Consider the following 44,080-nt stretch of genomic DNA (forward strand, 5'->3'; position numbering starts at 1 on the left):
GTCGGCGTCAAGCAGGTGTTCGAGCTGCCCGCCTCCCAGATCGAGGACCGCTTCCTGGTCCCGCAAGGCGAGGGCGCGGCGATGCTCTTCGTCGGCGACTGCACGCACGGCAACGTCGGCGGCGGCTTCCTCTACACGAACAGGGACTCCATCTCGCTCGGCCTCGTGGCAACCGTCTCCACGGCCATGGACGCCTCGAACCCCTACCCGGTGTACCAGATGCTCGAGGATTTCAAGAACCACCCGGCCGTGGCGCCCGTCATCCGCGGCGCGAAGCTCGTCGAGCACTCCGGCCACATGGTGCCCGAGGGCGGCTACGGCATGGTCCCGAAGTACGTGTTCGACGGCTGCCTGGTGGCCGGCGAGTCGGCCGGCCTTTGCATGAACATGGGCTACCAGGTGCGAGGCATGGACTTCGCCGTGGCCTCCGGCCAGATGGCGGGCCAGGCGGCCGTGCGCGCGCTCGACGCGGGCGACACGTCGGCAGCGGGCCTGTCCTCCTACAAGGAGGCGATGGAGGGCTCCTTCGTCATCCAGGACCTGCGCACCTTCTCCAAGTGGCCGCACGTCATGGAGGGCTGGGACCGCATGTTCACCGAGTACCCGGCCATGGCGCGCGACGTCTTCAACGCCATGTTCAGCGTGGACGGAAAACCCCAGAAGCCGCTGATGAAGCGCATGATGCCCATAGTCAAGCAGCGCGGCCTGTTCAAGCTGGCCGGCGAGGTTCGGAAGGCGGTGAAGTCGCTGTGAGCGAGGTCAAGGAGATCACGGTCAACGTCGACGAGTACCTGGCGCTCGACAAGTACGAGGTGGACGAGGAGAGCGCGCACATCGAGCTCGTGNAGGAGTTCCTGAAGCTCGTGCGCGTGTGCCCGGCGGCGCTCTACAAGATCGACGAGGACGGCAAGAAGTCCTTCGACTACGCGGGCTGCCTGGAGTGCGGCACCTGCCGCATCGCCTGCGAGGGCACCATCGTCAAGAAGTGGGAGAACCCCCGGCCCACGATGGGCGTGGAGTACCGGTTCGGGTAGGAACCGCACGTCCTGACGGAATCGTTTGCAAGATGTTCGCGGCCCCGATGATCGAAAGATCGTCGGGGCCGTTTTCATGCCGCCGTGCAAGCGCGTCTCGGCCTCATGCCTTCCCGTGCGGCTAGCGGCCGGCTTACGCGACGGTATCGAACCGATGGCGAACGGCAACACTTCTCGCCGTAGGGGCTTGCGGAGGCTTAGAGTGGAGCCGTATTCGAACGCATCGAAAGGAGCTCCATCATATGAGTACGCTCATCGTGCTCGGTTACCCGAGCGAAGCGGAAGCGAAGTCCGCCTACCAGAAGATCCTCGATCTCGACAAGAACCTCATCGTCAGCCTGCAGTCCGTCGCAGTCGTGGCGCGGCGCGCCGACGGCAAGTACGACGTGGTGACGCCCGGCTCCAAGGTGGGAACCTCCGCGGTGTGGGGTCTGTTCTGGGGCGTGCTGTTCGGTCTGTTGTTCTTCGTGCCCATCGTCGGCGCGGCGCTGGGCGCGGGCATCGGCGCGTTGACGGGCGCCATCGTCAAGCACGGCGTGGACAAGGACTTCCAGGATCGCGTGCGCAACCTGCTGAGCACCGACGACAGCGCCGCCGTGTTCATGGTGGTCGACGAGATGACCACCGACAAGTTCATCGATGCCATCCGCCCGTTCGGCGGCGACGTGCTGCAGACCTCGCTGTCCATCAAGGACGAGGAAGAGCTCAAGCACGAGCTTTTCAAGAACTAGCTTCCGTCCGCCCGAAGGCATCGCCCCGGGTCGGTCCAGAGGCCCTTCCATCCTGTGGGAGCGAGGATGGAAGGGCCTTCGGTCGCATGCGGGACGCTTCGCGAGTTTTCCGGGCGTTTCCAAGCCTTCTCGCAAGCGTTTGACCAAGCGAAAGATGGCCGTTCGGCGCTTTTTCGTTGCGACGGCACGCGAACGGGGGATAATTACCCGGATGCATTGTTGCGACGAGAGAAAAGGGGAGCGCACTATGGCGGATGACAACAGGCTCGGAGAGAAGATCGTCACCCTGCGGACCGCCCACCATCTGTCGAGCCGGGATCTGGCGGATCGTTGCGGATGCGACGTCTCGGTCATCGAGGGCTTGGAGCGCGGCGAGCTGCCGGCATCTCTCGCGCCGCTCATCAAGATCACCCGAGCGTTGGGCGTGCGTCTTGGCACGCTCATGGACGACGACGAGAATCTGGGCCCCGCGTACATCGACCGCGATCAGATGGAGGAGGTCGAGCGCACGAAGAGCCTCGAAACGACCTCGGGCGGCGACTTGAGCTACTTCAGCCTTGCAGCCGGGCGCCCTTCGCGTCACATGGATCCGTTCGTCATCACGGTGGATCCCTCCGGCGAAGCCGATCACGAGCTGGTGGGGCACGAAGGAGAGGAGTGGCTCTACGGCATGGAGGGCTGCATCGAGATCGAGTACGGCAAGGAGCTGTACGTGCTGCATCCCGGCGAGAGCATCTACTACGACTCCATCGTGCCTCATCAGGTGCGTGCCCATGACGGCCAGAAGGCGAAGTTCCTGGCCGTCGTGTACACGCCGATCTAGGGGAGGGAACATGACGACCGAAGCCATCACCGCCCCCGTCCCGGGCGATCCAGACTACCCGCTGCACTCCGAGAAGACCATCGGCCGCTACTTCCGCGATCAGGTGGCTGTAGATCCCGATCACGAGTTCGTCGTGTATCCCGACCGCGCGTTGCGTTGGACGTACAAGGAGTTCGACGAGCGCACCGACAACCTGGCGCGCGGCTTGCTCGCCATCGGCATGCGCCCAGGCGATCACCTCGGCGTGTGGGCGCGCAACATCCCCGACTGGCTGACGTTCATGTACGCCACGGCCAAGATCGGCGTGGTCATGGTCACGGTGAACCCCGTGTACAAGAGCCACGAGCTTGACTACGTGCTGAAGCAGTCGGACATGAAGGCGCTGTGCGTCATCGACGCCTATCGCGACGTGGACTATCTGAAGATCATCCGAGATCTCGTGCCCGAGACGCTCACGCAGCAGCGCGGCTACCTGGAGTCCGAGAACTACCCCTTCCTCAAGAACATCATCTACATGGGTCCCGAAAAGCATCGCGGCTGCTATAGCGTGCCGGAGCTCGTGCTGCTGGGAAGCCATGTGCCCGAAGAGGCGTTGGCAGAGGCGGAAACCCATTTCGACAACAACGACGTGGTGATGATGCAGTACACGTCCGGCACCACGGGCTTTCCGAAGGGCGTCATGCTCACGCACCGCAACATCCTGAACAACGGCTTCTATATCGGCGAAGGCCAGAAGCTCGGACCCGACGACCGCGTGACGCTGCCCGTTCCGTTCTTCCACTGCTTCGGTTGCGTGCTGGGCGTCATGGCGAACCTTACGCACCGCTCCACCATGATCATCGTGGAGGAGTTCGACGCGGGGCTCGTGCTGCAGGCCGTACATAAGGAGCGCGCCACCAGCGTCTACGGCGTGCCCACCATGTTCATCGCCGAACTCAACCACCCCGACTTCGATACGTTCGATCTGTCCAGCCTGCGCACAGGCATCATGGCCGGCAGCCCCTGCCCGCCCGAGACCATGCGCGAGGTCATGGACCGCATGTACATGAAGGAGATCACCATCTGCTACGGCCTCACCGAGACGAGCCCCGTGTTCACGCAGACCAGCGCCGACGACGACATCGAGCACAAGTGCGAGACGGTGGGGCGCAAGCATCCTCCGGTGGACGTGCGCGTGATCGACCCCGCCGACGGCCGCATCTGCGGACCTGGTGAGCCTGGCGAGCTGTGCTGCAAGGGCTACAACGTGATGAAGGGCTACTACAAGATGCCCGAGGAGACGGCGCGTGCCATCGACGCGGACGGCTACCTGCATTCGGGCGACCTCGGCACGGTGGACGAGGACGGCTACTACCGCGTTACCGGGCGCATCAAGGACATGATCATCCGCGGAGGCGAGAACGTGTACCCCTTGGAGGTGGAGAACTTCCTCTTGACCATGCCCGGCGTGCTGGACGCCCAGGTGGTGGGCATTCCTGATCCGAAGCTGGGCGAGCTCGTGGGCGCGTTCGTCCGCGTGCGCCCCGGTTACGAGGATATGACCGAGGACGATGTGCGCGCCTTCGCCATTCCGCGCATCGCTCGCTACAAGGTGCCCAAGCGCGTGTTCTTCGTGGACGATTTCCCTATGACCCCGTCCATGAAGGTGCAGAAGTTCAAGCTGCGCGAAATGGCCGAAGAGCTGGTGCGAGCAGGCAAGTAGCAAGCCGTTCTTTTTAGGGGAGGGCGCGTATTCCGGTGCGGCCCTCCCGAATGAGGCAGGGGGACGGGGCTGAAGACTCGCTTTGCGGCCAAACGAGTCGTCAGCTCCATCTCCCAGTCCCACTTTCGCCTCGTTCTCGATATTCTCCCCGCTTTCGCCGGCAATTCGGCCACCGTCTCCGTCACCGTATGTTATTATTCTCGTCGCATATTTGCGGGCGTGTTCCCGCAACCTACGTAATGGCTGGCGAGAAACGGAAACGAACATGAAACGCACCCACCGTGCCTTGTCGGCGGCGCTTGCCGTCGTCTTGGCGTCTTCGTTGTGCACCATCCCGGCATACGCCGTCGAAAGCGATGCGGAACCCGCCCCTCCCGGACGGGTCCAGGCGGACGAGACGGCGCCGAATCAGAGCCCCGAAGCCGATCACGGGCCTGGAAACGAGGTTCCGGACGCATCCGGCACCGCCGAGGCTTCCGGATCCAAATCTCAAACCCGAACCGAAAACGCAACGGAGCCTACGGCTTCGCCCCTGCAAGCTGAAAACGCTTCGCGCAGCGCCGTTGCCCCGCCGGCAGGCGAGCTGCGCGTGACGCTGACCGAGGGCCGTCCGGCGGCGACGGCCGGCACCGCCTACGAGGTGGCCCTCGCCGACTCCGACGGCGTGCAGGTCGGCGCGCAGCAGCTGAACCTTTCCCTTGAAGGCGACTCCTGGTCGGTCGCGCGATTCGACGGTCTGGCCGACGGTTCCTACACGCTGAGCGTGCGCGCGCCCGGCATCGCGCCGTACTCCCAGAAGATCGACGTCAAGGGCGATTCCTCCGCCGTTGAGCTGTACGTGGGCGACCTGGCCGCCGACCCGCAGGCTCCGGCGCGCATCGGCGTGCTCGTGCCCGGCGATGTCAACGGCGACGGCACGGTCGACGATGCGGACGCCTCCGCCATCATCGACGACATAGAGGCGGGCGCGGCAAGCCCCGCCTGCGACGCGAACGGCGACGGCACGGTGTCGCTCGCGGATCTCGAGACGGCCGTGTCCAGCTTCGATCGCGTCGCGGTGGAGGCCACCGTGGCGCGCTCGCTGCCCCCCGCGGCGGTCGAGGCGGCGCCGGGCGAGGGCACCGAGGTGGCGTCCGGCAGCCTCGACGAGGTGGTAGGCGCCGACGCGAAGCCCGTCTCGCTCAGGGCCTCGGAGGCCATTTCCGACGAGCATCCGGTGGAAGTGTCCTTCGACCTGGCGAAAGATTCCGAACAGGCCCCGAAGCTGGGCGGCATGGTGATCAACGTGCCCGCCAGCGGCGACCATGCCTCCGAGGCGGGCCGCCTCTTGGTCGAGCTGACGGACGGCACCGTCCGCGAGATCGGCATCTCCCGAGCCGAGGCTCGCGCGGCCTTCTTCCGCTCCAGCGCGCCCACGGCCGTGATCGACGAGAACGGCACGGTGGTGGTGGACTTCGGCGGCCAGATCGCTGTCAAGAAGGTCACGCTCGTCATCACCAAAACGCAGGGCGGCACGAACCTCGCCGAGGTGTCCAAGGTGGAGTTCCTCAACAACATGGAGGAGCGCATCCCCGAACCCGAGCTGAACATTCCCGGCGAGCTTTCCGCCGTCGCGGGCAGCAAGCAGTTCTCCGTTTCATGGAAGGCGGAGACCAACGTGACGGGCTACGAGCTCTCCATCAGCGCGAACGGCAGGGAAGAGGTCAAGCGCGCCACGGGCACCTCGCTTTCCGTCACGCAGTTCGACGAGCAGAAGATCAAGAACGGCACCGTGTTCACCCTCAAGGTTCGCTCCACGAACGGCGCCTGGCGCAGCGACTGGTCCGGCAGCGTCCAGGTCACGCCGAAGGCCGAGAAGGTTCCCGACGCGCCCGAGGGCATCTCGCTGTCCGGCGCCTATCGAGGGTTCAAGGCCAGCTGGAAGAACATGGAGGACACCGATTCGTACAACCTGTTCTATCGTGAGAAGGCCGACGAGGGCGGCGATTTCACGAAGGTGCCCGACCTGACGAAGACGTCCTGCTCCGTTGACGGTTTGAAGGACGATACCGAGTACCAGGTGTATCTGACCGGTGCGAAAGAGATCGGCGAGAGCGCGCCTTCGGTCATGGCCGTCGTGCGCACGGCGAACGTCAAGCCGGCGCAGCTGCCGGCTTACCGCCTGGTTAACACCGAGAACGCGGATGGCGACTACCTGAACCGCATCGTCTCGGCAACCTACGGGCGCGGCTCCATGATCGACAGCCCGCTGGACGAAACGTCGGGCGAGGCAAAAAGCGCCTACGGCTTGTTCGACGACGACTACGCGTCGTATCTCAAAGTGGCCGACTGGGACGAGGGCGGCTTTTACCCCGCGCTCGGCAAGGGCGTCACGGTGACGTTCGACCAGCCCCAGACGCTCGGCATGGTTTCGTTCGCCGACGTTCAGGACGGCGTTCCTTACGGCAGGGTCAGCGTCTCTTACGTCGACGACGCTGGCGCTTGGCAGACCGTCCAGGCGAACGTGCAGATGCGCACGGGCGAGAACGGGCGCAAGTACGTGCTGGCGAAGCTGCCTCAGCCCGTGACCTCGTCCAAGGTGAGGATCGGCATGGGCCATTCCTGGTCCTCGGGCAACGTCGTGGTCGCCGAGATGCGCTTCCATGCCTACGACAGCCTGGAGAGCGACATCATGGCGCTGTACGCCGACGACCTGCACCTCGAGCTGAAAGACGACGTGACCTCCGCGGCGGTGGACGAGCTGCAGCAGCGCCTGGACACGCCCGACCCGGCAAGCGGCGAGTTCAACCCGTACCGCGTGGAGCTGCAGGTGGAGCTTGACAACGCCCGCAAGCTGCTGGCAACCCAGGGCCTCGAGGGAACGGTGCGCGTGCACAACGGCATCTCCTCGGCGCGCGACAACCGCAGCCTGGGTATCAGCGGCCTGAACGCCTGGCAGCCCTTGGGCGCCGTGGTGGCCGAGGGCGACCAGATCGTGGTGTACACGGGCGCGAAGGGAGCGGTCACCGGCAAGGAGGCGCCGCTGCGCCTCGTGGTGTCGCAGCAGCATCCGGAGTCCAGCAACGTGTCCAAGACCATCGCCACGCTCAAGGTGGGCCGCAACGAGATAACGATCCCCAGCCTGTCGTCGCTCGACGTCGAACACGGCGGCCAGCTGTACGTGGAGTACACGGGCGATAACGATGCCGCCGATTGGGGCGTGCGCGTCAGCGGGGCCCAGGCGGTGCCCGTGCTGGATCTGTACCAGGTGGACGACTCGGCCGAGCGCCTCGCGCGCACCACGGCCTACGTCCAGGCGCTGGAGGCCTACGTGCCGGCCTTGGAGGAGAGCCACGGCAAGCTGCACGGAGCCGGCGGAAACGCGGCGGTGCGCTACGGCTACGATCCCAAGAACTGCGTCCTGAACGCCACCGACGTCATGCTCGACCAGATGATGTACTCGGTACCGGCCCAGCAGATGCTGGCCGGGGCGGGTTCGGGCACCGCCGACGAGCGCGCGGCTCGGCTGCTCGCCTCGTTCGACGCCATGGACCAGATGATGGAGCTGTTCTACCAGCACAAGGGCCTGGCCGATTCCTTCGACGCGGGAACCGACGCGGCCGTGATCAAGAGCAACCTGCTGCCCTCGCAGCATCTCAACATCCGCTACACGCGCATGTTCGCGGGCGCGTTCATGTACGCGGCGGGCAACCACATCGGCATCGAGTGGGATTCGGTCCCGGGGCTCGGCAAGGGTTCTCCGGTCGCGGTGGACGGCGACGGCGAGAAGGCTTCCGGGTCGTACTTCGGATGGGGCATCGCGCACGAGATCGGGCACAACATCAACCAGGCCCAGTACGCCTACCCCGAGGTGACGAACAACTACTTCGCGCAGCTGTCGCAGACCGACGGCACGAGCGCTTCGGCCCGGTTCAGCTACGACGAGGTGTATGATCGCGTGACCTCGGGCGACGAGGGCCGCACCGGCAGCGTGTTCACGCAGCTGGCCATGTACTGGCAGCTGCGTCTGGCCTACGACGCCGGAGGCGCGTACCAGCTGTACGACACGTACCAGCAGGCCTTCGACAACCGCTTCTTCGCGCGCGTGGACAGCTACGCCCGCGCTCCGAAGACGGCGCCCGCGCCTGAGGGGACCGAGCTTGTCCTGGGCGGCGGCGAGAAGCAGAACATCATCCGCCTGGCCAGCGCCGCGGCCGAGCGCGACCTGACCGACTTCTTCCAGCGTTGGGGCTTCACGGCCGACGAGGCCACGAAGGCCTACGTCAGCCAGTTCCCGGCCGAGGACCGCGCGCTGTGCTACGCCAACGATGATGCCCGGGCCTACGCCCGCTCCCACGAGGAAGCGGGCGCGGTCCTGGACAAGGACGTCGCACAGGCGGCGGCGGAGGCGAACGGCAGCGAGGTGGCGCTCTCCCTCGGCGCCGACGCGGCGGCGGGCGATTCCGTGCTGGGCTACGAGATCGCGCGCCTCACCACGGTCGACGGCGCGCAGCAGCGCCAGGTCGTGGGCTTCGCGCAGGCTGCGGCGGACGGTACGGCCTCGTACGTCGACAACGCCTCCTCGCTGGGCAACCGCGTGGTGTCCTACGAGGTGACGGTCGTCGACAAGTTCTTGAATCGCTCGAAGGCGCTCGTGCTCGATCCGATCAAGCTCACGGGCAACGGCCTGCAGGACAAGAGCGGCTGGACCGTGTCCACGAACATGTCCTCCGCGCAGGACTCGGTTCCGCCTGCCGACGACGGCGATCCCGACGCCCCCGCGCCGAAGCCCGCGTCCGAGCTGATGGTCGACGGCAAGGCCGACACGGTGTACACGGGCGCGTCGGACGGCGAAGACCCCGTCATCACGCTCGACATGGGCAAGCCCACCGAGGTCACCTCGCTGCGCTATACGCTGGGCGCCGGCGCCGAGGGCTCGGCCATCGGGGACTACCGCATCGAGACCAGCCTCGACGGCGAGAACTACACCCTCATCAAGGAGGGCGCGCTGTCGCTTGACAAGGACGGCAGGGCATCGCTGTACTTCGACAACGGCAAAGATCCCTGGATCTGCACCTACGACGCGCGCTACCTGCGCATCACGGCCGTCGGCCAGGCGGGCAGGCAGCTGTCGGTGGCCGAGCTCGACGTGTTCGGGCCCTCGGGCGACGACGTGTTCTTCCTCGACGCGAACGGCGGCGCGGCAGGCATCCTGAAGAGCGACTTCGTGTACCAGAAGGCCGACGAGAACCTGGACAAGCAGTTCATTCCGAAGGGCTCGCTCGTGTTCACCGGCTCGTACAAGGGCAACCCGGCGTACAACGTGGTGGTGCTCTACGACGAGAACGGCAACGTGGTGGGCGGCGTGAACGCCGACGGCAGCACGGTTGCCAGCCAGATCATCATGGCGCCTGAGCCCGGCGACGCCATGCTGGGCGACGTGTCCGAAGGAAGCTGGGTCTACTGGATCGAGCCCGGCGACCTTGCGAGCATGAAGCTGCCCAAGCAGGTGCGCGCCGAGCTGTACCGCGTGGACAACGCGTTGACGAACGAGGGACAGCGCCTGGTGAGCGACTCGCTTCCGGGCGATGTTCCCGACAATCTGCCCGACGTCGAGCTCGGCGGCAACGCGACCGTCGCAGCCGATTAGCCTGAAGCCGAGAGGAACGGTTGAAGATATGTTTGCGAAGATGAAGAAGATGACGGCATGCGCGTTGGCGGCATGCGCGCTCTGCCTGGCCCTTGCCCCGGGAATCGCCTGGGCGGGGGAGGCGCCTGGCGTGGTCCTGGACGAGGGTGCCTCGAACGGTTCGGTCGACGTGAGCCTGGTCGTCCCCAAGGGAGGCGACGAGGTTCGGGCGCTCAAGCTGTCGTTGACGGTGAAGGGCGAGGGCGGCGAGGCGCTGGAGGCCGGGTTCGGCTTCTCGAAGGCGGTCGAGGGCGCCGCGGTGGCGCAGGTGCGCTTCAAGCCGGTGGACGGTGGCCAGCGCGTGAACCTCTACGTGGCCGTCAAGGACGGGAACCTGTTCTCGGGCGACCGTCTCGATCTGGGAACCCTCGCGTTGTCGTCTTCGAGCGATTCCGTTGCGGAAGTGTCCGTGAGCAGCCTCGAGGTCGTAAGCTCCTCGCATGTGGAGATGGACGAGAAGCAGCTGGGCATGGAGCTGCCGGCTCCGTTGTCCGTCAAGGTCGCTTCCGGCTCTTCGGTCGGGCCCGATGAGCCGGGCGACCCCGGCGGCACGCCGGGCGGGAGCCCTGACGACGGTTCGGGCGACGGGTCTGGCGGCAACCCCGGGGACGGCTCGGAAGGCTCCGGGCAGAATCCGGGAGAAAACTCCGGTGAAGGGACCGGCGGATCGAACGCCAAGCCGAGCCCCGAGAAGCTTCCGAGCGGCACGAACGTAAGCCCCGGGGCTCCCTCCGGCTCGGATAAAGCGCTGGTGACAACCGGCGACGGCTTGTTCCCCCTCGTGGCGGGTTGCGTAGCTGTCGCCCTCGTCGCCGGAGCCGTTGTGTTGGTCGTAGCGCTGCGCTCCCGCCGTCGCTAGCGCTTTCTACGTGCTCTTGCGAAGGCAGCGATGCCGCTGATCAAAGCCATGGCGCCGATCGTGCCTCCGATGGCCAGGGCGAAGCCGGGCATACGGTGCGCGGTTCCCGACGAGGTCGAGCCCGCGGAGGTCGCCGCCGAATCGCGGCTTGTCGAAGAATCGGCGAAGGCCTTTCCCGGCATCGATTCCTTGCTTGCAGCATCGCTTTCCCCTGCGCGCCCGGCTTGCTCGTCGGGCGCGTTTTCTTGCGTCCCGTCGCCGTCCTGCGTTCCGGCGGCCGGCTCCTCGTTGCGCGGCAGCGGCAGGATCGAGGCCGTTGAGACAGGGTTGCCGCCGGCGGGGAAGCCGTCTTTCTTCGGCCGTTCTTCGCTCGCCTCGTTCCGCTCGCTTTCCCCCTGGCCCACGCCTCCGCGGTTCCCTCCGCTGTCGCCGCCGTTCACGTCGGGCGGGTTCACGACGGTCGGCGGCTCCTTCTGCGGTTCTTGGGGTTTCTCGGGCTCTGCAGGGTTTTCGGGCTCGACCGGGTCGACCGGCTCGACGGGTTCGGGAAGCCACTCCTCGGCGTATTCGAACAGCGCCGGCTCGAACTCGATAGTGGTTTGCACGCCATCCTCGAGGACCACCGCGGTCGCGCGGAGGTAGAAGTCGCGATAGTCGACGGTCTCGGACGAGTAGCTGACCGTGCAGTACAGGATGCTGGGATCGGCGTAGTTGTCGTCGTACGCGGGTTGGACGCTGTCGAGGCCCCAGGCGTACTCCTGCCAATCCGCGTCCCATTCGAAGGTGCCCCAGGCTTCCCAGGAGTCCGGGTCGTCCGCATAGGCGCGGTCGACCCGAATCGTCTGCAATGCGGGATGTCCGGTTTCCTCGTCGCTGTGGTACGGATCCACCGGCAGGGCTGGCAGGTACAGCAAAGCCGACATGCCGTGATCGGGGATGATGCGGATGATCTGGCCGAACGGCTTGTCGACGTGGTCGATGGCGCCCGGGCCCCCGCCTACGGAGCCGCCGCCCGCCATCATGCGCGCGTCGCCTTCGCGGACGTCGGCGTGAGCCGCGACGCCCGGCAGACCCGGCGACAGCGCCAGCGCGATCATGGTCGTGCACGCCAATGCTCGCACGAGGCGTTTTCTGCTACCATGCTCCATGCAAGCTCCTCGTCGTCCTGAAAGGCGGTTCATGCCGCATCGCCCTGTGCATCGCTTCGCGGTTCACGCCGCGGTCGCATTCCTGTTGGCGGGATGCGTGTTCGCGATCGCGTACCACTATGATAACAAATACCTGTTCGGGCCGCCCTACGGCTCCGACGGCGTTATCGAGGTGTCCGATGACGATCTCGACCGTCTCGTCCCGCTCGTGGACGGTTGGATGCTCTCCGTGGACGGGGCGCCGCGGACCGAAACCTTCATCGGCCAGTACTCCAACTTCTCCTATGCTCCCGGCGGCACGTCGGCTTTCGGCTCCGCCGTGTACGAGCTGACGCTTAGCTATGTCGGCGCGCAACGAGAACGCGCCCTCGTGCTGCTGGTTCCCGAGGTGTACGGTGATTTCACGTTGTACGTAAACGGGGTCGTTGCTGCGGCCGGCGGAGACGGGGCGCAGGTCGGCATCGTGGCGGACCGCGACACGCGTCTGCGCCTTGAGGTGCGCAACGACGAGCACTACTACAGCGGGCTGGTCTACCCGCCCGTGCTGGGCACCGCGCAGCAGATGGCGAACGTCTCGTTCGCGAACGCGCTGTCCGCCTGCGTGCTGGTGCTGGGGCCGCTGGCCGCGGCGCTGTTCGCGTTCGCGGTGCGCCGCAAGCGCGACGGCGATGCGCTTGCGCGCGACTTCGGCGTGCTGTGCGCCGCCTTCGCCGTGGCGGGCGCGCATGGCCTGGTCTGGCATCTGGGCGCAGCAGGAGCCTGGTGGTATGCCGTAGAGGACGCGGCCTGGACGTGCGTGCTCGTCTCAGCCGTGTCGGTAGCCGCCCGAGCCGCGGGTTTGGCGTGGACGCGCGATGCCCGCCCCCTCGTTCGCCGGACGGCCCGCGCGCTGTGGGCGCTGCCGGTCGTCACGCTGGCCTGGGCGCTGTCCATCCCGGCGCTGCCGGGCGGCATCGAGGCGTACGGCCTGTACCAGACCGCCGTGCGCGTCGGTTGCTGGGCGCTGTTCGCCGTATGCGCCGCCGTCGGGCTGCGCGATCGCACCGACGAGGCGCGCTTCGTGCTGTGCGGCTGCGCGGTGCTGGGCGCCGCGCTCGTGGCGAACCTTCTCGACAACAACGCGTACGAGCCTATGTACGGCCTGTGGCAGAGCGAGTACGCGGGGCTGCTGCTCGTGGGCGTGTTCGCCTGGATGCTGGTGGAGCGGGTGCGCCGCCTGCGCCTCGCCGCCGAGCAGGTGCGCGATCTGGAGGTGCAGGTGCGTGCGGCCGAGGCGGGGCTGCGCCATCTGCGGTCGGGCGAAGAGGCTACGAGGGCGGCGCGCCACGACCTGCGTCATCATGCGGCCGCGCTGAGCCGCCTGATCGACGCGGGGGAGCAGGAGCGCTGTAGAGCGTATCTGGTCGAGCTGTCCGGCCAGCAGGAGGCCGAAGCCCCTCTGCGCTACGCCGACAACTTGGTGGCGAACGCGGTCATGGCAGCGTATTTGGCTCCGGCCCAGGCGGCGGGGATCGAGGTGCGCTGCGAGGCGCGCGTGCCCGCGGAGCTTCCCCTGCGCGACACCGAGCTGTCCGTGCTGCTGTCGAACCTGTTGTCGAACGCCGTCGAGGCGTGCGAGCGCGTGCGAGCCGAGGGCGCCGGCCGGCCTTTCGTCTCGCTTTCCATGCGCGCGCAGGACGGACGGTTGGCCGTGCGATGCGAGAACGCGGCCGTCCCCGGCGCGTCGTTCTCGCGCACGTCCAAGGCCGACGCGTCCCGCCACGGTCTGGGCCTGCCCGCCATGCGCCAGATCGTCGAACGCCACGGCGGCGCGCTCTACGCCGACGTCGAGGGCGGAGTCGCCGTCGTGCGCATCGTCATTCGCTTGGACGGCTGAGCGACGCATCATCGGCCGAAAAACACGTTTTCCAGCCGATTTCCGTGTCTTTCGGCCGATGATGCGCATGTGCTCGCAAGGTTTCGGCTCCCGTCGCGCAAGGGGCGCCCGCCGAGGCGCGGAAAATGTGGTGAACTTGCGCGCTGCCTGGTGAGCGGCCTAGGCAAAGCGTTGCCGATATGGTATAAATACACGGCACGACAAAGAAGCAAGCGCGTTTTCGCGCACCATACTTTCGACACACGAGAAAGTGGGCTTGTTCCCGCTTTCTTTGTTTGTAAGGGCTCGCCGCTCCGCGGCGTGAGAGCATGGGGCGGCGAAGCGAAACCAAACGGGAAGGAGGAGGCGCGTGCTCAGCAAGAAGGAACAGCAGCTGCTCGACGCGTTAGCTCCCCGGGCGGAGCAGGAGGGCGTCGAGATCGTCACGGTGGAGGTCGCGGGCGCGAAGAAGGCCCCGACGATTCGCGTGTACATAGACACGCCCGACGGCGTGAGCTTCGACGAGCTGTCCTCCGCGCAGGCGTGGATCAACGACCTCATGGACGAGCTCGACCCGTTCCCCGGGGCGTACACGCTGGAAGTGTCGTCGCCCGGCATCGACCGGCCGCTGCGCACCGCGGAGCACTTCGCGCGGTTCGTCGGCGATACGGCGGTGCTCAAGACGCAGCCCGTGGACGGTCGCGGCAGCTGGACCGGCGCCATCGCATCGGTGGAGGGCGACGTGGTCGTGCTCGACGTGGACGGCGCCGAGGCGCGCATCCCTATGGACACCATCAAACGCGCCCATCTGAAGGGCACGATCGATTTCGGCTCGCAGACGAGCATCTGAGGAAAGGAAGCGAAGACGTGGCAAGTTCAGAACTGATTGAGGCGTTGCAGGCGCTGGCGCATGAGCGCAAGATCGACGAGTTCTACCTCATCGAACGCCTCGAGGCATCGCTCGCCAAGAGCTACCAGCACATCCTCGATCTCGAGTGGGACGCCCGCGTGACCATCGACCGCCAGACGGGCCACATCTACGTGTACGAGCTGGTGCCGGTGGGCGAGCCCGACGAGGAGACCGGCGAGTACAGCGAGTTCGAGGAGCGCGACGTCACCCCCGACGATGTCAGCCGCATCGCCGCGCAGAACGCCAAGGGCGTCATCGCGTCCATCGTGCGCGAAGCCGGCCGTCAGTCCATCTACGAAGAGTTCTCGGACCGCGTGGGCGACCTCGTGACGGGCACGGTGCTGCAGGGCACGCCGGACTTCACCATCATCAAGATTCGCGACGGCGTGGAGGCCGAGCTGCCCCATTACGACGTGAAGCGCAACCCCAACGAGCGCAACGAGCGTCCGAGCAACGAGCACTACCGCCACAACCAGCGCCTCAAGGTGCTCATCATCGAAGTGCGCGACCCGAACTCCGACGCGCCGAAGATGCGCGGCGAGCAGGCGCGCCCGGCCATCGTGGTGTCGCGCACGCATCCGGACCTCATCCGCCGCCTGTTCGAGATCGAGGTGCCGGAGATCTACGACGGCATGGTGGAGATCAAGTCCATCGCCCGCGAGCCCGGCGCCCGCTCCAAGATCGCCGTGGCGTCGCGCGAGGCGAACCTCGATCCCGTGGGCGCCTGCGTCGGCCCGAAGGGCAGCCGCGTTCGCATGGTGGTGGAAGAGCTGCGCAACGAGCGCGTCGACGTGATCCAGTGGGCGGAGGATCCGGCGGTGTACGTGGCCAACGCGCTGTCGCCTGCGAAGGTGACCCGCGTCGTCATCGACGAGGACAACCACTACGCCACCGTCGTGGTGCCCGACGACCAGCTGTCGCTGGCCATCGGCAAGGAGGGCCAGAACGCCCGTCTGGCTGCGCGCCTGACCGGCTGGCATATCGATATCAAGAGCGCCAGCTTCACGGGCGAGTCGCTGGCTCCGATGGACAACATGCTGATCGACGAGGACGAGGCCGCGGACGACGAAGCCGGTCTGTGCGCCTACGTGGGCGAGGACGGGGTGCGCTGCCGCAACCATGCCCGTCCGGGCAGCCGCTATTGCGGCGTGCACGCCGACCTCGACGAAGCATAAGGCAAGGGTAGCGAGAGAGGGCGGCCAGGAATGACGACGACGAGGACGGTGCGCCAGCGCAGCTGCATCGCATGCGGGAAGCTGGCCGGCAAGGCCGAGCTCATGCGCATCGTGCGCGACCCGTCCGGCGCCGTGTCGTTCGACAAGACCGGCCGTGCGCCGGGCAGGGGGGCGTACGTCTGCTCCGAGGAGTGCTTCGCCGCCGCATGCAAGAAGAAAAAGCTCGACCGGGCGCTCAAGGCGACGCTCGGCAGCGATGAGTACGACAGGATCGCCGCCGACGTCGCTTCGGCTGCGCGCGAAGCGAGACAGAAGTAGAGGAGTGGTATATGGCCAGCATGCGAGTACATGAGTTGGCGAAGGAATTCGATATGTCGAGCAAAGAGCTGCTCGACAAGCTGCAGCAGATGAAGATCCCCGCGAAGAGCCATGCGAGCATGCTCGCGGACGCCTACGTCGACAAGATCCGCAAGAACCTGGAGCCTGAGATCAAGCAGCGCGCCGGGCAGTTGGAGGACGAGGAGGCCAGGAAGCTGGCCGAAGAGCGCGCCGAGGCCGAGCGCAAAAAGGCCGAGGAGGAGCGCGCCCGTCGCGAAGCGGTGGAGCAGGAGCGCGCCGCCCGCGAGGCCGAGCGCGCCCAGCGAGCCGAAGGCTCGTCCGACGACGGGCGCGCGCAGGGCGCCGACGGAGAAGGCGGCCCGAAGAAGGCGCCCGTTTCCTCGCCGTTCGAGAGCCTGGCGAGCCAGATCGAGAGCGAGAAGGAACGCGTGGCCCGCGAGGCCGCCGAGGCCCGCGCCCGCGCCCGCCAGGCCAAGATGGCTGCAGAGGTGGCCAAGAAGCAGGCGGTGGAAGAGGCGCTGCGCAACCGCAACGCGAAGGGCTCCAAGAGCGCTTCGAGCGCGTCGACGCCGAAGAGGCCCGCGCCGGTGCTGGGCGCCAAGAAGCCTGCGTTCGACTCGCTGCTGTCGCAGATCGAGGCCGAGAAGCAGCGCATCGAGGCGCAGAAGCAGGCTGCTCCCGCCGCCCGCGACGCCGCGCGCAAGGGCTCCAAGCCCGAGCGTCCGGCCAAGAAGGGCAAGCGGGGCGGGCACGTCGAGCAGATCGTGCCCGAGCTCGAGCAGCAGGCAGCCCAGCCCGAGGACCGCTACGCGCAGATGGCCGTGCAGGCCGAGAAGCTGCAGCGCGACAAGGTGCTGGCAGAGGCTCGTGCCGCCGTCGCCGCCGCGTCCACGCATGAGGGCGAAGGCCGCCGTAAGAAGCGCAAGGAGAAGCGCGAGGCCGAGAACCGCGAGCGCATGGAGCTGGAGGCCATCGAGAAGGGCCTCGATCCCACGCTGGTGCTCGACGATTCCGTCGTGGAGATCCCCCAGGGAGCCACGGTGGCGAAATTCGCCGAGATCCTGGGCGTGCAGCCCAACGACATCATCAAGCGCCTGTTCATGCTGGGCCAGGTGCTCACCCTGACGCAGTCCATGAGCGACGAGCTGGTCGAGCTCATCGCCGACGACATGGGCCGCAAGGTGCGCGTCGTGTCTCCGGAGGAGGAGTACGCGGTGGTGTACCACGACAAGGACGAGGACCTCAAGCCCCGCCCGCCCGTGGTCACCGTCATGGGCCATGTCGACCACGGCAAGACGTCGCTTCTGGACGCCATCCGCGACACGGGCGTCGTGGCCAGCGAGGCCGGCGGCATCACCCAGCACATCGGCGCGTCGGTGGTGGAGATCGACGGCAAGCAGATCACGTTCATCGACACGCCGGGCCACGAGGCGTTCACGGCCATGCGCGCCCGCGGCGCCCAGGTCACCGACGTCATCGTGCTGGTGGTGGCCGCCGACGACGGCGTCATGCCGCAGACCATCGAGGCCATCAACCACGCGAAGGCGGCCGAGGTGCCCATCGTGGTGGCCGTCAACAAGATCGACAAGCCGGGCGCGAACCCCGACCGCGTGCGCCAGGAGCTGGTGGAATACGGCGTCATTCCCGAGGAGTGGGGCGGCACCAACATGTTCGTGGAGGTGTCGGCCAAGCAGCGCCTGCACATCGACGACGTGCTGGAGACGATCATCCTCCAGGCCGACGTGCTGGAGCTCAAGGCCAACCCCGACGCCGAGGCCTCCGGCTTCGTCATCGAGGCGAACCTCGACAAGGGTCGCGGTCCCGTGGCCACCGTGCTCGTGCAGCGCGGCACGCTGCACCCGGGCGACGTCGTGGTGGCCGGCACCTCGTACGGCCGTGTCCGCGCGCTGGTGGATCCGCATGGCAAGCACGTCGATTCGGCCGGTCCCGCCGATCCGGTGGAGATCTTGGGCCTGAACAGCGTGCCCACCGCGGGCGACGAGTTCCGCGTGTTCGAGGACGAGCGCGACGCCCGCAAGCTGGCCGAGGAACGCGCGTTGCGCGCCCGCCTGGCCGAGCAGGAATCCAAGAGCCACATGAGCCTGGACGACCTGTTCAACCGCATCGAGGAGGGCAAGCAGACCGACCTGAACCTCATCGTGAAGGCCGACGTGCAGGGCTCCATCGAAGCGCTGCGCGACGCGTTCGAGAAGATGGACCAGTCCGAGGTGCGCATCAACATCGTGCACTCGGCCGTGGGCGGCATCACCGAGACCGACGTCACGCTGGCATCGGCCTCCGACGCCATCATCATCGGCTTCAACGTGCGCCCCACGGGCAAGTCGAAGCAGCAGGCCGAGAAGGAGAAGGTGGACATCCGTCTGTACAGGATCATCTACCAGGCCATCGAGGAGATCAACGCGGCTCGCGTGGGTCTGCTGTCCCCCGACATCGTGGAGGAGGACACCGGCATCGCCGAGGTGCGCGAGACGTTCAAGGTGCCGAAGGTGGGTACGATCGCCGGCTGCTACATCGTGGAAGGCGAGATCCATCGCGACGACAAGGTGCGCATTGTCCGCGACGGCACCATCATCTTCGAGGGCGTCATGGAATCGCTGCGCCGCTTCAAGGACGATGTGAAGTCCGTGAAGCAGGGCTACGAGTGCGGCATCGGCATCGAGAAGTTCCAGGACCTCAAGATCGGCGACCACATCGAAGGTTACACCGTGAAGGAAGTCGAGCGCACCGAGTAAGAAGATGAACCTGCGCCGCGGCGTCGCGGGGTAATGCCCAGTCGCTCAGACAGTCCTGCTCGCTCGGACAGCCCGCAGGGCTGTCCGGCTCGTGCGGAACTCGCTTAGTGGGCACCACCCCGCAACGCCGCTATGGCAACCTTGTGGTTACCGTGGCGGCGTTGCGCTTTTCGGGGAAATCGCCTCGCGATATGCTGAACTTCGGGGCTGATCGGCGGCTGCCGAGGTCACTCGGTTAGCTAGAAGCCCTTTGTTCCACCTGCAAGGTTCGCCTTTATCGGTAAGGAGACGCATCATGAAACAGAGTTCATCGAACCGCAAGGTCAACGAGCAGGCGCGCGAGGTTATCGCGGGAATCCTGCTGTTCGAGATATCCGATCCCCGTCTGGAGTTGGTCACCATCACCGGATGCGAGGTCAGCTACGACCGCAGCGTGTGCAACGTGTTCTACACCACTGAGCCCGATCGCTACGAGGACGTGGCGGCGGCGTTCCAGAAGGCGTCCGGCCGTATCCGCTCGCTCATGGCGCGGAAGCTGTCGTGGCGCATCGCGCCCGAGCTGCGCTTCTTGCTGGACAAGAGCGTGGACGAGGCCGAGCGCATCGCGTCGGCCCTGGAGCGCGACGCGGCGCGCAACAAGGTGGCGGCTCCCACCGACAGCGACGTGCCGGCCGACGCCGATATCATGGCCGACCGCGAGGCGCAGGCTCAGCAGGCATCCGAAGGCGAATAGGGAGGCTCCATGGCGGTCACGCCCCAGACGAACACCGACCTCGGCGCGATAGCCGAAGCGCTGAGGTCGCGCGACGATTTCATCATCTGCGGGCATGTGAGCCCTGACGGCGACTGCCTGGGCTCCCAGCTCGGTTTGGCGGCGGCGCTCAAGGGTCTTGGCAAGCGCGTGACCTGCTTGCTCGCGAAAGACGAGCCCATCGACGAGCGTCTTGGCTTCCTGCCGGGCGCGGCCGAGCTGGTTCCGGCGGCTTCGTTCGACGGCATCGCCCGCACGTTCGTCGCGGTGGACGTCCCTACTCGCGAACGCATCGGAGAGGCGGCCGCCGCGCTGCTCGAGGGCTGCGATCTGACGGTTACGGTCGACCACCATGCGGTGGACTCCACTATGACCGACCTCGTATACGTCGATCCCGACGCCGCCTCCACCACGATGCTCGTGTGGGAGCTCGCGGGCCTGTTGGGCGCGGAACGCGCCGGCGACGTGGCGCAGTGCTGCTACACGGGCCTCGTCACCGACACGGGGCGCTTCCAGTACCAGAACACCGATGCGGCTGCCATGCGCGCTGCATCCGAGATGGTGGAGGCGGGCGCCGACCCGGCGTCGGTGTCGCGCGCCATCTTCCAGAACCGGACGCTGCCGTCCGTGCGGCTCGAGGGCATAGCTGTCGAGCGCATGACGTTCGGCGCGGGCGGAGCCTATGCGTTGAGCTGGCTTTCCTGTGACGACTTCGAGGCAACGGGCGCGGTCAAGGCGGACGCCGAGCCCATCATCGACGCGCTGCGCTCGGTGGCGGGCGTGCGCGTGGCCTGCATGCTGCGCGAGCAGGGCGACGTGGTGCGCGGCAGCCTGCGCGCCAAGGACGACACCGACGTGGCGGCCGTCGCGCGCTCGTTCGGCGGGGGAGGGCATGTGGCGGCGGCTGGGTTCACGCTTTCCTGCACCCTCGACGAAGCCCGTCGTTTGGTCGACGAGGCGCTTGCCGCGACGTTCGCCTCGGATGAGGAGGGGGCGTGCCGCGCGTGAAACGGGGGCTATCGGGGCTGTCGCTGGTCGTCGGGGTGAACAAGCCTGCCGGCATGAGCTCCCATGACGTGGTGAACCGCTGTCGCTCCATCTTCGGAGAACGTCGCGTCGGGCACACGGGTACGCTCGATCCGATGGCTACCGGCGTGCTTCCCATCTGCGTGGGTCCGGCGACGCGTCTGGGCGCGTATCTGACCGGGCACGACAAACGCTATCGCGTGTCCATCGCGTTCGGTGCGGGCACCGACACCGACGACGCCGCTGGAACGGTGGTGCGCACGGGCGAGGTGCCCGACCGCGTGCTGGATCCGGAGTTCGCTGCCGCATTCGTGGCGAGCCTCGTGGGCAGACGCAAGCAGATGCCGCCGGCGTACTCGGCCATCAAGGTGAACGGGAAAAAGTCCTACGAGGCCGCGCGCGCCGGCAACATCATCGACCTCGCGCCGCGCGACATCGAGGTGTACGACGCGCGGTTGCTAGGTGTGCACGAAGGGGACGGGGAAGAGCTTCCCTCGTGGGACGTGTCGTTCGAGGTGTCGAAGGGCACCTACATCCGCTCGCTCGCGCGCGACGCGGGCGTGGCGCTGGGATGCCCGGCGCACGTGGCCGCGCTCGAGCGCACCGAGCTGGGGCTGCTCACGCTTGAAGAGTGCGTGAGCCTGGAGACCTTGGCCGACCTCAAGGACCGCGCTGCGCTCGATCCGGTGCGCCTGCTGGGCGTGCGGTTCTCCTATGCGCAGGGCGATCTGGCGAAGAAGGTGGCGAACGGGGCGCAGCTTCCGGCTGCGGAGCTTCCGCTGTTCGAGCGCAGGAGGACGACGTCCGCCATCGAGATGTGCGCCTGCACCGCGGGCGTGCGCGAAAGCTGCGAGCCGCCGCGCGACGGCGAGCTCGTGGCCGTGCTGACCGACAACAAGCTCGTCGCGCTGTACGCGTACGACGAGGGGCGCGCTCGGTTCGAGACGCGCTGCGTGTTTCAAACGGGGGTGTCTCGTGGCAGAGATATATAAGGTCGACGCATCGTTCGACCATGGGTTCTTCAAGGGCACGTCGTGCGCGTTCGGCGTGTTCGACGGCGTGCACCGGGGGCATCGCTACCTGCTGGACTGCGCCCGCTCCACCGCGGCCGAAACCGGCGGCGCCAGCGTGGCGCTGACGTTCGACATCGATCCGGACGAGGTGTTCCATCCAACGCGGCTCAAGAAGCTCATGACGAACGAGGAGCGCGTGCGCATGCTCGCGGACAGCGGCGTCGACGTCGTCGCGGTGCTGCCGTTCACCCGCGATTTCGCCGCCTCGTCTCCCGAGGAGTTCCTCGTGCAGACCTTTGACGGCACCGTTCCGTCTTTCCTGCACGTGGGCTACGACTTCAAGTTCGGCGCGCGGGCGGCGGGTACGGTGCGCGATCTCGACTCGTGGGCGGCCGTGGGCGGCACCAGCGTGCAGGCGCACGACCTGAAGAGCGACGACGGCGCGCCCATTACGGCCACGCGCATCCGCCTGCTGTTGGCCGGCGGGGACGTTGAAGAGGCGAACCGTCTGCTGGGACGTCCGTACTTCATGACCGGCGTCGTGGAGCCGGGTCGCGGGGAAGGAGCCGATATGGGCTTCCGTACCGCGAACCTCGTCGTGCCCGATCAGATGCGGCCGCTGGGCGACGGCGTGTACGCCGCCTATGCGCACGTCGACGGCGTGCGCTACAAAGCCGCTGTGAACGTGGGCGTGGCCGCCACGTTCGCCGACCGTGCCACCGCCACCTGCGAGGTGCATCTGCTGGACTTCTCGGGCGATCTCTACGGCAAGCCCGTCAAGGTGGAATTTCTCTATTGGCTGCGCCCTATGAGAAAGTTCGACGATCTGGACGAGTTGATAGCCACCGTGAAGGGCAACATAGCCTGGGTGCGCGAGAACCTGTAGCCCTTTACTTCACCGCCCAGGCCGAGTCCTTGTTGAAGAGGTTGTCGTACTGGACGGTTGCGTACGCTTGCAGCGCGTCGAGCACGCCCGCCGCCTCCTCGTTGCCGAATCCGTGCCAAATGCCGTCGGCCGTGAGGAATCCGTTCAGATTGATGGCGGGGACGGCTTCGCGCATGGCCAGCAGGAAGCGCTGATAGCTCGTCGTGGGCAGGCCTGCGGCCTCGACGAGCCTCGACCCCAGGTAGTTAAGGCTCGTGCGCTCGTGCGCGACGCCCTGAGGCTCGTGTGCGCCTTGCGCGCGGGCTGCGTCGTTCGCCCAGATGAGGTATGGCACCGTGTAGCGCTCCTGCACGGCCTCGAGCCCCAGGTCGTCTGCTGCAGCTCCGTCGTGGGTCGCCTCGAACAGCCAATCGCTGAAGCCCGGCTGGTGGTCGCCGAAAAAGCATAGCACCACGGGGCGGTCGAGAGCGTTCAGCCGATCCACGAGGTAGGCGAGGTCGCGATCCGCCTGGCGTATGACGCTGGCGTACTCGTCCAGCTCCGACGACCTGCTGCCGTCGCCTAAGGGCACGCTCACCGCAAGCTCGTCGGACAGGCCTCCTACGTCGTAGCCGCCGTGGTTCTGCAGCGTCACGTCGAACACGAACTGCGGGCCCTCGTCGGCTTCCAGCAGGTCGAGCACGTAGTCGTAGGTGGCGCGGTCGGTGGTGAGCCCGCGCAGCGTGTCGGCGTTCGCGAACGCCCGCTGGTCTGCGAACTCGTCGAAGCCCAGCTGCTCGTACACGCGGTCGCGACGCCAGTTCGTGCTCTCGGCGGGGTGCACGGCATGGGTGGCGTATCCGAGCGACGAGAAGTACGACACGAGGCTCTCCGTTCCGTCAAGGTCGTACAGCACGTAGGGGTACACGCCGCCGCCGAGGTGCCCCATGCTCGATCCCGTGAGGAACTCGAACTCGCTGTTGCACGTGCCCCCGCCGAGCGCCGACGCGTATGCGTCGCCCGCTTCGAGCGCCTCGGCCGCGATATCGTAGTAATGGGCGGGACGCGCGTCGGTGCCGGCCAAGCCCGGGTAGCGCGAGAGGTCGGAGAACGTCTCGTTCATGATCGCGATGACGGTAGGGGCTTCGGCGCCGTCCGGCATGCTCGCGCTATCGTCTGAGAGCGAGCGCAGCAGGTCCGAAACGGCATCGGCATCGTATCCTTCGGGGCGTGCAGGGCTCAGATCCTGCACGCGTTTGAGGAAGCACAACGTCGATCCCTGCTCGGCGTACGACTCCTTCACGCCCCATACATCCACCGTGCAGGCATAGGCTTCCTCGATGTCGTACGTTCCTATCCACCAGCCGAAGCAGCTTGCCAGCGCTAAAGCGCACGCGCCGTTCGCCACCGCGCGACGCGGAGTGGCCGCCACCTTCGGCAGGAAGGCGATGGCCGTCGAGGCGATCGCGAACACGGAGACGGCCGCCAGCAAGCGCGCGTCGAGCGCGAACGTGTAGCCCGCGCCCACCGAGGCCGCCGTCGACAGGGCGAACACGTCGGCGGGCACGATGGGCTGGCCCTTGAACAGGATGACGAAGTGGTTCGCCGTACCGGCGAGGAGGCAGGCGGCCAAGAATGCGACGACGGCGCCGCGGGTGCGCTGCCCGGCCGCGTACACGATGGCGAACAGCGCGCCCAGAACGCACAGGTTCACCGCGGCGTAGAACGGATCCATGGCGAGCAGCTGATCGTTCCAGGGACGTTCCAGAAGGTAGAATCCTATGGGAACCGCTAGCAGCAGCACGATGGGGCGGGCAAGGCGCCAGCGCTCCAAGGCCCGCTGGGAGCGCCGGCCGCGCAGCAGCAGCGCGCAGCCGCAGCCCAGCAGCACGGCCGCAGCGCCCGCCACGGCGAACCAGGGCGCGTCGGAGAAGCCGCTGGCAGCGTACAGAATCAGGAACAGCGCCGCTAAGGCGCACAGAACCGCACCGACGAGGTCGCAGGGCGCGGGGGACAGGCGAGCGCGCAGGTTGGAAAGAAGCGCAGCGGCCGATGCGAGCGCCGTTTCGAGGCGCCGACGTACGGTCATAGATACTCCTATATATGCAATCGTAACGTGTTCGTAAACAAGGGTAAGAAGTGCATGATAGCGGTTTGGGCTCGATCGCGCAGTCCGATCCGCCGACGGTTGTAAAAGTTCTAGGCGCTGACCGGGCGATTCGACCCAACTGACAAAAAACCGTGATTTCGACTTCACATTATCTGCAAATATCATACAATAGTGCAGTTGCGTGCGACTTTCCCGCTTAGAATGCCCGGCGAAAAGGTCGCACTATTGTATTGGAACGGAAAAAGGAGGAGACACGTGACTACTGCAGTCGCATGGATGGCTCCCGTGTGTGCCCTGATCGGCATTTGCATGGCGGCCTACCTCGGTTCCTGGGTTCTGAAGCAGGATCCGGGTCCGGACAAGATGAACAGCATCTCCATCAAGATCCAGCAGGGCGCCAAGGCGTTCCTCATGAGCGAGTACAAGCTGCTCGTCATCTTCATGGTGGTCGTCGGCATCATCATGGCGGTCGCCCTGTCGCCCATCACGGCGCTCGCGTTCGCCACGGGCGGCGTGATGTCGGCTGCCGCGGGCTACGCCGGTATGCACGTCGCCACGCGCGCCAACACGCGCACGGCGCATGCCGCCGAGCAGTCGGTTGCCAAGGCTCTGAACGTCAGCTTCAAGTCCGGTCTGACCATGGGCCTGTGCGTTGCTTCGTTCGCGCTGCTGGGCCTGTCGCTGTGGCTGCTCTTGCTGGTGTTCGGCATCGACATCGTCGAAGTCGCGCAGATGCATGAGAACATCGGCATGGTGGAGGGCTTCGCCACCGGTGCTTCGGCTGTGGCTCTGTTCGCCCGTGTGGGCGGCGGCATCTACACGAAGGCGGCCGACGTGGGAGCCGACCTCGTGGGCAAGGTCGAAGCGGGCATTCCGGAGGACGACCCGCGTAACCCGGCCACCATCGCCGACAACGTGGGCGACAACGTGGGCGACGTCGCGGGCATGGGCGCCGACCTGTTCGAGTCCTACACCGGCTCCATCCTGGCTCCCACCATCCTGGCGGCCACGTTCGGCGCGCTGGGCGGTTATTTCGCCACGGGCGACTTGGTTTGGGCTCTCGTGACTCCGCTCCTTATCGCGGGCTGCGGCATCATCACGTCCATCATCGGCCTGTTCGCCGTGCGCGCCAAGGAAGGCGCCGCGTTGCACAAGGCGCTCAACCGCGGCACCTACGTGGCGGCCGGCATCGAGATCGTCGTGATCTTCTGCCTGTTCGCCGTCTGGAATTCCCAGTCGGTCGAGGCTCAGCCGCTGTGGCTGTTCGGCTCGGTGCTGTGCGGCTTGATCGCCGGCCTTGCCATCGGCAAGATCACCGAGTACTTCTGCTCCGACAAGTACAAGCCGGTCCACAAGATCGCCGAAGCCGCCGACACCGGCGCCGCCACGGTCATCATCGAGGGCATCGGCACGGGCATGCTGTCCACCATCGCTCCCATCGTGCTGGTGGCGCTCGCCATCATCGGCGCGTACACCTTCGGCAACATGGCGTTCCCGAACGCCGCTGCCGACGGCGGCATCGCCGTGGGCCTGTTCGGCGTCGGCCTGGCCGCCACCGGCATGCTCTCCAACACCGCCATCACCATCGGCGTGGACGCGTACGGCCCCGTTGCCGACAACGCGGGCGGCATCGCCGAGATGGCGGGCCTGCCCGAAGAGGTGCGCGACCGCACCGACGCCCTCGACGCCGTGGGCAACACGACGGCCGCCATCGCGAAGGGCTTCGCCATCGCGTCCGCGGGCCTGTCGGCCATCTCGCTGTTCGTGTCCTACCAGGCCACGATGCACCATTCCATCCCCGACTTCGCGCTGACGCTCACCGACCCGCTGATCGTGGCCGGTATCTTCATCGGCGCCATGATGCCGTTCATGTTCGCGGCACTCACCATGGGCGCCGTGTCCCGTGCGGCCCATGCCATGGTCGAGGAAGTGCGCCGCCAGTTCCGCGAGATCAAGGGCATCATGGAGTACAAGGCCGAGCCCGAGTACGACAAGTGCGTGGCCATCTCCACCTCTTCCGCCCTGCGCGAGATGATGCTTCCGGGCTGCCTCGCCATCGTGGTGCCGGTCGCCATCGGCTGCTTCAATCCTGCCATGCTGGGCGGCTTCCTTGCGGGCGCCGTCGCCACCGGCATGCTCATGGCCATCTTCATGTCCAACGCCGGCGGCGCGTGGGACAACGCGAAGAAGTACATCGAGCAGGGTCATCATGGCGGCAAGGGCTCCGAGGCCCACAAGGCGGCTGTCGTGGGCGATACCGTGGGCGATCCGTTCAAGGATACCTCCGGCCCGTCCATGAACATCCTCATCAACCTCATGACCATCGTCTCTCTGACGTTCGCCCCGTTGTTCATCATGCTCCAGGGGATGTTCTAAGAGCTTCGCTTGCACGATGCGCATGATTCGGAGGCCCCGGCGATCGCCGGGGCCTCCGTGCGTTTTGGGATACAGCCAGATGGGCTTCCTCGGCGCGAACCGGCCGAGATTTCCGAATGCGGACGGTCTCGCTTGGACGATGCGCTTTCGAATAATCCCGGCGGAGCGGGCATTCCGATCTTCGCTCATGCCTCGAAGAAGAGGGCGTATGTTATGATGCCACCATCGGCGCGCATGAGAAAGACGACGTAATGGCGAAAACAGCAGGCAAAAACCTGAGAACAACGCGGTTCTCGTTCCGGCGCATGGCCTTGTACGGAGTCGCGCTCGCGTTGGCGCTGCTTATCGCATCCGCCGTGATGGGCGCGGTTCTGGCCGTGCGGGATATGCGCGATCAGGCCGACGTATCGCTGACGAACGCCAAGGCGCGCATCGAGTCGAGCGTCGCGGAGTCTTTCAAGCTGCTGGAATCGTTGGCCGAGCAGCCGACGCTGTACGATCGCTCCGTCCGGGTCATGGACAAAGTGACGATGCTCGACCAGGTGAACGAGCATTTCGGCTACTTCCTGCTATGCTACGTCGATGACGAGATGAACGTGTGGGACGTGACCGGTTCGGCGAGCCTCGCCAGCCGCGATTTCATGCAGAAATGCTATTCCACGGGTCAGAGCTTGGTCACCGACAGCTTCGCGGCCGGCGCCGACGGCGTGACGCTCAACTACGTCGTGCTCGCGCCCCTCTTCGACGGCGGGGAGATGACGGGATCGTTGTTCGTCTCGCTGTACTTCGACGATATGGTGCGCATCCTCGCCGAGAGCGCCGTCGGCCCCGATGTGGGATCGGTGCTCATCGGAAGCCGGGGCCAGACGATGTCGGCCACGTCGGGTTTCGTGTACGACGACATGTTCCTCGACCCGCTTCGCAGCAGCATCGCGTTCGGTATGACCGCCGATGTCGTGGAGCGGGAGCTGATGGCGCTCAACCCGGTGTCCTTCTGGACCGTAGACGGATTGGATGTACGATACTACACGGCCGTTCCTATCGCCGATACCGCATGGGACGCCGTATGCGTGACGAGCTTCTGGGACGCGTACACCAAGGTCATGGCCGCGTTCGCTCCGCTGATCGCCGCCGGTTTGGCGATCGTCGCGTGTGTGTTCCTGTTGCTTCGTCGCGATTTCATGTGTCAAATGGAAAACGCCCGCATGCTTGAGAAGTCCGTCGAGGAGCTGCAGAGGAAAGTGTACGACGATGGGCGATCGGCTGAAGCCGACATCGCCGACATCCTCGAGCTCACCTCGTCGGGCCTGTCCGACGGGCTGACCGGCACCGTCACGCGCTCGGTGTTCTCCAGCAAGCTGGCGAGTGCGCTCGAGAACGCGCGGGACGGCGGATCCCTGTACGTCCTGTGCTTCATCGACCTCGACGACTTCAAGACGATCAACGACACGTACGGCCATGCGACCGGCGACGCGGCTTTGAAATCCATCGGCTACGCCCTGCGCGGCTACGAGCGGCGCTACGATGGCATGGTGGGACGTTACGGCGGCGACGAGTTCGTGATGCTCATGACCGACATCGACGACGAAGGCGAGCTGCGCGCCGTGCTCGACGAGATGGCGGGCGACCTTCATGTGGACATCCAGGTGGGAGACGCGGTGGTCTCGGTGCATTGCAGCATCGGCGCGGCCGTGTGGGATCGGGTTTCCGACGCCGATGCGCTTTTGGGGCAGGCGGATAGCGCTCTGTATCGCGTCAAGCAGCATGGTAAGGAAGGGTATTTCGTGTTCGGCGAAGAGGATGCGCAGTGAGACGCCGCAATGTGGCGACCGCGATCGGCTTCGCCGGGTTCGCGTTGATCGTCGTTGCGCTGGTAGGCTCTTTGGGCGCCTTCGTCTACGGAGAGATGGGCGCTATGCGCCAGCGCGACGCCCTGAATCTGCTGAACTATTTCCAGCAGGCCATGGTTACGAAACTCTACGACGAAGTGAGCCCGGTCGACGACCTCGCGGCCGCCTTCGAGGTCGATCCGGACGACGAAGCCTGGTTCCCTCGCGTGGCGGGCGAGCTGCTCGAGCGCGAGGAAGTGTCCTACGTCGCCTACGTGCGCGGCGACACGATGGCCTACGCCTATCCCGAGGAGGAGTTCGGGGATACCGTCGGCGACGATCTCGCCTCGTTCTCGTACGTGTACACGCTGGCCAAGTGGACCGACGGCTTCGTGGTGGAGAGTTCGGTCGAGCTGTCGAGCGGCGAGAACGTCTTCCTGTTCGTCAGACCGGTGAACGTGGGCGGTTCGTACTACGGCGAGGCGGTGGTGGGCGTCAAGGAGTCTTACGTGCTCGAACAGCTCGACTTCGCCTCCCTTGAGGAAGCGGGGTATCTGTACGAGCTATGGTCGGTCAGCCCTCAGGATGGCAGCAAGGACGTGATCGCCGCTTCGGGTGGCTCGCACGATTTCTCCCATGCGGCGAAGTCGACGTTCAACATGCCCACGCAATGGACGCTGTCCATTATGCCCGAGCAGGGTTGGATTCCCCGGGAATGGTCCATCTTCCTGGCCGTGGGCGTGATCGTGGTCGAGGCGCTGATCTTCGGACTGGCCTTCGCCTTGCTCGCCCTTCGACGTGCGCGTCGGTTTCATGCCGAAGCCGTGCGTCGCGACGACGAGACGGGGTTGCTCGCCTATCGCGCGTTCGTCGACGAGCTCGAACGCTCCGCCTGCCGTGATGAGGCCGTTCCGTTGACGATCGTCTGTCTTATGGTGGACGGTTTCGAGCATGCGGCGCTGTCGTTGGGACCGGAGGCTCGCCGTTCGTATCTGGAAAGCGTGAAAGGCGAGATCGACGAGGTGATCCAGGTTCAACACGTGGCTGCGCGCGTGAGCGCGGGCTGCTTCGCGATCGTCATCCGCGATTACGTCGATCGTGGTTCGCTCGTCGATCTCATGCGCGCTCTCGAGCTGGCGTTGCTGTGGAAGGTGCGCATCGACGGCAAGAAGGCGTTCTGCGCGGTTCGCTCGGCCGCCGTGCGCTTCCCGGAGGACGTCGACGATCCCGTCGCGCTCGTCGAACGTACGGTGTCGCTGCTGGAGCGCGATCGGCCCGGTCGGTAAGCGGGCGACGGCCGAGTTCGTCCTGCGCATTGCATGGCAAAAAGAACGGGCCCCGTCCTGAGGACGAGACCCGTTTCCTCGCGCGATGCTTTCCGGGCTGCCGCGACTACACGATGCCCTGGGCCATCATGGCGTCGGCGAGCTTCTTGAAGCCCGCGATGTTGGCGCCCATGACGTAGTTGCCCTCGTGGCCGTACTCCTTGGCCGCGTCGTCGGCCGCATGGTAGATGTTCTTCATGATGCCCTGCAGCTTGCTGTCCACTTCCTCGAACGTCCAGGACAGGCGCTCGGAGTTCTGGGACATCTCCAGGCCGGAGGTGGCCACGCCGCCTGCGTTCGCCGCCTTGCCCGGGCAGAACACCACGCCGTTGTCCATCAGGTAGTCGGTGGCGTCCATCGTCGTGGGCATGTTCGCGCCCTCGGCCACGATCTTGCAGCCGTTGGCCACGAGCTGCTTCGCATCCTCGATCAGCAGCTCGTTCTGCGTGGCGCAGGGCAGGGCGATGTCCACGGGCACGCTCCACACGCCGCGACCCTCGTGGTACTCGACGCCTTCCTTGCGCGCGGCGTACTCGGAGATGCGGCCGCGCTCCACTTCCTTGATCTGCTTCACGAGGTCGAGGTCGATGCCCGCCGGGTCGTGGATCCAGCCGGTGGAGTCCGACATGGTGACCACCTTCGCGCCCAGCTGCTGGGCCTTCTGCGTGGCGTAGATGGCCACGTTGCCCGAGCCGGACACGGCCACGGTCTTGCCCTCGAAGCTGTCGTCATGGCAGTTCAGGTACTCCTGCACGAAGTAGATCAGGCCGTAGCCGGTGGCCTCGGTGCGGGCCAGCGAGCCGCCGTAGGACAGGCCCTTGCCCGTGAGCACGCCTTCCCACACGTTCTTGATGCGCTTGTACTGGCCGAACATGAAGCCCACCTCGCGCGCGCCCGTGCCGATGTCGCCGGCCGGCACGTCGGTGTCGGCGCCGATGTGGCGGAACAGCTCGGTCATGAAGCTCTGGCAGAAGCGCATGATCTCCATGTCGGACTTGCCCTTGGGGTCGAAGTCGCAGCCGCCCTTGCCGCCGCCCATGGGCAGCGTGGTCAGGCTGTTCTTGAAGATCTGCTCGAAGCCCAGGAACTTGATGATGCCGAGGTTCACCGACGGATGCAGGCGCAGGCCGCCCTTGTAGGGCCCGAGGCAGCTGTTGAACTGCACGCGGTAGCCGCGGTTCACGTGCACGTTGCCCTCGTCGTCCACCCAGGGCACGCGGAACATGATCGCGCGCTCCGGCTCGACGATGCGCTCGAGCAGTCCGGCCTTCTCGTAGGCGGGGTTGGACTCGATGACCGGCTTCAGGGATGTGAGCACCTCGGTGACGGCCTGGATGAACTCCGGCTCGTTCGGGTTCTTTTCCTTGACCTGCTCGATGACGTTATCGACGTAACTCATCTTGGCGGACCTCCATTCACGTGTATTCATACTAGGCTCATTATAAAGACCGAATTGCGATGGTTGCGCTTATTTAAACGATTCGAAACAAAACAGCATGTCGAAGGGAAGGGGGTGCGGGAAAGAACGGGGGGCAGGGCGGGGGCGACGAAGCGGCCTCGCTGTTGAGCCGACATCGGAATGAGCCCGTTCGGCGCGCGGGGCCGCCTGCGCGCCGTGCTTCCTCGTGCTCGCGTTTCGCGGTGGGGCGCTACGGTGCCAGGTGCGAGAATCGGCGCGACGAAGCCGCCGCGATCCGACGGCACCTGTCGGCGTGCGCGGCAAACAGGCTCGCACGGATCGATGAGGCGAAAATCCGGTCGCAGCGGTAAAATCGGAACGGTTTGGTAATTCAAGAAGCCTGAATCGAGCGCTTTCGAGGCCCTTCTCTTATCGTGACGACGAGCTTTTCCGCGAAACCCCTGTTCAGCGCATCGTCCTACCTAATGACCGTATTGAGCGCCATTACCAAACCGTCTCGTTTTTACCGCAGCGCCCGGTTTTTCGGCTCATCTACCCTGCCCTTCGAGTTGGTATCGAGGAGGCGGCCGTGGAAAAAACCGGGTGTCGCGCCGCCTGTCCCGAAAGGAGGCCCGGCGTGCGGGGCCGATGGGGTAGAATCGGGGGATACGGGAGAAGGAGCGAGCATGAACGAGATCAAGTGCCCTCATTGCGGCGAGATGTTCACCATCGACGAAGCCGGTTTCGCGGCCATTCTGAAGCAGGTGCGCGACGCCGAGTTCGACAAGGAGGTGCGTCGCCACGAGCAGCTGATGGCCTCCGAGAAGCAGCAAGCCGTGCAGTTGGCCGTGGCCGAGGCTCTTGCGAAAGCGCAGGGCGACGCGGCTCAGAAGGAGGCGCGCATCGCCGAGCTGGAGGCGCGGCTGCAGGCGGAGCAGCGTGAGCGCGAGAGCCAGCAGCGCCTGGCCCACGCCGAGCGCGAGCGGGCGCTGGCCGACGCGGCGGCTGCGAAGGACGCCCGCATCGTCGAGTTGGAGCAACGTGTGGAGGCGCAGGGTCGCGCCTTCGAGGCGGAGAAGAAGCTGGCGGTGGAGCAGGCGCGTTCGGCGCTGGAGCGCGAGCGCGACGCGCTGGCCGCGCAGGTGGCGCTCAAGGACGCCGAGAAGAGCCGATGCGAGAGCGCCCTCAAAGAGCAGCTGGCCATCGAGCTCAAAGCCAAGGACGACATCATCGCCTACAAGGACGGCGAGATCGAGCGCTACAAGGACATGAAGGCGCGCCTGTCCACCAAGATGGTGGGCGAGTCGTTGGAGCAGCACTGCGAGACCGAGTTCAACAAGATCCGCGCCGCCGCGTTCCCGCGCGCGTACTTCGAGAAGGACAACGACGCGTCCGAGGGCTCGAAGGGCGACTTCATCTTCCGCGAATGCGACGAGGAGGGCAACGAGATCGTGTCCATCATGTTCGAGATGAAGAACGAGTCCGACGATTCGTCGCATCGTCACAAGAACGAGGACTTTTTCAAGAAGCTGGACGCCGACCGCAGGAAGAAGGGGTGCGAGTACGCGGTGCTGGTCACGTTGCTGGAGCCGGAAAGCGAGCTGTACAACCAGGGCATCGTGGATGTGTCGTACCGCTTCGAGAAGATGTACGCCATTCGCCCGCAGTTCTTCCTGCCGATGATCTCCATCCTGCGCAACGCGGCGTTGAACTCGATGGCGTACAAGGCGGAGCTGGCGGTGGTGCGCAACCAGAACATAGACATCACGAAATTCGAAGAGCAGATGGAAACGTTCAAAAGCGGTTTCGCGCGCAATTACGATCTGGCCAGCCGCAAGTTCCAGACGGCCATCGACGAGATCGACAAGACCATCCTGCACTTGCAGAAGACCAAGGACGCCCTCGTGTCGTCCGAGAACAACCTGCGCCTGGCGAACAACAAGGCCCAAGACCTCACCATCAAGCGCCTGACCAGGAACAACCCCACCATGAAAGCGGCCTTCGAGGCGCTGGCCGAGGAGAAGGATGACACGCAGCCGTGATTCGTCTATATCGTGAAAATATGCTAGTATATTTTCACGATATAAGGAGGTTTTCATGGCGACACCCGCTGAGCTGCTAGACAACATGGTGCCTGTTTCGGCGTTCAGCCGGGGCAAGGCCGCGCAGGCTTTCTCGTCGGCGTCTAATTCCACGCCCGTCATCGTGTTGAAGAACAATGCACCGTATCGCGTTATCACGACGCCGGACGAGTACGCCTATCTCTCGGAGGTCGAGGCCGACATGGTGCTTATGGCCGAAGCGATGGCGCGGTTGACGGCGAATCAGGATGCAGGATCCGTCCCTGCGGAAGAGGTGTACGCCGAGCTGGGCATCGCGCTTGAGGATGTTGACGCCATCGAAGACGTGGAGCTGGCGTGATGTGGGAGCTGTCGTTCCTTCCCGAAGCTCGGGAGGATCTTCGCGCATTGGACGGATCCCAGCGTATACGCGTGGTGAAGGCGATCGCCAAAGTGCAGTCGAATCCTCTTCCCTCATCCGAAGGGGGATACGGAAAACCTCTTGGGAACAAGCGCTTGTCCCAGTTGAGCGGCCTGATGAAAGTGAAATTGAAGTCGGATGGCATCCGGATCGTGTACAAGCTTGAGCGCATCGAGCATGCCATGCGCATCGTCGTGATTGGGGTTCGCTCCGATGATGCGGTATACCGCGAAGCCCAGAAACGGCGGGAGTCGCACGGATTGTAGACGGGGTGGGCGCTATGCGGGACGATTTCACGACGAAGGAGCGCACGGGCGCGGGGACGGGGGAGGTGCTCGCGCGGCTCGGGTACGCGCTGGTGGGCGCGCTCGTCGCCGTGCTGGTTTCGGCGATGATGTCGCTGGTGCCGTGGCCCGCGGACGACACGCTGTTTCCCGTGTACGTCAACGCATCGGTCATGGGGGCGACGCTCATGCTATGGGCGTCGTTCAAGCCTTCGCGCGGTTCGGCCGGCGCGGTAGCTGCCGAGGCGCTCACGGTGTTCGTCACCGTGCTTGTTGTGCAGATGGTCGGCAGCTGCCTGCAGTCGCCGAGCTTGTTCGGCCTCTATCCCAATCCTCTTTCATGGGTATGGGATCATGCGATCTTCATGCTGTACAGCGGGCTTGCCCTCGTTTTGCCGATATCCTGGGCGCTCGGCAGCAACGAGCGGTGGGCGCGGCGCTCGTTCAAACGGGTCCTCGGCGAGCTTGCGTTCGTCCTGGCGGCATGGGCGCTCGCTGCAAGCGGCGTCCTTGATTCGGCTCATTCGCTGATCGGCTTCATGGTGCAAGGCCTCGTCTTCGTCGCGTCCGCGCTTGCCACGGCGGCGGTGTTCCAGCGGCTGGCGTGCGCACTGGTCGGGCGCTACCGTGCGGTAGAGGAGCAGTCTGCGCCCCGGCCGAGACATGCGCCGCCCGTTTCCGAGCCCCGGCGTCCCGCGCCGCGCGCGAACCTGCGTGCGGCGTGCATCGCGTTGCTCGTCGGATCGGTGGGCGTCAGCGTGTGCGCGCTCGCATTCTTCTTCGTTTGCCAGAAGCAGGCGGCGGCTCAGGGTTTGGAGCTGCGCAACATCGTTTACGACATCCCGACCGCTTGCGTGCTGGTCACGTGTTTCGTCGCGATCCCGTTCGTCTTGGTGGGAACGCTGAGAGGATCCGGCAAGGATTATCGCTTGGCGGGGTATGCCGCGCTTTGCGCGATCGTGCTGCTGCCGGTCATGCTGTTATCCACGTTTCGGCTGGAATCTCCCGAAGAAACCGACCTCGGCGGCGGCGCCATCGAAGTGGTCACGCCTGAATGGTTCGATACGCCGCGCGTGGAATACGCGACGTCCGAAGGCCCCTTGTTCATGAGGATGCTGTCGAACGCACGCCTCTCGTCGACATCGGACGAGGGGCAGCCTCTTCCTCCCGTACGATCGGGCTACTCGTACCACAATACGGGCAACATCGTCTCCATCGACCACGAGGCGCTCGTGCTCGTGCTGGCGATAACGCAATCCACCGAGGATATCGCGACGGGAACGCAGGTGTCGGTCGATTGCGCGTCTACCGAGCACTTCGACGTACCGTTCGACGAGCTGGCGGTGGGCGATAGCGTGCAGATCCGCTCCACTGAGGCTCATACCGACGGCGCCATCGTTGCGCAGAAGGTGTTCGGTCCGGCGCGCGATCTGGTGCCCGAGCAGCAGGGGCGCGTCGAGGAAGAAACGCTCGACGACATCCTCGCGTCGTACGACTGCGGCTATACGGTGTCGGGCACGGTGACGTCGGCCGTCGAGGAGAACGGGTTCCCGTTTCGCGTGGACGACGGGGGCGGCTTCATCGAGAACGGCACGGAGCTGCGCGTGTCCACCGCATTCGTCGAGCGCCGCCTGTACGGCATGAAGGGCCTGCAGTGGTGGATGGACGGCGTGATCGTCGGCTTCTCGGACCTGCCGGCCGAGGGCGTGCTGCGCGCGAAGGTGATCGTGGGCAACGACGACACGTCATCCGACTACTGGGAGAACATGCCCGCCTCGTAATGCGCTACAATGGCGAACGTGATCCAGTTCCGAACAGTTGCGAAGGAGGCTTCGTTGACCGCCGATTGTCCAGAAGACTTTCCGTACGAGGCGAAGCCCGAGCTTCGCGACCCCGCTGTGCGCGAGGGCTATTGGCGCGTTGCGATGGGCTTGCAGGAGGTCGACGGGCTGAAGCCTTCTCCGTATCTGCGCGATCTCGCTCGAGAGCACGTGAGCGGCGTGCGCGGGCTGGACGAGACGGGCAGCATGATTCGCGCCTACCACGCGCGACAGAAGGCGGATGGGCGCGACGAGGCTGCGGGGGAGCGCGAAGCCGACCTCGTGAGCCAGCGCATCGTCGAGCTGCTGGCTTCGGGCGCGTTCGCGCTGGTACCCGATATGCTCGCCGTGATCCATGGCGCGTTGTTCCAGGATCTCGATGCGGCGACGTATCGACCCGGCGAGTATAAGACTGAAGCGCTGCAAAAGCGCGAGTTCGTGCTGAACGGCGACAGCGTGGTGTACGCCGATCCCTCGTTGATCGAGCGCTCGCTGGCATTTCTATTCGACGAGGAGCGGTCGCACGTCTACGGCATCGAGTTCGACGAAGCTCAGCTCGAACATCTCGGCCGCTTTATCGCAAGGTTGTGGCAGGTTCATCCTTTCGTCGAGGGCAATACGCGGACGACGGCGGTGTTCGCGGTGCTCTACCTGCACGATCTGGGCTTCGATATGGACAACGAGCCGTTCGAGCGGCATGCTCGGTACTTTCGCGATGCGCTCGTGCGCGCGAACTACCGCAACGCGAAAGCGGGCGTCCTGCCCGACCTTCGCTTCGTCGTGCGGTTCCTCGACAACCTGCTGAACGAAGCCGAACACGAGTTGCGCTCGCGCGATCTTGCGTGCAAGGCGTTGTTCGACGACCCCTCGTTTTTGCGCAACGTCGATCCGTCGCAAGCGATCAGCTTGTAGGGAAGCCCTCCCGTTTCCCGTCGCGCAGCGTCTCCTCTACGAGGCGCTGGAGGTTCGCGGCGAAGCGCTCGCGATCGTCGTCTTCGAAGGCGGCGGGACCCTTCGTCCGGCCGCCCTGGCGGCGCACTTTCTTCTCCTCGTGGCGGATGTGCATGTCGAGGTCGATGGTGGTCAGCGTGTACACGCGCCCGCGCACGCCGATGGCCCGGGCGTGCCGTCCCAGCGCCATGGCGGCCAGCCCGATGTCCTGCGTCACCACGATGTCTCCGGGTTCCAGCTCCTGCACGATGGCGAAGTCGGCCGCGTCGGCGCCGATGCCCACGGGCAGCGTGTCCACCCAGAACCCGTCGCGGGGCTCGCGCGGATCTCCGCGCCTGATGTGCCGAGCAAGGTTCTGCGTCGCGTTGCCCGCAACGACCGCGGGCAACGCGTTCTTGCGCGCAACGGCCAGGGTTTCGGACGTGACCGGGCAGGCGTCGGCGTCGATGTAGATCGTCGGTCTCATGGGCTCGCTTTCTTTCGGAAGATTCCAGTATACGGTACGGCAGCCTGAACGAGGCGCGATCGTGCGCGTCAATGCGTCGGAACGGTGTCCGAAATGTGCGCAGACGGTGATCGGCGGGCCCCGTAGACATTTTATTGAGAAATGCGTCTTAGATTCTTTCCGTTTGATAGTGGAAGCTGCGGGAGGATCAGCATGAGGAGCGAGAACGAGTTTTTACGCGCAGTCGAGCAGCAGGTGCGCGAACATCCGCAAGCGCCTGCCCACAAGGCGCCGAACGGCCTGACGACCACGTACGCCGAGCTATGGGAGGCCTCCGATCGCATTGCCGCCGCCTTGGCGGCCCGCACGGAGAAGCGACAGCCGGCGGTGGTGCTCGGCCACAAATCCGCATGTATGATCGCAGGGTTTCTCGGCTGCCTTAAAAGCGGGCATGCGTTCGTCCCCGTAGACACGGAGATGCCCCTTACGCGTCTCGCGGACATCCTGTCCCAGCTCGGGGAGACGCTCGTGGTGGTTACCGAGGACATGCCCGATGCCCTGGCGTGCGCGCTGCCCGAGTCAGACGTGCTCGATGCGCGCGCGGCCGTCGCCGCAGCGGGCAGCCCCTTCGTCGTCCCCGATCGCGCGAGCTGGGTGACGGGCGACGAGACGCAGTACCTCATCTTCACGTCCGGCTCCACGGGTCGCCCGAAGGGCATCGAGGTCGGCGCGGACAACGTTGCGCGCTTCATGGACTGGGTTTGCACGTTTCCCGTGATCCGCGAGGGCGGGCGCGTATTCCTGGACCAACCGCCGTACTCGTTCGACCTGTCCGAGTACGAGGTGGTGGGCGCGCTCGCCACCGGCGGCTGCCTGCACGCCGTCGAACGCGAGGAGACCGAAGATCTGCGCGCGCTATTCGCCGACCTACGCGATTCGGGCGTGGAAGTGTGGACGTCCACGCCGTCGTTCGCCGACCTGTGCCTGGCCGACCGCAGCTTCGACGAAGCCCTGCTGCCCGACGTGCGCCTGTTCCTGTTCTGCGGCGAGGCCCTGCGCCGCTCCACGGCTGCGGCTCTGCGCGAGCGGTTCCCTCGTGCCCGCATCGCGAACACGTACGGTCCCACCGAGTCGACCGTGGCGGTCACCTACGTCGAGATCGGCGATTCGGAGCTGGTTGACGAGCGCCCGCTCCCCGTCGGCCGTCCGCGCCCCGGCACCGAGCTGCGCATCGTCGACCCCGAGACGGGCGCCCCGTGCGAGGCCGGGCGGATCGGCGAGATCGTCATCGTGGGCGACACGGTGGCCAAAGGCTACTTCCGCAACCCCGAGAAGACGGCGGCGGCCTTCTTCGACGCGACGCTTGTCGACGGCACGCCCGTGCGTGCCTACCGCACGGGCGACGCGGGCCACCTCGACGAAAGCGGCATGCTGTACTGCGACGGTCGTTTCGACTCGCTCGTGAAGGTGAACGGCTTCCGTATCGAGCTTGCGGACGTGGAGGAGAACCTTGGCGCGCTGCCGCTCGTGAAGCAGGCGGCGGTCGTGCCCGTGCGTCGCCGCGAGCGCGTGGCGTACCTGAAGGCGTGCGTGGTGCTGCGCGAGCGTCCTGCAGGCAGCGACTTCGAGATAGCTCGTCTCATCAAGGCTCGGCTGGCCGAGCGCGTGCCCGGCTACATGGTGCCGCGATCGGTGGCGCTCGTGGGCGAGCTGCCGCTGACCTGCAACGGCAAGGTGGACCGCAAGGCGCTGGCCGAGGCATGAGGCATGGCGATCATCGATGACGTTCTACGCCGACCCCAGCTTCTTCATGCTCTTGGCGCTGGCCGTGGCGGGCGCCGCCTTCCTCGGATTGCGCGAGAAGCCGATCGCGCGCTACGGTATGGTCGCATCGGCCGCGTTCTTGGCGTGTTTGTTCTGCAAGGATCTGCCGGGTCTCGCCGTGGCGGCGTTGTTCGTGGCGACGGCGACGCTTTCGACGCGTTGGGTGTTGGCCAGCCCTCGCTCGAACGGGCGCTTCGCCGTCGCGTTCGCGCTCATCCTGTTGCCGCTCCTCTCGGCGAAGGCGGGCGCGGTGTTCGACCAGAACCTGCTGGGCTTCATGGGCGTGTCCTACATCACGTTCAAGGCGCTGCAGGTGCTGTTCGAGGTGCGCGACGGCGTCATCGAGGAGCTGGGCCTGTTCGACTACCTGTACTTCCTGCTGTTCTTTCCGGTGTTCACCTCGGGCCCCATCGACCGTTCGCGCCGATTCGCCGAGGATGCGCGCAAGGTGCGCTCGTGCGACGAGTACGCGGGCCTCTTGGCGCGGGGCATCCTGCTGCTTCTGGTCGGGCTCGTGTACACCTTCGTCATAGCCGTCTGGCTGCACCGCTTCTATGCGCCGACAGCTTGGGGAACGGGGCCTTTCCTCGCCGAGCTGGGCGTGCAGGTGCGAACGGCGTACGTGTACGGGCTGTACCTGTTCTTCGACTTCGCGGGCTACAGCCTCATGGCCATGGGCGCCAGCTACTGTTTCGGAATCCGGACGCCGCGCAACTTCCGCGCGCCGTTCGCGGCCGTGGATATCAAGGACTTCTGGAACCGGTGGAACATCACGCTGTCGTTCTGGCTGCGCGACTTCGTGTTCATGCGGTTCTCGCGCTTGGCGCTGAGGCGCCGTTGGTTCGACAGCCGGCTGGCCGTCGCATGCTGGGGCTTCGTGTTCGACATGGCCCTTATGGGCGCTTGGCATGGCCTCACGGTCAACTACTTGCTGTACGGCCTGTTTCACGGCCTGCTGCTAGCCGGCAACGAAGCGTTTCAGAAGAAGTCGAAGTTCTACAAGTCCCATAGGAAGGCCCCCGCGTTCAAGGCGCTGTCCTGGTTCGTCACGCTGCAGTTGGTGATGTTCGGGTTCGCGCTGTTCTCGGGGCAGATCGCGATGCTCGTGAAAGGAGCGTTCAATGGCTGATATGACGTACGAGGAGCTTGAGGAGAAGATGCTGGACATCCTCGAAGAGGTGTGCGGCGACGACGAGGTGCGCACGAACCGCGACGAGGACCTGTTCGCGCTGGGGCTGCTGGACTCCATGGGAGCCATCGAGCTTTTGGTGGATATCGAGGACGTCTTCGGAGTGTACATTGCCCCCACGGAGGTGGAGCGCGACGAGATGAACACGGTGAACCTCATCATCCACCAGGTGGAGATCAGACTGTAGCGATATGGCGAAGCGCTCGAACATACCGGGGGCAGCGCCCGCGTCCAAACGGGCGCGAACCGGCGTGCGTCTGCTGCGCGGCGTGCTCGCGGGGCTGTTGGCCGCCGCGCTCGGGTTGGCGGGCGTCTGCGCGATGCTGCCTGCACAGACCGCCTACGATCCGGCACGCCTCTACGATTACGTGTACTCGGGCACGAAGTCGCAGAGCGTGCCCTTCACCACGGCGTCGATGAGCGACGACGGCCATCTTGCGTTCGGCTCGTCGGAGTTCTTCATCTCGAAGGACAAGGTGGCGCAATGCCCGCAGGCGGTGTTCGGCGAGAACGTGACGGGCGTCGATCTGACCTACGTGGGCGAGGCGTACGACCAGAGCCTGTGGCAGGCAATCGCCGCAGGCGCGTACGCCGGCGAAGCGAAGAACAAGAAGGTGATGATCGTCGTGTCGCCCCAGTGGTTCTTCAAAGGGAACGGCGACCAGGGCAAGTTCGCTTCGAAGTTCTCCTACGAGCTGTACCGCCGGTTCGCGAACAACCCGAGCATCTCCGGTGAGACGAAGGCCTACGTGCGCTCGCGCGTGGAGGCGCTGGGCGTGGACGCGAAGACCACGGCGGCCGCCAACCGCGACACCGTGCTGGACGCAGCGAACGACGCGGCCACGGCGTTCGCCGACGACCTGCGCACGCGCAGCCGGCTTCCGGGCATCATCGCGGGCGCGCCGCTCAAAAGCACCGTCCGCGCCGCGGGCACGTCCACCGGCGAGCCGGATTGGAACGCGCTGCTGAAGCAGGCGGATGCATCGGGCGACGCCGCCTGCACCACGAACGACTTCGGCATATACGACGCGTACTGGCAGAAGAACTCGGGCTATCACGTGGAGCGCGGGCAGAACTTCTCGCAGGCTGACGAAGAGTACGCCGATCTCGCCTGCTTCCTGCGCGTGTGCCGCGAGGCAGGGCTCGAGCCGCTCGTGACCATCCTTCCGGTGCATGGTGCCTGGTACGACCGCGAGGGCGTTGCACACGCCGAGCGCCAGGCGTACTACGAGCGCATCCGCGGGCTGTGCGACGACGCCGGGGCCGCCTACGCCGACTTCTCTAGCTGCGAATACGAGAAGTACTTCCTGTGCGACACGGTGCATCCCGGCTGGCGCGGTTGGGTGCGCATAGAGCAGGCGTTCTACGACTTCGTCCACGATCGCGACGACGCGTTTCTCGGCGGCGGCCGGTTCGGTGCGGCCGAGGGACTGGACGCGGCGGGAAACGCGGGCGCTTCGCTGGCCGGCGTGGGCGGAAACGCCGGGGACGGCGGCTCGGGCGGGAGCGCATCGTGATGGCGCGCGCGAGAAGGCTGGCTGCCGCGGCGCGCGCTGCGGCGGAGGCGCGCCCGGCGCTGCTCGGCGCGGCGGCCGCGCTGGCGGTGGTTGCGCTGGCGCTGGCGCTGGGGTGGTTCGTGGTCTTCTCGGGGCTGAGCGAGCCGGTGCAGTTCGTGTACAGCAGCTTCTAGCATGGGACGCCGGAGCGAAAGACCGATGCGCGGTATCGTCGCGGCCGCGGTGGCGGCGGCTTTGGCCGCATGCGCGCTTCTGCTGCCGTCCTGCGCGTCGGGGGAGGCGACCGTCCTGCCGCTTGCAGGCGGCGAGGCGGCCGTGTCGGAGGACGGCGCGGCGAGCGAGGCCGAGTCCGGAGGTGCGACCGAGGCGAAGGCTTCGGACGACCCGGAGGATCCCGGCGACGCGGAGGCGTCCGCCGCCGATCTCGACGAGGCCGACGAAGGGGCGTCTCCCGAAGGGCTCGAGCCTACGGGCGATGAGCTGGCCGCGCGCATGGACGCCTACTTGGCCGCGAACTTCCCGCGAGCGGGTGCGCCCGGGCTGGCGGTAGCGGTGGTGGATGCCGGCGGCGTGCGCTACCTGCGCACGTTCGGCGACTGCCCCGACGCGGACGCGCCTTTCGTCGTGGGCTCTCTCAGCAAATCGTTCACGGCGGTGGCCGTCATGCAGCTGGTTGAGCAGGGCGCGGTGGATCTGGACGCGCCCGCGTCGCGCTACGCCCCGGGCTACGACGTGCCCGACGAGGTGACCGTGCGCAGCCTGCTCAACCAAACGAGCGGGTTCGGCGCCTACGATTCGCTCGCGGAAGCCGCCGACGGCGAGCTGGGAGAGACGTTCGGGGCGTTCTCGTACGCGAACGCGAACTACGACCTGCTGGGGCGCGTGGTGGAAGGAGCCTCGGGCGAGGACTACGCTCGTTACCTGGATGAGCACGTGCTGGAGCCGCTCGGCATGGCTTCGACGACGGCCGATCCGGCGCGAGCGGAGGCGCTCGGCATGGTGCCGGGCCATCGCGACTGGTTCGGGCTGCCTGTGGCCGATGGGTTCCGGCATGCCCAAGGCGACGGCGCATGGGGCGGTCCCGCGTCGGGCTACGTGGCTTCCAGCGTGCGGGATATGGCCTCCTACCTGCGGATGTATCTAAACGGCGGCATGGGCGGCGACGGCGCGCGCGTGCTGTCCGCCGACAGCGTGCGGCGCATGTTCCTCGACCGCGTTCCCGACCCCGAGGGCGATACGTATTACGGCATGGGCTGGACGTCGTTCTCGTGGGACGACGGCGAGCTTGTGCTGTCCCACGACGGGCAGGTGGAGAACTACACTGCCAGCATGTGCCTGCTGCCCGAGCGCGGCATCGGCATCGTGGCGCTGAGCGACGCCAACGACAACGCGGGCGGCAACATCCGGTTCTTCGACCTGGTCGGCGGGGTGGTGTCGGTCGCCATCGGCGGGACGGGGCAGCCGATGGACGATGCGTGGACATGGGCGTGGCGCCAACGCGTCGACGTGCTGTACGCGAGCGCCCTGCTTCTCGCCGTCTCGCCGTTGCTGCTGACGGGTCGGTGGCGGCGCCGGCTTTCCGCAGCGTGCAGGGGAGGCGTCGCGCCGATCGTACGCGCCCGGTCGCTGCGCATGCTGCTCGTGCGAGGCGTCTTGCTGCACGTCGCGCTCCCCGCTTGCATCCTGGCGCTTCCTTTCGTCTGGGGCGTTCCGTGGCGCGACCTGCTGACGTTCTCCCCCGACGTGTCGACGGTGCTTCTGGCGAGCGCGGGGCTGCTCGTCGTCGCAGGCGCGGTGAGGCTGGCGGCGGCCGTAACGCTTCGAAACGACGAGCCGCCGCCTTCGATCATGCGGTAAGATAGCTCCCCTACGACGTGG

33 protein-coding genes and 1 pseudogene are annotated in these 44,080 nt (G+C 66.0%); 30 read left to right on the forward strand and 4 right to left on the reverse strand.

Annotation, left to right across the window (positions count from 1 at the left end; all coding sequences use genetic code 11):
• The 7 genes and pseudogenes from GT613_RS10250 to GT613_RS10280 all read left to right on the forward strand — a co-directional run.
• Positions 1 to 753 (forward strand): annotated as a pseudogene (locus GT613_RS10250) (FAD-dependent oxidoreductase); the annotation flags it as partial.
• Positions 750 to 1,034: a ferredoxin family protein gene (locus GT613_RS10255; protein ID WP_161172610.1), complete on the forward strand. Its 285-nt coding sequence runs from the start codon at positions 750 to 752 to the stop codon at positions 1,032 to 1,034. The pseudogene GT613_RS10250 and the gene GT613_RS10255, both read left to right, overlap by 4 nt.
• Positions 1,035 to 1,276: 242 nt before the next feature.
• Positions 1,277 to 1,765: a DUF1269 domain-containing protein gene (locus GT613_RS10260; RefSeq protein ID WP_009304367.1), complete on the forward strand. Its 489-nt coding sequence runs from the start codon at positions 1,277 to 1,279 to the stop codon at positions 1,763 to 1,765.
• A gap of 247 nt (positions 1,766 to 2,012) precedes the next feature.
• A complete protein-coding gene (locus GT613_RS10265) occupies positions 2,013 to 2,588 on the forward strand; it encodes a helix-turn-helix domain-containing protein (RefSeq protein ID WP_009304368.1) in 576 nt (191 codons plus the stop codon).
• Positions 2,589 to 2,598: 10 nt separating this feature from the next.
• A complete protein-coding gene (locus tag GT613_RS10270; RefSeq protein ID WP_009304369.1) occupies positions 2,599 to 4,290 on the forward strand; it encodes an AMP-binding protein in 1,692 nt (563 codons plus the stop codon).
• Between the two features lie 265 nt (positions 4,291 to 4,555).
• The gene (locus GT613_RS10275; RefSeq protein WP_161172611.1) at positions 4,556 to 9,919 is read left to right on the forward strand and encodes a discoidin domain-containing protein; all 5,364 of its coding nucleotides are present in this window, start codon (positions 4,556 to 4,558) and stop codon (positions 9,917 to 9,919) included.
• A 28-nt stretch (positions 9,920 to 9,947) separates the two neighbouring features.
• Complete coding sequence (locus tag GT613_RS10280; RefSeq protein ID WP_009307213.1) at positions 9,948 to 10,817, forward strand: hypothetical protein; 870 nt, start codon at positions 9,948 to 9,950, stop codon at positions 10,815 to 10,817.
• Here GT613_RS10280 and GT613_RS10285 read toward each other — a convergent pair.
• Positions 10,814 to 11,965: a hypothetical protein gene (locus tag GT613_RS10285; protein WP_009609267.1), complete on the reverse strand. Its 1,152-nt coding sequence runs from the start codon at positions 11,963 to 11,965 to the stop codon at positions 10,814 to 10,816. The genes GT613_RS10280 and GT613_RS10285 overlap by 4 nt on opposite strands.
• Positions 11,966 to 11,996: 31 nt before the next feature.
• Between GT613_RS10285 and GT613_RS10290 the strand changes: the two genes are divergently transcribed.
• The 9 genes from GT613_RS10290 (at position 11,997) to ribF (ending at position 22,673) form a co-directional block, all read left to right on the forward strand.
• On the forward strand, positions 11,997 to 13,841 hold the full coding sequence (locus GT613_RS10290; protein WP_009609290.1) for a GHKL domain-containing protein: 1,845 nt from the start codon (positions 11,997 to 11,999) through the stop codon (positions 13,839 to 13,841).
• Positions 13,842 to 14,190: 349 nt separating this feature from the next.
• Positions 14,191 to 14,670 carry a ribosome maturation factor RimP gene (rimP, locus tag GT613_RS10295; RefSeq protein WP_009609237.1) on the forward strand — a complete coding sequence of 160 codons (480 nt, stop codon included), beginning with the start codon at positions 14,191 to 14,193 and terminating at the stop codon, positions 14,668 to 14,670.
• Between the two features lie 17 nt (positions 14,671 to 14,687).
• The gene (gene nusA, locus GT613_RS10300) at positions 14,688 to 15,905 is read left to right on the forward strand and encodes a transcription termination factor NusA (protein ID WP_009307209.1); all 1,218 of its coding nucleotides are present in this window, start codon (positions 14,688 to 14,690) and stop codon (positions 15,903 to 15,905) included.
• 30 nt (positions 15,906 to 15,935) lie between these two features.
• The gene (gene rnpM / locus GT613_RS10305) at positions 15,936 to 16,223 is read left to right on the forward strand and encodes an RNase P modulator RnpM (RefSeq protein ID WP_009307208.1); all 288 of its coding nucleotides are present in this window, start codon (positions 15,936 to 15,938) and stop codon (positions 16,221 to 16,223) included.
• A gap of 11 nt (positions 16,224 to 16,234) precedes the next feature.
• Positions 16,235 to 18,997 (forward strand): translation initiation factor IF-2, encoded by a 2,763-nt coding sequence (gene infB, locus GT613_RS10310; protein ID WP_009609275.1) that lies wholly within the window; start codon positions 16,235 to 16,237, stop codon positions 18,995 to 18,997.
• A 295-nt stretch (positions 18,998 to 19,292) separates the two neighbouring features.
• Positions 19,293 to 19,730 carry a 30S ribosome-binding factor RbfA gene (gene rbfA, locus GT613_RS10320; RefSeq protein WP_009307206.1) on the forward strand — a complete coding sequence of 146 codons (438 nt, stop codon included), beginning with the start codon at positions 19,293 to 19,295 and terminating at the stop codon, positions 19,728 to 19,730.
• A 9-nt stretch (positions 19,731 to 19,739) separates the two neighbouring features.
• Positions 19,740 to 20,756, forward strand: coding sequence for a bifunctional oligoribonuclease/PAP phosphatase NrnA (locus GT613_RS10325; RefSeq protein WP_009307205.1), 1,017 nt, complete (start codon positions 19,740 to 19,742; stop codon positions 20,754 to 20,756).
• Positions 20,744 to 21,766 (forward strand): tRNA pseudouridine(55) synthase TruB, encoded by a 1,023-nt coding sequence (gene truB / locus GT613_RS10330; RefSeq protein WP_009609231.1) that lies wholly within the window; start codon positions 20,744 to 20,746, stop codon positions 21,764 to 21,766. The genes GT613_RS10325 and truB overlap by 13 nt, the downstream gene beginning before the upstream one ends.
• The gene (ribF, locus tag GT613_RS10335) at positions 21,750 to 22,673 is read left to right on the forward strand and encodes a riboflavin biosynthesis protein RibF (RefSeq protein WP_009609234.1); all 924 of its coding nucleotides are present in this window, start codon (positions 21,750 to 21,752) and stop codon (positions 22,671 to 22,673) included. The genes truB and ribF overlap by 17 nt, the downstream gene beginning before the upstream one ends.
• A gap of 4 nt (positions 22,674 to 22,677) precedes the next feature.
• Here ribF and GT613_RS10340 read toward each other — a convergent pair whose 3' ends face one another.
• On the reverse strand, positions 22,678 to 24,741 hold the full coding sequence (locus tag GT613_RS10340; protein ID WP_015760797.1) for an LTA synthase family protein: 2,064 nt from the start codon (positions 24,739 to 24,741) through the stop codon (positions 22,678 to 22,680).
• Positions 24,742 to 25,038: 297 nt separating this feature from the next.
• On the opposite strand from GT613_RS10340, the gene GT613_RS10345 reads away from it, so the two are divergent.
• The 3 genes from GT613_RS10345 (at position 25,039) to GT613_RS10355 (ending at position 30,253) form a co-directional block, all read left to right on the forward strand.
• A complete protein-coding gene (locus GT613_RS10345; RefSeq protein ID WP_156996366.1) occupies positions 25,039 to 27,138 on the forward strand; it encodes a sodium-translocating pyrophosphatase in 2,100 nt (699 codons plus the stop codon).
• 251 nt (positions 27,139 to 27,389) lie between these two features.
• Positions 27,390 to 28,949: a GGDEF domain-containing protein gene (locus GT613_RS10350; RefSeq protein ID WP_161172612.1), complete on the forward strand. Its 1,560-nt coding sequence runs from the start codon at positions 27,390 to 27,392 to the stop codon at positions 28,947 to 28,949.
• Positions 28,946 to 30,253, forward strand: a complete 1,308-nt coding sequence (locus GT613_RS10355) for a GGDEF domain-containing protein (protein ID WP_161172613.1) — start codon at positions 28,946 to 28,948, stop codon at positions 30,251 to 30,253. The genes GT613_RS10350 and GT613_RS10355 overlap by 4 nt, the downstream gene beginning before the upstream one ends.
• 106 nt (positions 30,254 to 30,359) lie before the next feature.
• On the opposite strand, the gene gdhA is transcribed toward GT613_RS10355, so the two are convergent.
• Entirely contained in the window at positions 30,360 to 31,691 is a 1,332-nt protein-coding gene (gene gdhA, locus GT613_RS10360; protein ID WP_114550447.1) for an NADP-specific glutamate dehydrogenase, read from the reverse strand.
• 686 nt (positions 31,692 to 32,377) lie between these two features.
• Here gdhA and GT613_RS10365 point away from each other — a divergent pair.
• The 5 genes from GT613_RS10365 to GT613_RS10385 are packed head-to-tail and all read left to right on the forward strand — an operon-like array spanning position 32,378 to position 37,188.
• Positions 32,378 to 33,733 carry a DUF2130 domain-containing protein gene (locus GT613_RS10365; protein WP_015760796.1) on the forward strand — a complete coding sequence of 452 codons (1,356 nt, stop codon included), beginning with the start codon at positions 32,378 to 32,380 and terminating at the stop codon, positions 33,731 to 33,733.
• 55 nt (positions 33,734 to 33,788) lie between these two features.
• Positions 33,789 to 34,112, forward strand: a complete 324-nt coding sequence (locus tag GT613_RS10370; RefSeq protein WP_009307196.1) for a hypothetical protein — start codon at positions 33,789 to 33,791, stop codon at positions 34,110 to 34,112.
• The gene (locus tag GT613_RS10375) at positions 34,112 to 34,438 is read left to right on the forward strand and encodes a type II toxin-antitoxin system RelE/ParE family toxin (protein ID WP_009609259.1); all 327 of its coding nucleotides are present in this window, start codon (positions 34,112 to 34,114) and stop codon (positions 34,436 to 34,438) included. The genes GT613_RS10370 and GT613_RS10375 overlap by 1 nt, the downstream gene beginning before the upstream one ends.
• A 14-nt stretch (positions 34,439 to 34,452) precedes the next feature.
• On the forward strand, positions 34,453 to 36,237 hold the full coding sequence (locus tag GT613_RS10380) for a hypothetical protein (protein ID WP_035585175.1): 1,785 nt from the start codon (positions 34,453 to 34,455) through the stop codon (positions 36,235 to 36,237).
• 9 nt (positions 36,238 to 36,246) lie between these two features.
• Positions 36,247 to 37,188, forward strand: a complete 942-nt coding sequence (locus GT613_RS10385; RefSeq protein WP_240132885.1) for a Fic family protein — start codon at positions 36,247 to 36,249, stop codon at positions 37,186 to 37,188.
• Here GT613_RS10385 and GT613_RS10390 read toward each other — a convergent pair.
• Positions 37,178 to 37,693, reverse strand: a complete 516-nt coding sequence (locus tag GT613_RS10390; RefSeq protein WP_009609235.1) for a DUF188 domain-containing protein — start codon at positions 37,691 to 37,693, stop codon at positions 37,178 to 37,180. The genes GT613_RS10385 and GT613_RS10390 overlap by 11 nt on opposite strands.
• 192 nt (positions 37,694 to 37,885) lie before the next feature.
• On the opposite strand from GT613_RS10390, the gene dltA reads away from it, so the two are divergent.
• The 6 genes from dltA (at position 37,886) to GT613_RS10420 (ending at position 44,059) form a co-directional block, all read left to right on the forward strand.
• A complete protein-coding gene (dltA, locus tag GT613_RS10395) occupies positions 37,886 to 39,436 on the forward strand; it encodes a D-alanine--poly(phosphoribitol) ligase subunit DltA (protein WP_009307191.1) in 1,551 nt (516 codons plus the stop codon).
• Between the two features lie 16 nt (positions 39,437 to 39,452).
• Positions 39,453 to 40,625, forward strand: a complete 1,173-nt coding sequence (gene dltB / locus GT613_RS10400; RefSeq protein WP_009307190.1) for a D-alanyl-lipoteichoic acid biosynthesis protein DltB — start codon at positions 39,453 to 39,455, stop codon at positions 40,623 to 40,625.
• Positions 40,618 to 40,872, forward strand: coding sequence for a D-alanine--poly(phosphoribitol) ligase subunit DltC (dltC, locus tag GT613_RS10405; protein ID WP_009307189.1), 255 nt, complete (start codon positions 40,618 to 40,620; stop codon positions 40,870 to 40,872). Before dltB ends, dltC begins: the two co-directional genes overlap by 8 nt.
• 64 nt (positions 40,873 to 40,936) lie before the next feature.
• Positions 40,937 to 42,202: a D-alanyl-lipoteichoic acid biosynthesis protein DltD gene (gene dltD, locus GT613_RS10410; RefSeq protein ID WP_231566088.1), complete on the forward strand. Its 1,266-nt coding sequence runs from the start codon at positions 40,937 to 40,939 to the stop codon at positions 42,200 to 42,202.
• Positions 42,199 to 42,375 carry a hypothetical protein gene (locus GT613_RS10415; protein WP_156732906.1) on the forward strand — a complete coding sequence of 59 codons (177 nt, stop codon included), beginning with the start codon at positions 42,199 to 42,201 and terminating at the stop codon, positions 42,373 to 42,375. The genes dltD and GT613_RS10415 overlap by 4 nt, the downstream gene beginning before the upstream one ends.
• A 25-nt stretch (positions 42,376 to 42,400) precedes the next feature.
• Positions 42,401 to 44,059, forward strand: a complete 1,659-nt coding sequence (locus GT613_RS10420) for a serine hydrolase domain-containing protein (protein WP_230315022.1) — start codon at positions 42,401 to 42,403, stop codon at positions 44,057 to 44,059.
• The last annotated feature ends 21 nt before the right edge of the window (positions 44,060 to 44,080 follow it).

This window comes from Eggerthella sp. BIOML-A4, assembly GCF_009875575.1.
Classification (GTDB): Bacteria; Actinomycetota; Coriobacteriia; order Coriobacteriales; family Eggerthellaceae; genus Eggerthella; species Eggerthella lenta.

Excerpts from the sequence above, each read along its gene's own strand:
- GT613_RS10370 (WP_009307196.1), top strand. The coding sequence starts at position 33,789 with ATGGCGACACCCGCTGAGCTGCTAGACAACATGGTGCCTGTTTCGGCG.
- GT613_RS10265 (WP_009304368.1), top strand. The coding sequence starts at position 2,013 with ATGGCGGATGACAACAGGCTCGGAGAGAAGATCGTCACCCTGCGGACC.
- GT613_RS10325 (WP_009307205.1), top strand. The coding sequence starts at position 19,740 with ATGGCGGTCACGCCCCAGACGAACACCGACCTCGGCGCGATAGCCGAA.
- dltB (WP_009307190.1), top strand. The coding sequence starts at position 39,453 with ATGACGTTCTACGCCGACCCCAGCTTCTTCATGCTCTTGGCGCTGGCC.
- GT613_RS10340 (WP_015760797.1), bottom strand. The coding sequence starts at position 24,741 with ATGACCGTACGTCGGCGCCTCGAAACGGCGCTCGCATCGGCCGCTGCG.
- GT613_RS10285 (WP_009609267.1), bottom strand. The coding sequence starts at position 11,965 with ATGGAGCATGGTAGCAGAAAACGCCTCGTGCGAGCATTGGCGTGCACG.
- GT613_RS10290 (WP_009609290.1), top strand. The coding sequence starts at position 11,997 with ATGCCGCATCGCCCTGTGCATCGCTTCGCGGTTCACGCCGCGGTCGCA.
- GT613_RS10280 (WP_009307213.1), top strand. The coding sequence starts at position 9,948 with ATGTTTGCGAAGATGAAGAAGATGACGGCATGCGCGTTGGCGGCATGC.
- GT613_RS10270 (WP_009304369.1), top strand. The coding sequence starts at position 2,599 with ATGACGACCGAAGCCATCACCGCCCCCGTCCCGGGCGATCCAGACTAC.
- GT613_RS10365 (WP_015760796.1), top strand. The coding sequence starts at position 32,378 with ATGAACGAGATCAAGTGCCCTCATTGCGGCGAGATGTTCACCATCGAC.
- GT613_RS10375 (WP_009609259.1), top strand. The coding sequence starts at position 34,112 with ATGTGGGAGCTGTCGTTCCTTCCCGAAGCTCGGGAGGATCTTCGCGCA.
- GT613_RS10390 (WP_009609235.1), bottom strand. The coding sequence starts at position 37,693 with ATGAGACCGACGATCTACATCGACGCCGACGCCTGCCCGGTCACGTCC.
- rbfA (WP_009307206.1), top strand. The coding sequence starts at position 19,293 with ATGAAACAGAGTTCATCGAACCGCAAGGTCAACGAGCAGGCGCGCGAG.
- GT613_RS10380 (WP_035585175.1), top strand. The coding sequence starts at position 34,453 with ATGCGGGACGATTTCACGACGAAGGAGCGCACGGGCGCGGGGACGGGG.
- GT613_RS10345 (WP_156996366.1), top strand. The coding sequence starts at position 25,039 with ATGGCTCCCGTGTGTGCCCTGATCGGCATTTGCATGGCGGCCTACCTC.
- GT613_RS10420 (WP_230315022.1), top strand. The coding sequence starts at position 42,401 with ATGCGCGGTATCGTCGCGGCCGCGGTGGCGGCGGCTTTGGCCGCATGC.
- rnpM (WP_009307208.1), top strand. The coding sequence starts at position 15,936 with ATGACGACGACGAGGACGGTGCGCCAGCGCAGCTGCATCGCATGCGGG.
- infB (WP_009609275.1), top strand. The coding sequence starts at position 16,235 with ATGGCCAGCATGCGAGTACATGAGTTGGCGAAGGAATTCGATATGTCG.
- GT613_RS10275 (WP_161172611.1), top strand. The coding sequence starts at position 4,556 with ATGAAACGCACCCACCGTGCCTTGTCGGCGGCGCTTGCCGTCGTCTTG.
- dltA (WP_009307191.1), top strand. The coding sequence starts at position 37,886 with ATGAGGAGCGAGAACGAGTTTTTACGCGCAGTCGAGCAGCAGGTGCGC.
- gdhA (WP_114550447.1), bottom strand. The coding sequence starts at position 31,691 with ATGAGTTACGTCGATAACGTCATCGAGCAGGTCAAGGAAAAGAACCCG.
- GT613_RS10260 (WP_009304367.1), top strand. The coding sequence starts at position 1,277 with ATGAGTACGCTCATCGTGCTCGGTTACCCGAGCGAAGCGGAAGCGAAG.
- GT613_RS10385 (WP_240132885.1), top strand. The coding sequence starts at position 36,247 with ATGGCGAACGTGATCCAGTTCCGAACAGTTGCGAAGGAGGCTTCGTTG.
- dltC (WP_009307189.1), top strand. The coding sequence starts at position 40,618 with ATGGCTGATATGACGTACGAGGAGCTTGAGGAGAAGATGCTGGACATC.
- GT613_RS10350 (WP_161172612.1), top strand. The coding sequence starts at position 27,390 with ATGGCGAAAACAGCAGGCAAAAACCTGAGAACAACGCGGTTCTCGTTC.